This is a genomic window from Streptomyces sp. NPDC096205 (assembly GCF_044763135.1).
Taxonomy (GTDB): domain Bacteria; phylum Actinomycetota; class Actinomycetes; order Streptomycetales; family Streptomycetaceae; genus Streptomyces.
In genome coordinates, this window is sequence record NZ_JBIWFS010000009.1 from 1 (window position 1) to 55,275 (window position 55,275).

Below are 55,275 nucleotides of genomic sequence, written 5' to 3' on the forward strand. Positions count from 1 at the left end.
GCGCCCCCGGGGGGGGCCCCCCCCCCCCCCCCCCCCCCCCCCCGGGCCCCCCCCCCCCCCCCCCCCCCCCCCCCCCCCCCCCCCCCCCCCCCCCCCCCCCGCCCCGGCCCCGTCCCACCCACCCAGCGGGTGCGCTACCGCCACCCCCACCGGACAGGAACAGGCCGCCGCAGGCATCCGGCCCTACGACGGATCGATCAGCGCCGCCGCGGTGAAGAGCTCCACGCCCACCCCGATCGCGGACTCGTCCACGTCGAAGTCGCCTTGGTGCAGGTCACGTACCGTCCGCTCACCCGGCGGCCGGACCCCGAGGCGGGCCATGGCGCCGGGCACGTGCTCCAGGTACCAGGAGAAGTCCTCGCCCCCGAGGCTCTGCTCGGTGCCCTCGACCGACTCCGCCCCGCGCCGGGCGATCATGGCGTCCCGGAGCAGCTCGGTGACGCCGGGGTCGTTGACCACCGGCGGCACGCCGCGGACGTAGGTGATCTCGGACTTCGCGCGGTGCAGGTTCGCCACCTCGTCGATCGCCGCGACCACGATGTCCGGCGCCTGCCGCCACGCGTCGATGTCCAGGCACCGCACGGTCCCGGACAGCTCGGCGTGCTGCGGGATGACGTTCGGGGCGTGCCCCGACTCGATGCGCCCCCAGGTCACGGCAAGACCGGCACGCGTGTCGACGCGCCGGGCGACGATCGCCGGCACATCGGTGACGACGCGCGCGGCGGCGGTCACCAGGTCCGTGGTGAGGTGCGGACGCGCGGTGTGCCCACCGGGCCCGTCCAGCGCGATCTCCAGCCGGTCGCACGCCGAGGTGATCGCCCCCTGCCGCAGCCCGATCCGCCCGGCATCCACCCGAGGATCGCAGTGCACGGCGAGAATCCGCTCGACCCCGTCCAGCGCCCCGCACTCGATGGCGTCCGCGGCACCCCCGGGCAGCACCTCCTCGGCAGGCTGGAAGATCAGCCGCACGGGCCGCGGCAGCAGCCCCCGCTCGTGCAGCGAAGCCAGCACAAGGCCGGCCCCGAGGACCACGGTGGTGTGCACGTCATGCCCACAGGCATGCGCCCGATCGGGCACGGTCGACCGGTACGCGCACTCCGTCTTGGCGTCAGGGATGGGCAGCGCGTCGATGTCGGCCCGCAGGGCGAGCATGCGAGGCCCGCCGTTCCACACACCGCCCTCGACGCCGATGTCGCACACGAGCCCGGTCCCCACGGCCAGCACCCGCGGCTTCAGGCCCGCCTTCTCCAGGCGCTCCTTGATCGCGGCGGTCGTACGGAACTCCTGGTTGCCCAGCTCGGGGTGCATGTGCAGATCGCGGCGGAAGGCCACGAGCTCGGCACGCAGCGCCTCGGGAAGCGTGCCGGGAAGCACGGCTTCCCCGGGAGGAACGGCCTCGGACTCTAGGGACATCAGTTGCTTCACCCTCTGGAGGGTAGGACGCCCGGACGGCCGACTGACACGCGATCAACAAAAGTTCAGCCCGTTAGGGGAAGAAAATCTGACCGCCCAAGGCATAGCTATGGTTTCGGCTGGGTAAACTCGCCCGGCTTCACCACCGGCGAAGCAACAAACTCCGCAGCGAGTGACCCATTCCTTCCACGGATACCACGCCACGCCCGACCGACGCCGAAGTGTTCACCTGTCGGAACGGGACTCTGTGAGGTCGCACACCGGCCAGGCCCGAGGCGGCCCGCCCAAAGGGAACGACGTCACACCGCCGCGACCGCCGCCAGCCGGTGCACATCCCGGGCCGACCCCGTCACCCCCGACAGAAAACCCTGGGCGCGCGGCGAGGCCGTCCGGGTGAGCCAGCTGGGATCGATGTCACACACGGAGACCCGGACGTCGGTCCCCACGAGGGCCAGCGGAAGCGTGTGGACGACGGTGGACGGAAAGCTGAGGATCGTGCGGCCGATCGGACCACGCCGGGCGATCAGCTCCAGCGGCAGATCCGGCCGGACGACCTCCAGGCCGGTCTCCACCGCGAGCCGGTGCAGCTTGTCCGCGCTCTCCCGGCGGTGGGCGAAGTAGCGGGTGGCGCCGTGGGCCTTCGCCAGCCCCGACACCGCCTGGAGGTAGCGGTCGCCGTCGACGACGCCGGTCTCGACGAGGGAGGTGCCGACCATGTCGGCGCCCTTGGTGATGCGGGGCGGCCCGAAGCGGGAGCGGGTCCAGGCGAAGTCGTTCGCGGACACGGTCACCCCGTCCGGCACCTCCTCGATCGGCATCGAGGAGAACACCGCCACCCGCCGGCCCTCGACCGGCGTGAGCCGGCGCCGGGCCGCCGAGGACACCGGCGCGAAGACCAGGTCGCGGGGGCCGGGCCGACTGCCCTTGCGGTGCCAGCGCACCAGGCGCTCCCCGCGGGCGAGCTGCCCGACGAACTCCATGGTGGCCGTGCCGTCGTCGACGACGACCAGGTCAGGGGTCCGGGTGATGGTGAGCAGCAGCTGGACGTACCGGGAGAACGGGTCGCCCATCACGATCCGCTCGGCCCGCCGCAGGGGGCCCATCAGGCCGCCTATGGTCTGGAAGGGTGCGGTGGCGCCGCCGCGCGCCTCCTCCCAGCGGACCTGGTGTCCCTCCTCGCGGGCCAGCTCGGCCATCCGGCGGAGCTGGCCGCGGGTCATCGGGTCGACGGGCGAGAGGACCACGAGCGTGAGCCCCGCGCCGGGCGCATGCGCATGCGCCCATTCCAGTACGTTCAGCAGCTGTACCGGGCTCTCGACGAAGGCGAGAGTGCGGGGGCCGGTGTTCCCGGCGCGGGGGCTCATCGGCGTCACGACCGTCCCGTCATGAGGAGCAAGGAGGGGGTTTCCGGACCGGGGTCAGACCGAGACCGGCTCGCCCGCGGCGGCGGCGATCTCCGCCTCGGCGACGACACCGGAGACGCGGCGCAGCTTCTTCATCGGGCCGAGCTCGGAGTCGTAGACCTTCTTGACGCCGTCACCGAGGGACGCCTCGATGGTGCGGATGTCGCGCACCAGGCGCGTGAGGCCCTGCGGCTCGACGGAGGCGGCCTGGTCGGAGCCCCACATGGCGCGGTCGAGGGTGATGTGACGCTCGACGAAGACGGCGCCGAGGGCGACCGCGGCCAGCGTGGTCTGCAGGCCGGTCTCGTGGCCGGAGTAGCCGATCGGGACGTTCGGGTACTCCTTCTCCAGCGTGTTGATCACGCGGAGGTTCAGCTCCTCGGCCTTGGCGGGGTAGGTCGAGGTGGCGTGGCACATGAGGATGTTGTCGCTGCCGAGGACCTCGACCGCGTGGCGGATCTGCTTCGGCGTCGACATGCCGGTGGAGAGGATGACCGTACGGCCGGTGGCGCGCAGCTCGCGCAGCAGCTCGTCGTCGGTGAGGGAGGCGGAGGCGACCTTGTGGGCGGGCAGGTCGAACTTCTCCAGGAAGGCGACGGCCTCGGTGTCCCACGGGGACGCGAACCAGGCGATGCCCTTCTCCTTGCAGTACTCGTCGATCTGGCGGTACTCGTCCTCGCCGAACTCCACGCGGTGGCGGTAGTCGATGTACGTCATCCGGCCCCAGGGGGTGTCGCGCTCGATGTCCCACTGGTCGCGCGGGGTGCAGATCTCCGGGGTGCGCTTCTGGAACTTGACCGCGTCGCAGCCGGCCTCCGCGGCCACGTCGATCAGCTTGAAGGCGTTCTCCAGCTCACCGTTGTGGTTGATGCCGATCTCGCCGCAGATGTAGACCGGGCGGCCGGGGCCGACCTCGCGCGAACCGAACGTACGCAGACGGGAGTTGGTGCTCATGGCGAAAGGTGTCCTTACTGGGAGGGGGAGTCGAGAGAGGGTCCGAGAATCCAGCCGGCGATCTCTCGGATCGCGCCGTCGCCGCCGGGGAGGGTGGTGACCGCGCGTGCGGCGCCGCGTACGACGTCGTGGGCGCTCGCGACCGCCACGGGCCAGCCGACGAGGGCGAAGCACGGGAGGTCGTTGACGTCGTTGCCGACGTAGAGCACGCGCTCCGGCGCGATGCCCTGTTCCTCGCACCACTGCTTGAGCGCGAGGTCCTTGCGGTCGATGCCGTGCAGCACGGGGAGCTTGAGCTTCCGGGCGCGGGCGGCGACCACAGGGTTCTGTTCCGTGGAGAGGATCAGCATCTTCAGGCCGCTCCTGCGCAGCGCGGCGATGCCGAGGCCGTCTCCGCGGTGCACGGAGACGAACTCCTTTCCATCGGCGTCGATCAGCACCCGGTCATCGGTCTGGGTGCCGTCGAAGTCGAGGACGACGGCGTCGATGTCGTCGTGGGCGGGCAGCGCGCCGGGCCGGTCCGCGTCGAGGAGCGGGGCCAGTGCGCGGGCCCGCGCGAGGTCGTGCGGGTCGTCGATCTCCAGCACACGGGCCGGGTCGGTGCGGACGAGTGCGGTGCGGCCGAAGAAGCGGTGGCCGTGGGTGCGGAAGCCGGCCGCGTCCATGGCGTAGGCGGCGCCGGTCTCCAGGTAGTCCTGGGGCCGGTCCTGGCGGCGCGGACGGTAGGCCTTGTCGTGGTTGACGCCCACGCCTCCGTCGAGGTCTTCGCGGTCGCGCCAGACGAACCCGTGGAAGGGCGCGACGGTGACCGCGGTGTCGGCGCCCGCCTCCACGACGGCCGCGGCGACCCCGTCGACGTCCTCGCGCACCACGAACGGGCTGGTGCACTGCACGAGCAGAACGACATCGACCGGGGAGCCGTGCAGCGCCTCATGGGCGTCCATGGCGTGCAGGACGGCGGCCTCGGAGGTGGCGGTGTCCCCGGCGATGGCGGCGGGCCGCAGCACGACCTCGGCCCCGGCCTCCCGGGCGGCGGCCGCGATGGCGTGGTCGTCGGTGGACACGACGACGTCGGTGACGAGCCGCGCCGCGAGACACTCCCGCACGGCCCGCGCCACCAACGGCACACCGCCGACGGGCGCGAGATTCTTGGCGGGCACGCCCTTGGAGCCACCACGGGCGGGGATGACAGCGAGAACGCGCCGCATGAAGGGCGGGCTCGCGGTCTCCGGGTCGGTCATGTGAACTCCTTGTACGGTGACGCCCCCAAGGGGCGCGGGGCTGTGTCGATCTGCGGCTCCGCCGCGGGGCGCGACCAGCCCCGACGGCGCGGCAGACGAAGAAGAACGGGAGCTCACAACTCCCCCATCCGCCGGATGACGGGCGCCACCCGCTGCACCCCGTGCCGGTAGGCACCCCGCGCGGCCCTGCGCACGATCTGCCGAACAGCCCCCGGCTCCCTGTCGTGCGCGGGAGCACCGGGCAACGGCGCACCGTCGGGCCCGAGGTGATGACGGGCGAGAATCCCGGGCAGATACCCGGGCGCGGTGGCGGGCGTGTAGTACGGCGTCAGAGGCGCGAGCCCGCCGGGCTGGGCGAGCAGCTCGGCGACCCGCGACCGGGCGGCATCGAACGCCCCCTCCGTGGCGACCCCCTGCCGCGCGACCCACTCCGGGTCGGGCACGGGCCGGTACCCGGAATCGAGCTGGTCCCAAGAGGCCAGGCACCCCGACCCCACGAAGTGATGGTTGCCGAGCACCTCCCGGACCCCGAGGTCGGTCAGCACGACAGTGGGGATACGGCGGTGGAGGGACTCCAGCGCGGCCGTGGAGCTGATGGTGACCAGCAGGTCGGTCCGGTCGAGGACCTCGCCCATGTTGCCGTAGACGAGGCGGAAGTTGGCCGGGAGGTCGAGCTTCTGGGCCAGCTTCTGGTAGGGCAGTTCCTCGATGTGGGTGGTGTGTTCACCGGGCCGGGAGCGCAGCTTGAGCAGCACCTCGCGGTCGGGGTGCAGCCGCGCGTGCCGGACGAGCCGCTCCAGCAGGTACGCCCGGTCCTTGCGGCTGTCCGGGACGGACGGCTGGGCCGCGAACACCACGGTGTACGGGTCGTGTTCGCCTTCGTACGGGGCGCCGCCGAGGAAGGGGAGCGCCACCTCGGTCACGGAGCCGGCGTCGGCGCCGACACCTTCGTAGACCGCGCGGAACCGCTCGGCGTCCTGGCGGGAGTTGGCGAGGACGAGGTCGGCGCCGTGCCGCAGGAGGAGGCCGTCGGTGAGCTTCTCGTAGACGACGCCGACATAGCCGGTGACGACGACGGGCCGCCGGGGCCGGTCCTCCCACACCCGCTTGAGGCCGTGCAGCATCGCCTGCACGCCGCCGCCGACGAGGGAGAGCACGACGACGTCGTACGGCTCCTGCGCCATGGTGTGCAGGAACTCGACGGCCGTGACCTCCTTCAGGGAGTCGGCGCGCACGCCCACCTCGGCGAGCTGGCGGGCGGTCGGGGTGGCCCGGCCGCGCAGCAGGAAGCCGTCGAGGACGGGGGTGCCCGGGGAGACACGGGCCGCGGTCAGCGCGCCCCATTTCCATCGGGTGTCCGAGTCCGCGAGCACGGCGATCCGTGGGGGCTTCGTTGTACTTGCTGGCACGTCCAAGACGCTAGGAACGAATTCCGAGTTGCGGCCCAACCGCGACTCAACAAAAAGTTAACAGCAGCCCACCGAAAGCCGAACTGGCTTGTCGGAAGGGGAAAAGTACAGGGGGTGCACTGTTCCGACACATTGAGTTCACTGCCTGTATGCCCGGCGGAAATTTACCCGGCGGGGCCGCCTTCTAGGCTTTCGCAGGTGCCAAAGCTTTCCGTGATCGTGCCGTTCTACAACGTCCAGCAATACGCGCCGGACACGCTCAGAAGTCTTCGCAGGAACGCGCGGAGCGACTTCGAATTCGTGTTGGTGGACGACCATTCCCAGGACGAGACTCCGGCCATTCTCGAGCGTGCGGCCGAGGAACTGTCCGAGGTCGCCCAGGTGCGGTACGTCCGCCATGAGGTGAACGGCGGTCTCGCCACCGCGCGCAACACCGGTCTGGACGCGGCGAGCGGCGAGTATCTGACGTTCCTGGACGGCGACGACTGGCTCGCCCGAGGCTACCTGGCCGAGCTGCTGGCCGCTCATGAGGAGCTGGGCTGCGACTTCGTGCGCACCGACCATGTCCAGGCCACCGCTCGCGCCCGGACCGTGCACCGGGCGCCGGTCGGCCCGCGCGGGCAGGTGCTGGACCCGCGCGCGGCGATCCTGCCCGCCGACCGCTCCACATCGGTGGACTACGCCTACGCCTGGGCCGGCTGCTACCACCGCCGGCTCCTGGACCGGGGCCTGCTGCACTTCACGGACGGGCTGCGCACCGCCGAGGACCGGCCGTGGATCTGGAAGCTGCACCGCGAGGCGGAGTCGTTCGCGGTGCTGAGCCTGCTGGGAGTGTTCTACCGGCGCGGGGTGGCCACCTCGCTCACGCAGATCGGTGACATGCGCCAGCTGGACTTCATCCGCGCCTTCGACCAGGTGATAGAGGAGACGGCGCAGGACCCGGACGCCGACAGTCTCCTGCCGAAGGCGGTGCGCACCTACTGCGCGATCATCGCCCACCATCTGTCCGACGAGTCGAAGTGGGAGCCGGCCGTGGCGAAGGAGCTGCGGCTGCGGAGCGCGGCAGCCATCAAGCGCATGCCGCAGGACGCGCTCGGTGACGTGCTCGACACCATGGACCTGAATCGCTCCACCCAGCTGCGGCGGCTGCGGCGCCGGGCCTCCAGCACGAAGGCGGCTGCCTGATGTCCCGTACGACCCGGATCTTCTGCGCCTCCACGCTGTACGGCGCCGCCACGCTGGCCGCCGCGCTCGACGCGGGCTGTTTCACCGACGCGGACCGCCGGGTGCTGCTGGTGTTCAACAACGCCGCGAACCCGGAGACCACGCCCGCGGTCGACGAGATGCCGGGCTTCGAGCAGCTGCGCGACCACTTCGACGACGTGCTGTCCTTCAACGAGGCGATCCATCCGTTCCACCCGGGCGCCTGGGTGCCGCGTGCGGACGACCTGCCGCTGTTCGAGCGGTATCTGCGGCTGCTGTGGGGGCTCGGGGAGGACCGGGTGGAGCTGGTCCTGGAGTCGATCCAGGTCAGCCCCGCGCTCACCCTCGCGCAGATCTTCACCGGGGCGCCGGTCGACGTCTATGCCGACGGTCTGATGAGCTACGGCCCCACCCGCAACAAGATCGACCCGCTGGTCGGCACGCGTGTGAGGCGGCTGCTGCATCTGGACCTGGTGCCGGGTCTGACGCCGCTGCTGCTGACGGAGTTCGGCGTCCCGGCGCAGGTCGTGCCGACGCCCGCGTTCCTGAAGGTGATGAGCCGTCTGACCGCGGCGCCCGAGGAGCTGCCGGAGGTGCCCGAGGGGGCCGCGCTGCTGCTGGGCCAGTATCTGTCCGCGCTGAACATCCTCTCCGCGCAGGAGGAGGAAGAGCTGCATGTGCGGATGATGCGGGGCGCGGTGGCGCGCGGGCACCGGGCGGTCGTGTTCAAGCCGCACCCGACCGCTCCGGCGAGCTACGGCCGGGCACTGGAGACCGAGGCGGAGCGGCTCGGTGTCGAACTGACCGTCGTGGACACGCCCGTACTGGCCGAGGTGCTGTTCGAGAAGGCGCAGCCCGCGCTGGTCGTCGGCTGCTTCTCGACCGCGCTGTTCACGGCGTCCGCGTTCTACGCCCTGCCGGTCGCCCGGATCGGCACCGAGCCGCTGCTCGACCGGCTGACGCCGTACCAGAACAGCAACCGTGTCCCGGTGACGCTGGCGGACGCGCTGCTGCCGGACCTGGAGGCCGAGGGCGGTGACACGTTGCCGCAGGAGCAGCTGACCGGGCTGGTGGAGACGGTCGGGTTCACCATGCAGCCGCAGATCCTCGGCGCCCTGCGCCCGGCGGCGGAGCGGTTCCTCGCCGCGCACCTCGGGGCGCGCACCCAGCGCTACTTCAAGCGCCGCCGGCTGACCGTGCTGGGCCTGCCGGGCGGCATTCCGCAGCGGCTGTCGTTCCTGCCGCGCAACGCGACGGCCCGGCGGGTGGTGCGGCGGGCGAAGGCCCTGCGCAAGGCGGTCCGCCGGTAGGCCAACCGCGGGTGAATCAGGGAGAGACGCTAAGGAAACAGCGGCCAACCCTTGGGTTCACTCATTGATTCCATGGTGGGGCGGCGTTCGTGGCCCTAGGATCACACAACGCGCCGCCCCAACCGACCCCGTGAGGCCTCCATGTCGAACCTGGCCCGGCTCTACCCGCTCCTCGACGATGTCCGGCTCCCGGACGACCTGCCGTACACGCAGTGCAGCACCTGGGAGCTGAAGTTCCTCTATCTGCTGGGGCGGCATCACCTCACGGGGCAGGACCGGATCGTCGAACTGGGCGCGGGCGGCGGCGGATCGACGTACGCGCTGGCGCTGGGGCTGCACGAGAGCCCGGTGTTCGACGAGAAGACGGGACGGCTGCACGCCTACGACTTCTTCCGGGTCGGCAAGGGCACCTTCGCCAGCGAGAAGTTCTTCACCTCCGGCAAGGCGCCCGAGGGCGACAACTCGTTCCTGGAGGAGTTCAAGGGCCGCCTGGAGCCGTTCCTGCCGTTCCTGGAGATCCACGCCGGCGACCTGTGGCAGACCTCCGACCCGGACGACCTCACGCCGGTGGAGTTCCTGCACATCGACATCGCCAAGACGGCCCGGGTCTTCCGGTGCGTCAGCGAGCGTTTCCTGACCCGCCTGCGGCCCGGCTCGGTCGTGCTGCACCAGGACTTCGCCGGACCGCGCCTGCCCTGGCTGCACCACAGCACCGGCGCGCTGCTGCCCTACATCGAGCTCGCCGGCCCCCCGATCCGCTCCACCCTCGCCTTCGAGGTGGTCCGCCCCATCCCGGAGCACGTCCTGAAGGCCATCAGCGAGGGCTCCTTCTCCTACGACGAGAAGCTCCGGCTGATCTCGGCCGTGCAGGAGCGCGTCGACCGCGACCACACCGGCGGCATCCCCTTCAGGTCCGTACTGGAGCTGGCCAAGGCGTACGTCGCCCACTACGAGGGCCGGCACCGGCAGGCCTGGCAGATCACCAAGCCGCTGCTGGACGACGAGTACCTCGCCCGCACCCGCGCCGACCACTTCGAGCAGCTGAGGAAGGCGTACGAGAAGGACCGGGCGGAGAAGGGCGGCGGCGCGCTGTTCACCCGGCTGGTGCGGAAGGTCGCGGGACGCTGAGAGACGGGCCCCCACGCAGGCGGGGGCCCGTCTCTTCTCGCTCAGCCGCCGAGGATCGTGCGCAGCTCGGCCGCGTTCGCCTGGGTGATCTTCCACAGTTCCTGCTGCCTGCCGTGGACGTCGGCCACCGTCCTGGCGTGGTCGGCGAGCAGGTCCCGCGCGCGCTCCACCAAGACCGCGGCGAGGTTGCGGTCGTGGACCGACACGCCCCACTCGGGCCGCTCGATGTCGGCGAGGAAGTACGCCATCTTCGGGTGCGAGATCAGGCTGATGATGGGCGTGCCGCAGCCGAACGGGATCATGCCCGCGTGGCCGCGCATGCCGATGACCAGCTTCGTCCGGGCGTACAGGTCGCGGATGCCGTCGTTGTCGAAGTCGTACATCGGGATGACCGGCAGCGAGATCCCGTGCTCGCGGCGCAGGTCGAAGGCGAGCTTCTCGTCGTCGAGGGAGTGCGCCACGATCTGCACCTCGGCGAGTGCGCCGAGGTCCCGCACGGCCTTGGCCATCTGCGCGAGGAAGTAGCCGTAGTCGTGGCCGAAGCGCAGGCCCGCGCGGTCGTAGGCGGCGTTGACGAGGATCGTGTCGTCGCGGTGCGCCGGGTCCTGCCAGTTCGCGACCAGTTGGCGGGTGACCGTGGTGGGGCAGGGCTGGAAGCGGACCTTGTCGTGCAGGTGCGCCGGGAGCATGGCGCGGACCTTCTCGATCGAGCCGTGGTTGCGCAGGCCGAAGAAGGCTGACTTCTCCACCAGCTTGCGCAGCGACTCACGGAAGCGCTGGGCGCGGTAGGACTGTCCGTCGAAGGCGTTGAAGCCGACCGCGTACACCGCGACGGGGACGTCGATGCGCTCCAGCATCTCGTCCGGGACGTTCCACTGCCAGGCGCTGTTGCCGTTGGGCATGGTGTCCGGGATGAACAGGCCGCCACCGCCGATGACCAGGCCGCGGCGGGCGTTGACCCGCTCCAGCGCGGCCTCGTCGAACAGCCGGTGGGCGTGGACGGAGTGCCAGCGGCGGCCGGTGGTGTCCGGGTCGAAGGCGAGCCGGACGGACTCGGGCAGCAGCTTGTCACCGGCGTTGCCCTGCCGGTCCATGTAGAAGGCGACGTGCGCGAGCTGCTCGCCCGCGCTGCCCTGCGCCTGCGCGGGGACACCGGTGGCCCGCTGGTGCCAGACGCGGCTGGCGCGGTGCGTGGGGTCGACGGTGAGGCCCTGCAGCGCGTACTGCTGCGCGGCGGCGTCGTCGCCGTGCACCCAGGAGATCTGGGCGAGACGCGCGAAGGCGGTCGCGGCGCGGTTGGGCGCGGCAGTGGCCAGCAGCAGCTGGGCGCGGGCCTCGGCGTAGCGGGAGACGCTCATCAGGGCGTGCCCGTACACCTCGTGCGGCCAGGCCTCGTCGATGGGGAGGTGGACGCGCTCCATGATGTCGACGGCCGACTGGAAGTCACCGTTCGCTATGTGCGCGTGGGCGACCCGGCGGGCGGTGTCGACGTCCCCGGTGCGCTCCACGTACGGGGTGCCGAAGTGCACCAGCAGGTCGCGGTGGAGGTTGCCGCCGCCGCGGGAGAGGTAGGCGGACTGCAGCGCGGCGTCGCTCATCTCGAAGTCGCGCCAGCGCTCCTGCGCCTTGGTGTAGCCGGCCTCGCCGCCCTGCCAGGGCTTGTGGCGGCCGGTGAAGTGCAGGATCGCGGTGTCGTCGGGGACGTCGAGGTCGCCGGACAGGCGCCGCTTGACGAAGTTGTACTTCGGGTCGAGGCGTACGAAGTCGCCGTCCAGGACGGCGTTGAGGATGCCCTGGTCGTGCTTGTCGAGCTCGTAGGAGCCCTCCCGGCCGACCTTGTCGATCTTCGCGTAGAACGCGTCGCTGAGGTATTCCTTCTGGATGACGAGCAGGCCGGAGTTCAGCTTGTGCTGCCCGTAGAAGAACTGCGGTACGGCGGCCAGGCCCTCGCGCAGGGAGAGCAGTTCGGCGAGTGAACCGAGGACGACCATGTCGGTGTCCAGGGTGATCACGGTGTCGTAGTCGCGGATCCGGAAGACGTCGAGGATGAAGTACGCCTTGCGGACCAGGTAGTTGTCCTGGTCGCCCTTGGCGTAGGTGTCGTAGTGGTCGGCGTCGACGCGGCGGAAGTCGACCCGCGGGTGCAGGGCGCGGATCCGGGCGACCGAGGACGGCTTGAGGTCGTCGTGCAGGACGATGAAGTCCTCGCACACGCCCGGGTTGGACAGGGCGAGCGAGCGCAGCAGGGCGAGGAAGCCGGGCAGGTAGTTCTCGTCGACGAAGCTCGCGAAGGCGATGCGGCGCTTGCCGGTGAGCGCGCGGGCGTCGGTGGCCGGGGCCGCGGCGGCGGAGGTGATGGTCGGCGCGGCTGATGTGATGGTCGCGGTCATCGCAGGGAGATCCTCATGCCGGAGACGCTCTGGGCCCGTTCCATGACCCACGCCTTCTCGCTGGTGTATTCGTGCACGGACGTGATGGGCATCTTCATGGCGGCGTCGACGCGGTAGGCGCCGGACTCGTAGAAGTCGAAGCCGATCAGGTCGAGGGTGGGGCTGACGTCGAGGAAGTCGAGCAGCCACAGCGTGTTGAAGCCGCTGGTGGGGATGGCGGGCCAGCGGTCGGTGCCGAGGCGGCCGATGTTCCGCACGGGCCAGCGCAGCGTCTCGTCGCCGAGGTACTTCTGCGCGCCGGGCACCAGGCGGGTGCGCAGGGAGTGCTTCCAGTCGGCGGAGATGCCGCCGAAGACCAGCCGGGTGTCGACGTGCTTGTCCCAGTTGAAGCCGTGCTTGTGGATGGTGACGTGGATGTCGGTACGGCGGCCGGTGTGCGCGGGCTCGATCCGGTACGAGTTGAAGCGTACGACCAGGTCGTAGGCGTCGATCTCGGCGCCCATCGAACTCTCGCCGACCTTGCCGGAGTTGGCGATCAGCGCGATCGACTTCCCCGCGATCCGGTTGCGGAACTCGCCGAGGCTGAGCCACTGCACGCCGCCGTACAGCGGGTCGGCCACGGGGCCGCGCATGCGGTTGCGGCGCTGTTCGGCGAAGAGGGAGATCAGCTCGGTCAGTTCGGGCGTGGGCCGCACCTGGGCGGTGGTGGCGAGGTCCAGGTAGTGGGCGAGGGCCTCCTGGAACTCCTGCTCGGGCGCCTCGGCGCGGTCCATCGCGACAAGCGCTCCCACGAGGCGGGCGCGGGCACTCTCCCAGTCGCCCGAGGCGTGGGCGGCGAGGCCGTCGGCCCAGGTGTCGGTGGCGGGGGCCGCGGCGAACCGCTCGGCGGCGGGCACCGTACGGAGCAGCAGGCCGAGCAGTTCGGCGCGCCTGTCCTGGGCGACGCGGATGCCGGTGACCTTGGCGCGGACGCCGAAGCCGTCCTCGTCGGTCAGCTCCAGATAGCGGTCGAAGGCCTCGACGGCGGCGGCCGGACGGCCCATGGCCTCCAGCAGCCGGCCGCGCAGCCGCCAGCCGGCGCGGGAGTTCCTGCGCTGGGTGAGGACGGTGTCGCTGATGAGCAGGGCGAGGTTCAGCTCGTCGTCGTACCCGCAGTCCAGGGCCTTGTTGCCGACCGCGAGCAGGGCGTCGAGGAGGTCGTTGCCGATGCCGGTGCTCGCGGGCCTGGTGCCGCGCCGGATGAGGCCGCCCGCGCCGGCCGGTGCGGGGGCGGGCGCCTGCGTCTGCGCCCACAGGGCGAGCAGCTTGCGTACATGCTCGGCCAGGGCGATGCGCCGGGAGTCGAGGCTCCCGACGAGCTTGCCGCTGTGCACGGCGCATGCGCGCAGACAGTCGTCCAGCTCGGCCGGGGTGACCTGGGCGGTCGGCGGGCCGGCGTCCGTGGGCGCGGATGCCAGGTCCCCGGTCCGGGGACGTGACCATCTGCTGCGAACCCTCGTCATGGTGCTCCTGCTCTGGGAAATGGCGAAGAAGGCAAGAAGATGCCGAAGCATGGGTGAAGGTCGGAGAACAGTAAGAAACCAATGCGACCAGCAGGTGAACCGCTCGGGACCGTCGGGCAAATGGTGCTTCCGTCGAACGGAATTCCTCGGATTCGCCTCTAGGGTGGGCGCGTTGACCCAATCCGGTGACCCGATCCGGTGACTCACTCCGGTGACTCACTGCGGTGACTCACTCCGTTGATCGACTCCGGTGACCGACTCCGGTGACTGACGAGGAATGGCCCCATGACCGAAACGGTCGTCGGCACCCCGGCGCCCCGGCCCGTCACGTCCGCTCCCGGCAATTCCCGCGACACGGCCGCGCCCGCGGCGAGGAATTCCGGCGGACGGCTGCGCGCCCTGGACGGACTGCGGCTGCTGGCCGCGCTGATGGTCGCCTTCTACCACTACGGGGGCCGCGGCGGTGAGATCACGCGGGCCTGGGGCTCCTCGCCCAGTACGCAGTTCCCGACGCTGCATTCCTGGTTCGCCTACGGCTGCCTCGGTGTGCAGGTCTTCTTCGTCATCAGCGGCTTCGTCATCTGCATGAGCGGCTGGGGCCGCCCCCTGCGGTCCTTCTTCGCCTCGCGCGTGGCCCGGCTGATGCCCGCGTACTGGGTGGCCGTCGTGCTCGTGACGGCCGTGTTCGCGCTGCCGGTGGTGGCGTACGACGCGGTCTCGCCCAGCGACGCGCTGGTGAACATGACGCTGCTTCAGCAGCCGCTCGGCGCCGACCGGGTGCTCGGGGTGTGCTGGACGCTGTGGGTGGAGGTCCGCTTCTACGCGCTGTTCGCCCTGTGCGTCGTGCTGCCCGGGGCCTCGCGGCGGCGGGTCGTGATGTTCTGCGCGGTGTGGACGCTCGCCGCGGCCGTGGCGGACGCCGCGAACGAGCCGCTGCTCGACCTGGTGCTGATGCCCGAGCACGCGCCGTTCTTCATCGGCGGCATCGGCATCTACCTGCTGTACCGCGACCGCCGGGACGTCACCGCCTGGGGCATCGTCGCGGTGAGCTGGCTGACCGGGCAGCACTACGCGGTGGCCGAGCTGTGGCACCGGCCCGGCCCCGGTCACTTCTCCTACCGCTCGGCGTACGTCATCATCGCGATCGTCACCCTCGGCTTCCTCGCGGTGCTCGCCGTGGCGCTGGGCTGGCTGCGCCGGGCCGACTGGCGCCGGCTGACGTTCGCGGGCGCGCTGACGTACCCCTTCTACCTGGTGCACGAGCATCTGGGCTGGGTCGCCGTGGAGGTCTTCCACCAGCGTCTCGGCTTGCCGGCCTACCCGACCCTGGCCGCGACCCTGGCGTGCATGCTGTTCCTGGCGTGGCTGTTCAACCGGTTCGTGGAGCGCCGGGGGACACGGCTGCTGCGCGAGGCGCTGGCCAAGTCCCGCTGAGCCGGAGTCATGTAGCGGCTGGGTCGCTCAGCAAGGTCGCCTCGATACCTGCGATCACCGCGTGCAGGCCGGCCGCGAAGCCCTCGTCGCGGTGCTGGAACATCTCGTGGCCCGCCTGGGCGGCCAGCGGCTGGCCCGCGAGGCGCTCGGCGCGGGCCTGGAGGTCGTAGCCCCCGGTGCCGGTGGCCGGGTCGGGGCCCATGGACTGCTCCTCGATGACGAAGCCGATGGTGTAGCTGTACGCCGTGAACCAGGCGCGTGCCGCGGCGGCCGGGGTGAAGCCCGCCCGGGTCAGCAGGCGCAGATTGGCCTCCATCGGCTCGGCGTACGACATGTCGGTGAAGCGGGTGCCGGCGTAGACCTTGGCGCCGTCGCGGTAGCGCAGCAGATGCTCGCGCAGGCCGCTCATCATGCGGAAGAACGCCGGTCGCCACTCCTGCGGCGGGGCGTCGGCACGGTCGGTGAACTCGGCCGCCATGCGGCGCAGCATCTCGGTGGCCATCTCGTCCAGCAGCGCCTGCTTGTCCTTGAAGTGCCAGTACAGGGCGGGTGCCTTGACGTCCAGTTCCTTGGCGATGGCGCGCAGCGTGAGCCCCTCCAGGCCGACCTCGTTCAGCAGCTTCAGGGCGGTGTCCGCGACGCGGCCGCGGTCGAGCGGGGCCCGGCGTTCGGTAGTCACGCTCCCCAACCTATCGGTTTCCCCCTTGTGTCCTTAACGGTGTTAAGGGCATGCTGTCACCCCGACCACTTAACAGCGTTAAGGGAGCTGATCATGCGGGACGTTCTGATCGTGGGCGCCGGGCCGACCGGCCTCGCCCTCGGTATCGACCTCGCCCGGCGCGGAGTCGACGCCCTCCTCGTGGAGAAGGCCGACGGGCTCTTCCCGGGCTCACGCGGCAAGGGCCTCCAGCCGCGCACGATGGAGGTCTTCGACGACCTCGGCGTGCTGGAGCCGATCCGCGCGGCGGGCGGCGCGTATCCCGTCGGGATGATCTGGCGGGACGGCGAGCAGGTGGGCGAGCATCACCTGGTCGACCCGGCGGAGATCACCGAGGGCCCCCTCGGCCCGTGGATGGTGCCGCAGTGGCGCACCCAGCAGATCCTGCTGGGCCGCCTGGAGGAACTCGGCGGCCGGGTCGAGTTCGGCCGTGAGGCCGTCGGCCTCGACCAGGACGCGGACGGCGTCACCGTGCACTTCGCCTCCGGCGAGCCCGTCCGCGCCCGGTACGCCGTCGCCGCCGACGGCGGCCGCTCGGTGCTGCGCCGCGCCCTGGGCATCCCCATGACCGGCGAGAGCGTCGACCCTCACCCGACGCTGGTGGCGGACGTGCGGGTCAGCGGGCTCGGGCGGGAGTACTGGCACCTCTTCCCGCCGTCCGCGGAGGGCGAGGGCTATCTCGCGCTGTGCCCGCTGGCCGGTACGGAGGACTTCCAGCTGGTCGCCCAGCTCCCGCAGGACGCGACCCCCGACCTCGGCCTCGACGGCATCCGCAAGCTCGTCGCGTCGCGCTCGCACCTGGCGCCCGAGGAGGTGACCGAGGTGCGCTGGGCGTCCGACTTCCGGCCGAGGGCCGCGCTGGCCGACCGCTTCCGCGCGGGGCGGGTCTTCCTCGCGGGCGACGCGGCCCACGTCCACTCACCGGCCGGTGGGCAGGGGCTCAACACCAGCGTCCAGGACGCCTACAACCTGGGCTGGAAACTGGGCGCCGTACTGCGCGAGGGCGCTCCGGCCGCGCTGCTCGACAGCTACGAGGCCGAACGCCGCCCGGTCGCGGCGGACATGCTGGGCCTGTCCACGCGCATCCACCGCGGCGAGGCCCGGCGCGGCGCCGCCACGAGCCAGCTCGGCCTCGGCTACCCGGACTCCCCGCTCAGCGAGGACACCCGCACGGCCCCCTCCGGCACGGTCCGCGCCGGCGACCGCGCACCCGACGGGGAGGCGACCCCGGGCGCACGGCTCTTCGACGCCTTCCGGGGCCCGCACTGGACCCTGCTCACCGTGGGCACGGACGCCGCTCTCCCCCCGCTCGGTGTCCCCGAGACCCGGATCGCGGCGCACGAGGCCTACGGCAGGGGCGTGTTCCTGATCCGCCCCGACGGGTACGTCGGCTGGGCGGGCGAGACGGCAGCAGGGCTGACGGAGTACGCCCAGCGCGTGGGCGTGCGGAAGTAGACCTACGCGCTCGCCAGCGACAGCTTCACCGCGAAGCCCAGGAACAGCGCGCCCGCGGCCGAGGTGGCGCCCGCCGCGAGGCGCCTGCGCCGACGGAAGGCGTCCGCCAGGCGGGTGCCGCCGAATATGAGCAGCGACAGATACAGGAAGCTGGCGGTCTGGAGCAGGGCGCCGAGCACGACGAAGGACAGGGCCGGGTAGGCGTAGTCCGGGTCGACGAACTGCACGAAGAACGAGATCAGGAACAGGATCGCCTTCGGGTTGAGCAGCGAGACCACCAGCGCACGCCGGTAGGGGCGCTCCTCCCCCGGCTCCACCGGGGCGGCCACGGCCTGCACGGCCGCCCGCTCACCGCGTGTCTTCCACATGGCCCACGCCGAGCGCAGCATCCCGTACGCCATCCAGCCCAGGTACGCGGCGCCGGCGTACTTCACCACCAGGAACAGCAGCGGTGTCGTGGTGAGCACCGAGGCCGCCCCGAGCGCCGCCAGTGTCATCAGGATCGTGTCCCCGGTGAAGACCCCGGCCGCCGCCGCGTAACCGGTGCGCACGCCTTTGCGGGCGGCCACCGAGAGCACGTACAGCGAGTTGGGGCCGGGGAGGAGGACGATCAGGACGAGTCCTGCCAGATAGGTGGGGAGATCGATGACGCCGAACATGAGAAGGAGTGTCGCACGGGGGTACGACACTCCTTCTTCGGCGTCCGTCAGTCGGTCAGAACGCGTCGGTGGGCACGTACGTCCCCCACACCTCGCGCAGGGCGTTGCAGACCTCGCCGACGGTGGCGCGGGCCTTGAGGGCGTCCTTCATCGGGTACAGGACGTTGTCCTCGCCCTCGGCGGCCTTCTTCAGGGCCTGAAGGGCCGCGTCCACCGCCGCCTGGTCGCGCTCGGCACGCAGCCGGGCCAGGCGGTCGGCCTGCTGGGCCTCGATCGCCGGGTCCACGCGCAGCGGCTCGTAGGGCTCTTCCTCGTCGAGCTGGAAGCGGTTGACGCCGACGACGACGCGCTCGGCGGAGTCGGTCTCCTGCGCGATGCGGTAGGCGTTGCGCTCGATCTCGTTCTTCTGGAAACCGTGCTCGATCGCGGTGACCGCGCCGCCGAGGTCCTCGACCTTCTGCATCAGCTCGACGGCGGCTGCCTCGACCTCGTCGGTCATCTTCTCGATGACGTACGAGCCCGCGAACGGGTCGACCGTCGCCGTCACGTCCGTCTCGTACGCCAGCACCTGCTGGGTGCGCAGGGCGAGCCGGGCCGACTTGTCCGTCGGCAGCGCGATCGCCTCGTCGAAGGAGTTCGTGTGCAGCGACTGCGTGCCGCCGAGCACCGCCGCCAGGCCCTGCACGGCCACGCGGACCAGGTTGACCTCCGGCTGCTGCGCGGTCAGCTGCACACCCGCCGTCTGCGTGTGGAACCGCAGCATCATCGACTTCGGGTTCTTCGCGCCGAACTCCTCGCGCATCACCTTCGCCCAGATCCGGCGGGCCGCGCGGAACTTGGCGACCTCCTCCAGGATCGTCGTACGCGCCACGAAGAAGAAGGACAGGCGGGGCGCGAAGTCGTCGACGTCCATGCCGGCCGCGACCGCCGTACGCACGTACTCGATGCCGTCGGCGAGGGTGAACGCGATCTCCTGCGCGGGCGAGGCACCCGCCTCGGCCATGTGGTAGCCGGAGATCGAGATGGTGTTCCACTTCGGGATCTCGGCCTTGCAGTACTTGAAGATGTCCGCGATCAGGCGCAGGGAGGGCTTCGGCGGGAAGATGTACGTCCCCCGCGCGATGTACTCCTTCAGCACGTCGTTCTGGATCGTGCCGGTCAGCTTGTCCGCGCTGACGCCCTGCTCCTCCGCGACGAGTTGGTAGAGGAGCAGCAGCAGGGCGGCGGGGGCGTTGATCGTCATCGACGTCGACACCTTGTCCAGCGGGATCCCGCCGAACAGCACCCGCATGTCGTCGACCGAGTCGATCGCCACGCCCACCTTGCCGACCTCGCCCGAGGCGATCGGCGCGTCCGAGTCGTGGCCCATCTGCGTGGGCAGGTCGAACGCGACGGACAGACCCATCGTGCCGTTGGCGATCAGCTGCTTGTAGCGGGCGTTGGACTCCGACGCCGTGCCGAAACCGGCGTACTGGCGCATCGTCCACGGACGCCCCGTGTACATCGACGGATACACGCCCCGCGTGAACGGATACGCACCCGGCTCACCCAGCTTCTCCGCCGGGTCCCAGCCCTCCAACGTGTCCGGCCCGTACACCGGCTCGATGGGCAGTCCGGACTCCGACTCGCGTGCCATGGTGTGCCTCCGCGTAGCTTCATTACTCGCCAGTACAAGCCGACCCTCGCCACGGACTGTAGCGGCGGCCGTGCACTCCGGTGGAGGGCCCCAGGCTGGGACCTTGCTCACAACGATGCCGTGCTGTTCGCAACCCGTCACGTGCGGGGAGACATCTCAGGGGGCATAGGGGTACCGATCGGGGGTGCGGGATGCGGGTTCCGGGGTTGCGGAGCGTGGTCGTCGCGGCGGCGGCCGTCGTCGCGGTGGGCGGATGCCGGGCGGAGGGGGTCCAGCAGGGGCACGGGGGCCCGCCCGTGAAGGTCACACGGACCGGGCAGCCCTCCTCGCCCGCGAAGGACGACAAACCGGAGGGCACGCCGAAGGCCCCCGCCCCGCGAGTGCTGTGGTCGCGCGGCGCCGACGGGCGCGACGTACGGGAGATCCAGGCGCGGCTGCGGCAGATCGCCTGGCTCTTCGAGGGCCCGACCGGGACGTACGACGCGGCGACCGAGGAGGCGGTGAAGGGGTTCCAGGGAAAGCGGGGGCTGCCTCGCACCGGGACCGTGGACACCGTCACCTGGGAGCGGCTGCTGGGGATGACCCGCGAACCGGGGCGGTGGGAGCTGTATCTGATGGGGGGCCAGCCCGCCGACGCGCCGGACGCGCGCTGTCTGACGGGCCGGGTGCTGTGCATCAGCAAGGAGAGCCGGACGCTGCGCTGGATGGTGGACGGCCGGACCCTGCTGACCGTGCCGGTGCGGTTCGGCTCGGAGTACACACCGACCCGGGAAGGTGTGTTCCAGGTCTACTGGAAGTCCCGGCACCATGTGTCCACGCTCTACGACTCCCCGATGCCGTACGCGATGTTCTTCAGCGGCGGCCAGGCGGTGCACTACTCGGCCGACTTCGCGGCCCGTGGCTACGCGGGGGCCTCGCACGGCTGCGTCAACGTACGGGACGAGGCGGCGATCGCGGATCTCTTCGCCCAGGTCAGGAACGGCGACAAGGTCGTCGTGCACTGGTGAGGCGGGCCTGCGCGAGGCGAGAAGTGTGTGGGGCGCGGGCGGGACCGGGGGAACGTGTCCCGCCCGCGCCAAATGCACGAGCCACGGGTACGGGGGGAACCCCGGCTCTGTGCGAGGGCCGATGACCAGTCGGCTCACTTAGTACTGCGTCACGGCCCGCGAAAACGTCACACCTGCGTCGGAAAATTTTTGAACTCCGTGAAACCGCAGGTCAGAGGCTTGTGTAGCGGGTGCTGGGCGAGGGCTGAGGGGACTGAGGGGACTGCGTGGGCTGCGCGGAGCGCGGGGGCCCGGAGGTCGGCTCGGGCAGGGCGGGGCCGAAGGCCGGGGGGCGGCTGGTGGAGCGGTCGCGCCGCCGGTGGCCGTCGCCGGTCCGGTCGCGGCTGCCGCCGCTGCCTCCGCCGACCTGGTCGCCGTCGCCGATCTGGCTGCCGCCGCCGGTCTGGCCCCCGCCGTTGCCGTTCCCGTTGCCGGGCTCGTCCTTGTCGTCGGAGTCGCCACCGCCGCTGCCGCCCTTGCCGGCGCCGGTCTCACCGGTGCCGCCGTTCTTGCCGGTGTCCTGGGAAGTGCCCCCGGTGGTGTCCTTGCCGCCGCTGTCGGCCTCCCCGAGCAGGCCCTTGCAGTACGTCCACACCCGGGTGGAGCCGCCGGCCACGCCCTCCAGGGCGCGCTTGCGGCCGGCGTCGAGGGAGCGGCCGTCGCGCACGGCGCGGCAGGAGGCGACGGCCTCGCGCCGGGTGTCCGCGGTGCCCTGGCCGGCGTCGGAGCCGCCGGGCGTGGTGCGGTCGCGGCCGAGGGTGCCGGTGTCGCCGGTGTCCCGGGCGGTGTCGCGGCCGGCGCTGCCGCCGCCGGCGGAACCGTCCGGCCGGGGCGAAAGGCCGCTGCTGTCGGGCGAGGGCGTCACCAGCGGCTGCCGGGTGGTCGCGGCCGCGGAGACCGAGGCGGCGGGGGCGGGTTCGGCGTCGTCGAACGGCGTCGGCAGGACTCCGGTTCCGGCCGCGACGGCGACCCCGCCGACCATGCCGGCGGCCAGCGCGGCGGCCAGGCCGTAGCGCAGCGGGCGGGCCCAGCGCGGGCGCCGGCCGGCACCGGCCGAGCCGTCGCCGCCACCGAGCCGGACCAGCCCGGCGTCGGAGGCACCACCCCGTACGGCGCCGCCGCGGGCTGCCGGGCGTTCGGCGCGGGCGCTGCGGAACGCGGCCAGCGCGGCGGCCTCACCGGGGAGTTCGGCGCTGGTCGGGGCGGGTGTCGCGGACAGCGCGGCGAGGACTTCGGCGAGCTGCTCGGCCTGGCCCCGGGCATCGGCGCGGACCGCGTCCGGTGACTGCCCGCGCAGCAGTCGCTCCGCCGTTTCGCGGTCCAGCCACCCGTACTGCTCGTCGGCCATCACATGTCCTTCTGCGTCCGCGGTCGCGTATGCGTCACAGTCGCGGACGTCACCGTCCTGGCGCGCGGTTCTCGCTGAGCGGGCAGCGCGTCGAGCACGCCCGTGGATTCCGGATCCTCGCCGATCAGCTCGGCCAGCCGCTTCAGCCCCCGGTGTGCGGCGGTGCGGACGGCACCCGCGCGCTTGCCGAGCGTCTCGGCGGCGGTCTTGGCGTCGAGGCCCACGACCACCCGGAGCACGACGGCCTCGGCCTGGTCCTGCGGGAGGCGGGCGATCAGGGAGAGGGTGCGGCCCGTCGCCAGGGCCTCCATGGCCTCGCCCGCGGTGTCGGACTCGGCGGGCCTGCCGGTCAGCTCGGTCTCGTCGCCGCCGACGGCGGGGCGGCGGCCGCGCATACGTATGTGGTCCAGGGCGCGGTTACGGGCTATGCGGGCGGCCCAGCCGCGGAAGCGGTCGGCGTCGCCGCTGAACCTGTCCAGGTCGCGGGCTATCTGGAGCCAGGCCTCGGAGGCGACGTCCTCGGCGTCGGGCTCACCGACGAGCGTCCGGACGTATCCGAGCAACCGCGGGTGCACCGCGCGGTACACAGTCCGGAACGCGGTCTCGTCCCCGTCCTGTGCCGCAAGCACCGCGGCCGTCAGCTCCGCGTCGTCCCCCAGCACCGCGCCCCTCTTGCGCACCGATCCGGTCGTACGCCGTGTCCGGGGCCACACAGCCCTGGCAGTCCGGCGCGAATGGCACGTTACGGCGTGAAACCGCTCTGCGTCCATGTGCGACGGAGGGAGATGGAAGATGCAACTAACTCGTGACGCGGTGCACGGCTGCGGGGTGTGACAGAAAACGGGGCCCCGACGCTGAAGAAAGTACGGGCCGCCGCGCGGCCCGTCCGCGCGACGGCCGGGGCCTCTCCTGTGGGGGGTGGCGGCCCCGGCCGTTGCCTCGGTTCGCCACCCGTCGCGCGTTTCAGCGCCTTCCGGGTTCTTCCGTTCTCGCGCTTCCGCGTTCTTCTACGTTCTTCTGCTTTCTTCTACGTTCTTCCGCGTGCTGCCACGCACCCGCTAGCGCTTCCCGCCCCCGGCCGGGTCCAGTGGGACCGCGTCGGCCGGTCGGCCGGTCTCGACCGGTGGGTCCAGTGGGGTCGGCGGTACGGCCACGGTCGGCAGGTCGAGGGGGGTCGGGTGCACGGACGGGGCGGGGGGCTTCGTGGTGCGGGTGTGGTCGGCGCAGTAGGAGTCGACATGCTGCTCACCACCGGCCGCCTGGACCAGCCGGGCCCAGGCTGTCGCCTCCAGTGCCTCGCCGCGGGCCTCGACCTGTGCGTAGGCGCGGCAGCGGGCCTCCGCGGTGTCGTCGGCCCGGAGCGGGCGGTCGGCGGGGCCGGCTCCGGCGGAGGGCGTGCCGGGGCGGTCGGGGGTGGCCTCGGTGGAGGGAGGGGTGGTGGGCGGGGTGCTGTCGGAGGGGGAGTCCGTGGAGGGGGCCGCAGCCCGGCCGGAGGTGTCCTCGGTGCTGTCGTCGGGGCCGCCGACGGCCGCGTAGGCGACGCCACCGAGGGTCAGACCGGACAGCAGCACGGCGAGCGTGGTGCGCAGCGGCCGGCCGGCCCGCGCCCTGTGGGGCCGCCAGTCGTCACGGCGCCGGGTCCGCGCGTGCCGCGCGCGGCCGCCCCGCGCCGCCCGGAACGCGGCCAGGGCCCGCCGCTCGCCGTCGGAGCCGGGCTCGACACGCCGCAGTGCGACGGCGACGTACTCCTCCAGCGCGGCCGTGTCGATGTGCCCGGTGAAGCCGGAACGGGCGGCGGCAGGGTCGGGTGTCGTGCCGCCGTTCAGCCGCTCGCCCATGCCCGCTTCCGCTTCCATTTCCGCCCCGCTCACCGGTCCACCCGGTCCATCGGGTCCGTCCGTCTCGCCGCCGGTCTGTCGCCGCCGTCGTCGTTCATGTCGACTCACCCAGCGTCCGGGGAGCCTCATCCGTCACACCCAGCTGGCGTGCCAGCCGTTTCAGCCCGCGGTGGGCCGCGGTGCGCACCGCGCCGGGGCGTTTGCCGAGGACGCGGGCGGCCGCGGGCCCGTCGAGGCCCACCACCACGCGCAGCAGCACCGCCTCGGCCTGGTCGGGCGGCAGCGAGCGGACCAGCGCCAGGGCGCGCTCGGTGGAGAGCGACTCCAGTGCCTGCTCGTGCGTGCTGTGCGGGCCGGGCAGCTCGAGCATGTCCTGCTCCAGCGCGCCGCCGCGCGGCCGCACCCGGAGCCGGCGCAGATGGTCCAGCGCCCGGTGCCGGGCGATCGTCGCCGTCCAGCCGCGGAAGCCCGCCCCGTCACCCTTGAACCGCCCGAGATCGCGGGCGATCTCCAGCCAGGCGTCGGAGGCCACGTCCTCGGCGTCGTCGCCGACGAGCCCGCGCAGATACCCGAGCAGTCCCGGCTGCACCAGCCGGTAGGCGACCGCGAAGGCGGCCTCGTCGCCGTTCTGGGCCCGGGCGACCGCCGCGCCCAGCTCCCCGTCGTACGCCTGCACGCGCCGGGGTTCCCCTCCCTGGCCCAAGACCGTCCTCGTTCGCACCGGATTGCCTGCGGGACCACGCCGTACGACTCCGTTGTCGGTACTGACGCCCCCCGTCTCATCAGCGCCGGGGTTCACAGAAGTGTCACAGCTGTGCACCTGCCCCCGGAAACGGGCGGTTGCGGTGAGGGGCGGGCCCGGTCCGTCTACCCGCCCGCCGTCGCGTCCCGGCACAGCAGTCGCAGGGAGCCGTGGCCGGTGAAGCAGCGCCGGGCCTCGTCGATGGGGTCCCACAGTCGGCCGTCGGGGGTGCGGACCCAGTGGTCGCCGCCGGTCGCCCACCACTCGCCGCCGGCCTGCCGGACGACCACCTCACCGGCGTACGCCCCGAGCCCGCGCAGCACGTGCTCCATGGCGGCGTACGGCGGGTCCTCGCGCCGCAGCTCCTCGATCAGCCGGTCGACGCGCCACAGGCTCTGCGCCGAGTAGTCCAGGCGCAGCCGCGCGCCCTCCCGCATCGTCGCCACCGCGTCGGCCGCCCAGCGGACGGGCTTCGCGGCGGCCTGGGGCCTGGTCTCCTGATGTGTCGTCGTCACATAGGCAAGAGCGACGTGACAAGCGGTTTCGTCACTGTGTTCCGGCCGGTTTCCGGGACCGGCGCAGGATTGCCCCGCCTCCCCCGCAGCACGGTCACAGGATCCGCCGCCGGTGGGGGTTTCTCAGCCCTGCTGCCGGGTACGGCGCGACACCACGGCGCGCAGCACGCGGCGGCCCTCCGTGGAGACGTCCAGCGCCCGGCGCAGCCCCGACGGGCCGTGGCCGGCGAGCAGTTCCAGGACAGTGATCTGGCGGCGCAGTTCGGCGGCGACGAGCGGCGACATGCCCTCGGTACGGCCCGCGCGGTGCGCGTCGACCTCGCCGGTGTCCTCGGCCGGGTCGAGCAGCCGGTGTATCTGCAGCGAGGCGACCGAGCAGGCGTCCGCCCACACCCGCACCTCGGCGGCCGAGCGCGCCGCGGGGGCGGCGTCCAGCATCCGCCGGGCGAGCAGCGCGGCCTCGTCGGCGCCGGTGTCCGGGGCGTCCAGCTTGTCGCGCGTCTGCTCCAGCAGGTCGCCCCAGGCGGCCGGGTCGCCGCCGTCGGCGAGGTTGGCCCACAAAGGGCGCAGCAGCTCGTCGTCGCCGCCCAGCAGCGGCACGCACCGATCCAAACAAGCCAGCCCGCTGGCGGCCAGTCCGCGCTCATCGGCCTGCGCGATCAGTTCCACCAGACTCATGCACGCCTCCCTCGACGGGGCGCCATCCGTTACGGAGCCCGCACTTTTCCTTTCTGCGCGTGACGGCCCGGTTCTGTCACAGGGGGACCGCGCCGAGCCGCCCGAGCAGCCGGAAGAGAAGGTTTTCGGCCAGGCCTCCCTCGGGGAGTCGGCGCGCTCAGCCCACCTTGTCGGCGAGGGCCCGGAACTCGGGCCAGCTCAGCACCGGCGGGTCCGGGTCCCACAGCTTCTGGACGGTGGCCCGCAGCGGCATCCGGATGCCGGCCGCGACCTGTTCCTGGGTCTGGGAGCGGGGCAGGTCGCCCCACACGGCGAAGGAGCCGCCGAGGATCTGGGCGTCGTAGCGGGCGGGGACGGGATCGGTGCCGCGCAGGACGCGCGGGGTCCACTGCTCGTAGATCCGCTCGCCGGTGGGATAGACGAAGGTCTGCGGCTCACCGAGGACGTAGTACAGGAACTCGTCGTTGTAGTTGACGACCTTGCGGCCCGCCTCCAGATAGCCGGCGGGCTCCCGGGCGCCGATCTCCTTGCCGGTCCAGTAGGCGACCTGGATGTCCCGGTCGGGCGGGAAGGTGGTGGAGCGGTAGAAGCCGTCGTTCCAGGCGAGCGGGGTGCGGCCGAGCGCCCGGACGGTGTCGGCGCGGTCGTTGAGCCACCCGGTGGCCAGGTCGGCGATGCCCGCGTCGGGGCCGTAGGACTCCCGGGCGTCCGTGGCGAGCTGCGGGTAGGAGCCCTCGGGGTCGGACACCATCAGCGCGAGGTACTCGTCGCCGCCCAGATGCCAGGGCCCGCCGGGGAACAGCTCCGCGTACTCGCCGAGCAGGTCGTCGACGATCTCGGCGGCGTCCGGGTCGGAGATGTCGACCGCGCCGCGCGCGGCCACGCCCTGCACATCGCGCAGCTTCAGCTCGGGGTGCGCGTCGAGGACCGCGCCCAGATGGCCGGGCGAGTCGATCTCGGGCACCACGGTGATGTGCCGGCTCGCGGCGAGGCGGACGATCCGCCGGACCTGCGCCTTGGTCAGATGCTCCCGCGAGACGATCTCGGGGTGGGTGTCCGACTGGATACGGAAGCCCTGGTCGTCGGAGAAGTGCAGACCGAGCTGGTTGAACTTCAGGTCGCCCAGCTCACGGACCCGGTCCTCGATCCAGTCGGCGCTGTAGGGCTTGCGCGCGATGTCCAGCATCAGCGCGCGCACCGGCTTGGCGGGCTCGTCCCGCACCACGCCCTCGGGCGCCGTTCCCCCGCCGCGCACCTCCTGCTTCAGCGTGCGCGTCCCGTAGAAGACTCCCGCCTCGGCCGGCCCGCTGATGGTGACGCGCCCGCCGCGCACGGTCATGGCGTACGACTCCGGGTCCGCGCCCTCGTCGCCGTTCAGCGCGAGCCGTACGTCCCCTTCGCGTACGTCGCCGCGCTCGCCGGCGTACGTCAGCCCCAGCTCGCCGGCGATCAGCCGCCCCTCGTCGCCGAGCTCGGCGTCGCTGACGACCACGCGGTACGACGGCCGCGGGCGCCAGCCGGGTCCGCGGGCGGAGGTGTGCTCGCGCACGGCGGGGATGGTGCGCGGGGCCTCGGACATCGGGTAGCTGCGGGTGGGGCTGGGCGTCGGACTCGGCGAGGGTCCGGTGCGCGCGCCGGGGCTCGCGCTCGGGGAGGCCACGGACGAGCCGCCGCCGTCTCCGCCGGAGGCCCACAGCCCCACACCCACTCCGAAGGCCACGACCGCGCCGCCGATGATCAGCGCCCGCCGCCGCACGTTCCGCTCCGCTCGCCCCGACCGGCTCGCCGGTGGGCGCCTGTGCTGGCTCACGCGGCCAACCTACGACCGTCGGGCGCCTGCGTTGTCCACCACACGTTCCGAAACTCTCTCGTCCGGGTGAAATTCGAGCATCCGTCGACACGGCATGAGCACGCTCTTATAACGTGGCGGCACATCTCTCACACAATCCCCTGCCGAAACGTGACTCGTCTCCTTCCCGAGCAGACCCGCGCCACGCCGTCCCCGCTGCAGCGCTTCAACACGCTCTCTGCCGCCGAGGCCCGGCACGCCCTGCTGTCCTGCCTGCGCAGCCTGCGCTGGGCCGACCGCATCACCGCCCACCGCCCCTACCCCGACCTCGACGCCCTCCTGGCCGCCGCGGACGAGGCCGCGTACGACCTGACGCCGTCGGACCTGGCGGAGGCGCTGGCCGCCGAGACCCTGCCGACCCTGCCGGAGAACACCTACGGGGCGGCCCATATGGCACTGAGCGCCGCCCGCGCGGCGTACGAGGCCAGATTCGGACACGCGTTCGTCATCTGTCTGGATGACACCCCCGCCTCGGAGACCCTTGACCGCACCCTCGAGGAAATCCGCTCACGCCTGGCGAACGACCCCGAAGAGGAACGCGTCCTGGCGGCGGAGGAACTCCGTCGACTGGCGAAGGGACGGTTGGTCAGCATGCTCAGGGGCGCGGGGAACTGCGCGATCAGCCCGAAACAGCCCGCACCCGGCAGATAACAGAACAATGCACCACAGATGCCGAAATACTCACCCATCCGCGTGCCACTTTGATCACACCGCAAGGCCCCGGGTCAGCCCAGCGGCAGCGCGTCGCTACGATGCTGGGGGCCGGTGGACCGTACCCGGCCGGGCCCGACCGACAGAGAAGCCGGCGCGGCCCTAGTCCCCGCTCCCGGAGGGTTCTTCCGTGCCGGCTGGAACGCTGTACCGCGGCCGGGAAGGAATGTGGTCCTGGGTGGCTCACCGAGTCACCGGCGTCCTCATCTTCTTCTTCCTGTTCGTCCATGTCCTGGACACCGCTCTCGTGCGTGTCTCCCCCGAGGACTACGACAAGGTCGTAGCCACGTACAAGACGCCGATCGTCGCGCTGCTGGAGTACGGCCTCGTCGCCGCCATCCTCTTCCACGCGCTCAACGGCCTGCGCGTCATCGCCGTCGACTTCTGGTCGAAGGGCCCCCGCTACCAGAAGCAGATGCTCTGGACCGTCGTAGGCATCTGGGTCGTGCTCATGGCCGGTGCCCTGTACCCGGTCCTCGGCCACGCCGCTCGTGAACTGTTCGGGAGCTGACGCGCATGTCCACGACTGAAACCAAGGCTTCCGGCATCGGTCCGGTGGAGGGCGCGGGCGCGTCCGTCTACAGCGTCGACAACCCGGCGCCGTACATCGAGGCCCCCCGCAAGCGCACCAAGAAGACCCCCCGGTCCACCCGCGGCAACTTCGAGATGGCCGCGTGGCTGTTCATGCGCCTGTCCGGTGTGGTCCTGGTCGTCCTGGTCCTCGGCCACCTGCTGATCCAGCTCGTGCTGGACGGCGGCGTCTCCAAGATCGGCTTCGCCTTCGTGGCGGGCCGCTGGGCGTCCCCGTTCTGGCAGGTCTGGGACCTGCTGATGCTGTGGCTGGCGATGCTGCACGGCGCCAACGGCCTGCGCACGGTCATCAACGACTACGCGGAGCGCGCGAACACCCGGCTGTGGCTGAAGGGCCTGCTCTACACCGCCACGGTGTTCACCATCCTGCTGGGCACGCTGGTGATCTTCACCTTCGACCCGAACATCCGCTAGGCACGGGGCTGCGAGAAACATGAAGATCCACAAGTACGACACCGTCATCGTCGGCGCCGGTGGCGCGGGCATGCGCGCGGCCATCGAGTCGACGAAGCGCAGCCGCACCGCGGTCCTGACCAAGCTCTACCCCACCCGCTCCCACACGGGCGCCGCGCAGGGCGGCATGGCCGCGGCGCTGGCCAACGTGGAGGAGGACAACTGGGAGTGGCACACCTTCGACACGGTCAAGGGCGGTGACTACCTGGTCGACCAGGACGCCGCGGAGATCCTGGCGAAGGAGGCCATCGACTCGGTCCTCGACCTGGAGAAGATGGGCCTGCCGTTCAACCGCACCCCGAACGGCACGATCGACCAGCGCCGCTTCGGCGGTCACAGCCGTAACCACGGCGAGGCCCCGGTCCGCCGGTCCTGCTACGCCGCCGACCGTACCGGTCACATGATCCTCCAGACGCTGTACCAGAACTGCGTCAAGGAGGGCGTGGAGTTCTTCAACGAGTTCTACGTCCTGGACCAGCTGATCACCGAGGTCGACGGCGTCAAGAAGTCCGCCGGTGTGGTCGCCTACGAGCTGGCCACCGGTGAGATCCACATCTTCCAGGCGAAGGCCGTCATCTACGCCTCCGGCGGCTGCGGCAAGTTCTTCAAGGTGACGTCCAACGCGCACACCCTGACCGGTGACGGCCAGGCGGCCGTCTACCGTCGCGGTCTGCCGCTGGAGGACATGGAGTTCTTCCAGTTCCACCCGACCGGCATCTGGCGCATGGGCATCCTGCTGACGGAGGGCGCCCGTGGTGAGGGCGGCATCCTCCGCAACAAGGACGGCGAGCGCTTCATGGAGAAGTACGCGCCGGTCATGAAGGACCTCGCGTCCCGTGACGTCGTGTCCCGCTCCATCTACACGGAGATCCGTGAGGGCCGCGGCTGCGGTCCCGAGGGCGACCACGTCTACCTCGACCTCACGCACCTGCCGCCGGAGCAGCTGGACGCCAAGCTGCCGGACATCACCGAGTTCGCGCGGACCTACCTCGGTATCGAGCCCTACACGGACCCGATCCCGATCCAGCCGACCGCGCACTACGCGATGGGCGGCATCCCGACGAACGTCGAGGGTGAGGTCCTCGCGGACAACACCACCGTCGTGCCGGGCCTGTACGCCGCCGGTGAGGTCGCCTGTGTCTCCGTGCACGGCGCCAACCGTCTGGGCACCAACTCGCTGCTGGACATCAACGTGTTCGGCAAGCGCGCGGGCATCGCCGCCGCCGAGTACTCGCAGAAGGCCGACTTCGTCGAGCTGCCGGAGAACCCGGAGTCCCTCGTCGTCGAGCAGATCGAGCGGCTGCGCAACTCCACGGGCACCGAGCGGGTGGCGACGCTGCGCCGCGAGCTGCAGGAGACCATGGACGCCAACGTCATGGTGTTCCGCACCGAGCAGACGATCAAGACGGCCGTCGAGAAGATCGCCGAGCTGCGCGAGCGGTACAAGAACGTGGCGATCCAGGACAAGGGCCGGCGGTTCAACACGGACCTGCTGGAGGCCATCGAGCTGGGCAACCTGCTGGACCTGGCCGAGGTCATGGCGGTCTCCGCCCTGGCCCGCAAGGAGTCCCGCGGCGGTCACTACCGCGAGGACTACCCGAACCGCGACGACGTCAACTTCATGCGTCACACGATGGCGTACCGCGAGGTCGGCGCCGACGGGTCGGAAACCGTCCGTCTCGACTACAAGCCGGTCGTCCAGACCCGCTACCAGCCGATGGAGCGTAAGTACTGATGGCTACCCCTGTTCTGGACAAGGTCGAGGCGGAGTCCGCGGCCTCCCCGTACATCACGGTCACCTTCCGGGTCCGCCGGTTCAACCCGGAGGTCTCGGCCGAGGCGACCTGGGAAGACTTCCAGCTGGAGATCGACCCGAAGGAGCGCGTCCTCGACGGCCTCCACAAGATCAAGTGGGACCTCGACGGCACGCTGACGTTCCGCCGCTCCTGCGCGCACGGCATCTGCGGCTCCGACGCCATGCGGATCAACGGCAAGAACCGCCTGGCGTGCAAGACGCTGATCAAGGACATCAACCCCGAGAAGCCGATCACGGTCGAGCCCATCAAGGGCCTGACGGTCCTGAAGGACCTCGTGGTCGACATGGAGCCGTTCTTCCAGGCGTACCGGGACGTGATGCCCTTCCTGATCACGAAGGACACCAACGAGCCGACGCGGGAACGCCTGCAGACGGCGGAGGACCGCGAGCGCTTCGACGACACGACGAAGTGCATCCTCTGCGCGGCCTGCACCTCCTCGTGCCCGGTCTTCTGGAACGACGGCCAGTACTTCGGCCCGGCGGCCATCGTCAACGCGCACCGCTTCATCTTCGACTCGCGTGACGAGGCCGGCGAGCAGCGCCTGGAGATCCTCAACGACAAGGACGGCGTGTGGCGCTGCCGCACGACCTTCAACTGCACGGACGCCTGCCCGCGCGGCATCGAGGTCACCAAGGCGATCCAGGAGGTCAAGCGAGCGCTGATCACGCGCCGCTACTGACCCCGGCTTCGGCCGCCTGACACGAAGGGCCCCGCTTTCCCGATTCGCACCGGGGGGCGGGGCCCTTGTGCGTCCGCAGTTCGTTGCGCCGGCCGCGGACCGCCGCCAGAGGACCATCAGCCACCCACCAGCGGCACGAGCTTCAGGAACGTGACCTCGGTGCCGGACCCGAGCTCTGCTTCCCATGCCGCCGACCGTACGAGGCACCACTGACAATGCCGGGTTCTCGGCGACCGGACACCTAGTCTGATGGCATGTCAGATGACGAGTCGTACGAACTGCTCGGGTTCGACAACGTGCTGCTGCCGGTCGGGGATCTCGGTGAGGCGGTGGCGTTCTACGAGCGGGCCGGGTTCGCGGTGGGCTTCCGGATCGACGAGGCCGGGATCGCGTCGCTGAAGGTCGGCGGGGAGACGCCGGGGATTCTGCTGCGGGTGGAGGACGAGCTGGGGCACCGGCCGCCGCCGTGGCACTCGGCGCAGGTCTGGCTGGAGGTGCCGGACGCGCGCGTGGCGGCGCGGGCGCTGCGGGCCGCGGGGATCGCGCCGCTCGACGAGCCCGCCTCGGTGGCCACGGGCTGGACGGTGGAGATCGCCGACCCGTGGGGCAACGTCATCGGGTTCACCGACTACACCAAGCGGCCGGAGCTGGGCCGCAGACCGTGACGCAGGTCTCCCCACTCCACGCGCTATTGCGTTGAACGCGTTCAAAACCAGGTCTACAGTCTTCCCTGGCAGCGTTTTGAACGCGTTCAAGAAGGGGGAGACCATGGACCGCACGGTCATCGCCTATGTCATCTATCTGGTCGTCAGCATCACCCTCACGGTGTGGGTGGCCCGCACGCTCAGCCACAACGGGCGGGTCTTCCTCGCCGACGTCCTGCGCGGCAACGAAGAGCTCGCCGACGCCGTCAACCGCCTTCTGGTGGTGGGCTTCTACCTGGTGAACCTGGGCTTCGTCGCGCTCTTCATGACGGACAGCGGAGACGTCTCCGACACCCGCGGCATCTTCGAGAACCTGTCGGCCAAGCTCGGCGTGGTGCTGCTGGTGCTCGGCATCATGCACCTGGGCAACGTCTACATCCTCAACCGGATCCGGCGCCGGGGCGCGATGGAGCGCGAGCAGGTGCCGCCGGTCGCGCCGCAGGGCTGGACGGCCCAGGCATGAGCACGGCGCCGACCGTCCAGGACCGGGCCGCCGCCGCGCGCGTCCCGGTCCGCCGGCTCACCGTCCTCTACGACGCCGAGTGCGCGTTGTGCGCCCATGTGCGCGACTGGCTCGCCCGGCAGCGGCAGTTGGTACCGCTGGAGCTGATCCCGGCCGGCTCGGCCGAGGCCCGCGCGCGCTTCCCCGGCCTCGACCATGCCGGCACCCTCGACGACATCACCGTCGTGGGCGACACCGGTCAGCTCTGGCAGGGCGCGGCCGCCTGGGTCGTCGTCCTGTGGGCTCTGCGCGAACACCGGCCGCTGGCCCACCGCTTGAGCGGCCCCTCCGGGATGCGCCTCGCCAAGGGCGCGGCCCTGGCGGCGGCGAAGTGGCGGGACGGACGGTGGGGCCGCGACCAGCAGGGCCGCGAGGTGTACCGGCGGACCGACGGGTGGTCGTACGACCCGTCGTGGGGCTGGAGGTACACGGGGCCGGGGTGCGAGGGCGGGGCCTGCGCGCAGTAGGGCCTTCTTCGGGTCAGTTGGCGTTGTGACACCCGCTGGGCATGCGCCTCCCACCGAAGGTGTTCGCGTGAGAGGCATACCGCCTGCAACATGACCGGCGGCGCGAGCGGCGGCCCCTGGTTCAGCCAGTTCGACGAGGCGACCGGCGCCGGCCTGCTGTCCTCGGTGAACAGCTTCACGTACAACTTCCTGCCCAACCGCATGTACGGGCCGTACTTCGGCACCGACGCGCAGAACCTCTACCAGGCGGCGCAGTCCTCCTGATCCGTACTGGCTAGGCTCGCTCCGTGCCCTCGAAGAACGATCCCCCGAAGAACGACAGCCCCGAACCCAGCAAGTCCGAGCAGACCCGCGCGCTGATCCTGGAGACGGCCATGCGGCTGTTCCAGGAGCGGGGCTACGACAAGACCACCATGCGGGCCATCGCCAAGGAGGCCGGGGTCTCCGTCGGGAACGCGTACTACTACTTCGAGGGCAAGGAGCACCTGATCCAGGGCTTCTACGACCGGATCGCCGCCGAGCACCAGGCGGCGGTCCGGGAGGTCCTGGCCCGGGAGACCGACCTGGAGGCGCGCCTCGCGGGCGTGCTGAAGGCCTGGCTGGACGTCGCCACGCCGTACCACGAGTTCGCCGTCCAGTTCTTCAAGAACGCCGCCGACCCCGACAGCCCCCTGAGCCCCTTCTCCCCGGAGTCGGAGCACGCGCGCGTGGAGGCGATCAGCGTCCACCGGGAGGTGCTGAGGGGCGCGACGAAGACCAAGGTCCCGGACGAGCTGCGGGACATCCTCCCCGAACTGATGTGGCTCTCCCAGATGGGCCTGGTCCTGTACTGGATCTTCGATCGCACGGCCGGGCGGGAGCGCAGCTACAAGCTGGCCGAGCGGGGCGCCCGTCTCACCGCCCGCGGCGTCTCCCTGGCCCGCTTCCGCGTGCTGCGCCCGCTCGTGCGCGAGGTGCACGAGCTGTTCACCGACTTCCTGCCGGGGATGACCCGGATGGTGCCGGACCCGGCGGGCAAGGGGCCCACCGGGCGCGGCGACGGGTGAGGGCCGGTCAGATCCAGGTCAGGCGCCACAGACGGAACACGCCCGTGCCGTCGGAGAGGTACTGGCCGCCGCCGACGTCCACGCTGGCGACGACGTACTCCTTGCCCTGCCACAGCGGGATGACCGGCACGTCCTCGGCGATCGTCTGCTGAAGGTCCTTGAAGTCGTCGGCGACCTGGCCGCGGTCGGCGTAGCGCTGGGTCGCCTGGATCAGCGCGTCGACCTCCTTGGAGGAGTAGCCGGTGTTCATGGTGCCGTCGGTGCCGACCAGCGGGGCGCCGAAGGTGTCCGCGTCGGGGTAGTCGGCGACCCAGCCGACGGCGTACGCGTCGAGCCGGCCGCCCGCCCACTGCTTCTGGAAGTCGGTCCACTCGTAGCCCTTGAGCGTGACCTGGAACAGGCCGTCCTTCTCCAGCTGCCGTTCGATCGCCTTGGCCTCGGCCTCCGCGGCGCCGCGTCCCTTGCCGTAGCCGTAGGTGAAGCGGACCGGGAGGTCCACGCCGGCCTCGGTGAGCAGGGCGCGGGCCTTGGCGGCGCTCTGCTCGGGGTAGGTGTCGAAGAAGGACGTGGTGTGACCGAGGATGCCGGCCGGGATCAGCGAGTAGAGGGGGTCGACCGTCCCGTCGTAGACGTTGACGGCGAGGTCCTCGCGGCTGATCAGCCAGGCCATGGCCTGCCGGACGCGCACGTCGTGCAGCGCCCTGCCCTTGCGGGTGTTGAGGTACAGGTTGCGGGTCTCGGAGCCGTCGGCCTCGGAGACCCGCATGTCCGGGTCGCTCGCGGACAGCGCGGACAGCACCTTCGGCGGCAGCTGGCGCGCGGCCACGTCGATCCGCTTGCCCTTCCAGGCCTGGTCCAGCGCCTCGGAGTCGCCGAAGTAGCGCAGCTCGACCGGCTTGCCGGTCTCCTTCAGCGCGCCGCGGTAGTCGTCGTTGGGCGTGAGGACCGCGCGGCTGCCCTTGGTGTACGAGGTCAGCTCGTACGGTCCCGTGCCGTCGACGGCGTCGTCCTCGCGCAGGGCGTCGGCCGGGTACTTGGTGCTGTCGACGATCGCGCCCGCGCCGGTGGCCACCTTGAACGGGAAGGTGGCGTCCGAGGAGGACAGCCGGAATGTCACCGTACGGCCGTCCGCGTCGACGGACTTCAGCGTGGTGAACAGCGACGCGGGGCCGACGTCCGAGTCGATCGTGCGCAGCCGGTCGAAGGAGAACTTCACGTCCTTCGCGGTCATCTCGCGCCCGCTGGGGAACTTCAGGCCCTCGCGCAGCGTGCAGCGGTAGGTGCGCAGGTCCGTGCCGGCGAAGTCGCACTCCTCCGCCGCGTCCGGCACAGGTTCGGCGCCGCCCGGCTCGAAGGTCAGCAGTGACTGGAACACGTTGCTGAACAGGGCCCACGATCCGGCGTCGTACGCCCCCGCCGGGTCGAGCGACGTCACGGCGTCCGTGGTGCCGACCGCGATGGCGTCGTCCCTGTCGTCCTGTAGCGGCAGCAACTGCCAGCCACCCACTCCCGCAGCCGCCACGACCAGCAGCGACACGAGAATCCGCATGCGAACCGAGCGCACCGGTTCCCCTCCCCAGGCAACACGAAGCCACCTCCCCAGTGGCCGGGCTCAATCAACCACACGGGCCTGAGCGGGCGGAAGAGTGATCTGGGAAGTTGAGGAAGAAATTGTCGCGAGTCGTTACGGGAACGTTTCCCAGGCGGTTCTCGGCCAAAGTTCGGCGCGGTGTCCCCCACCAGGTCCGGGACGCCGTCAGGCCTGCTTGGACGCCAGTTCCACGACCGTGATGTCCGAGGGCGCGCCCACGCGCGTGGGCGGCCCCCACGCGCCCGCGCCGCGGGAGACGTACAACTGCGTGTCGCCGTAGCGGTCCAGGCCCGCCAGCGTCGGGTTCGCCGCACCGGCGATGAGGTTGCCGGGGAAGAGCTGGCCGCCGTGGGTGTGGCCGGAGAGCTGGAGGTCGACGCCGTGCTCGACGGCCTCGTGGATCTGCACCGGCTGATGGGCGAGCAGCACGCACGCGCGCGTACGGTCGCGGTCGCCCAGGGCGCGCGCGAAGTCGGGGCCCTGGCCCTCGCTCTCGCCGGCGATGTCGTTGACGCCGGCGAGGTCGAAGTACGGCAGTTCGGTGCGGGAGTTCTCCAGCGGGCGCATCCCGAGCCGCCGTACCTCCTCGATCCACTGGCCGGCGCCGGAGAAGTACTCGTGGTTTCCGGTGACGAAATACGCCCCGTGCCGCGCTTCGAGCCCGGCGAGCGGGGCCGCGGCCGGACCGAGGTCGGCCACGCTGCCGTCGACGAGGTCGCCGACCACCGCGATCAGGTCGGGCTGGGTGGAGTTGATGGTGTCGACGACCTTCTGCGCGAAACCGCGGCCGAGGACGGGGCTGAGGTGGATGTCGCTGACGACCGCGATCCGGAAGCCGTGCGCGGCCCGCGGGAGTCTGGCCAGCGGCACGGTGACCCGCTTCACGCCGGGGCCGCGCAGCACGCCGTACGTGCCGTATCCGACGGTTCCGACGGCGGCCGCGGCTGCGGCTCCGGCGACGACGCGGGAGACGAACAGGCGGCGGGAGGGCGCCGGGGCCTCGGGCGCGGTCACCGGCTCGGGCTCGGGTCCACGCGGCGGCGCGCCGACCGTCGCGGGTTCCGGTTCCGTGCGTCGTACGGGCACCTCGGGCGTACGGCGTTCCAGCGCGCGTCGCAGCAGCGGCCGTACGGCCTCGCCCACGACCACGGCCAGCAGGAGGTATATGGCGAGCGCCATCCACAGGAAGCCCGGCCAGGCCAGGGTCCGCTGGAGCCAGAACGGCGCCTGCGTGCGCTCGGCCACCAGCGCGCCGATGCACAGCGCCCAGCCGCCCGCGATCAGGACCGCACCCGCCCGGCGCACCCAGCCGGGGCCTGCGGTGGTGTCCCGGAACAGGCGGCGCCACAGGTACCAGTTGGCGACGATCATGACGCCGAGTGCGAGCAGTGCGAAGACGATGATCACGCTGTCGTGCCCCTGATCCGGTTGTGGGTGAGATCGATGAGGTCTCTATGAGGTTCGGCGCAGTGCGCGCAGACCGCGCAACCCGATGCCCCCGACGACCGTCCCCAATACGAAGGAGACGACGGCCAGCAGCAGGTGCACCCAGAAGTACGCCGTCGGGTCGCCGTCCTCGAAGGCGAGCCCGCTGCCGTCCTTGACGAGGTTCTTGACGAAAGTGATCCAGATGACCCAGCTCCAGACCCCGAACGCGAGCAGGAACCAGGAGACGGGGCGGCTGAGTTTCATGGCTCCAGTATCGCCGCCGGCCGGTGGGTTCCTCGGCCGGGGTGGGGAGGCGGGCGGGACATCGTCTTCCCGTGCATGTACTTTCTCGGTCGTGCCCGCACCCAAGAAGACCGTCAGGCGATCCCTGCTGGTCACCTCCGCCGCCCTGCTGTCCCTGCCGCTGGCCGCGCCCGCCGCCGTGGCCGCGCCGAAGCCGTCGCCGAGCCCCTCGGTGAGCCCTTCGGCCACCCCTCCGGCGGACATGTCGAAGGTCGGCGGCGCCCGGCTCGGCGAACCCGGCACCCAGGTGGAGCTGGCGCCCGGTGTCCCGGTGCTGCCCAAGGGCATCACCGCGCGGTCGTGGATCGTGGCCGACGCGGAGTCCGGTGAGGTGCTCGCCGCGCACAACGCGCACTGGCGGCTCGCCCCGGCCAGCACGCTGAAGATGCTGTTCGCGGACACGCTGCTGCCGAAGTTCCCGCGCACCGACCGGCACAAGGTGGTGCCCTCCGACCTCGCGGGCGTCGGCGCCGGCTCCAGCATGGTCGGCATAAAGGAGGACGAGACCTACTCCGTCCACGACCTGTGGCTCGGGGTGTTCCTGCGCTCCGGCAACGACGCCGTGCACGTGCTGTCCGCGATGAACGGCGGCGTCGACGCCACCGTCGCCGAGATGAACCGGCACGCCGAGGAGCTCCAGGCCCTGGACACCAACGTGGTCAGCCCGGACGGCTACGACGCCCCGGGGCAGGTCTCCTCCGCGTACGACCTGACGCTGTTCGCCCGTTCCGGGCTGCAGAAGAAGGACTTCCGCGAGTACTGCTCGACCGCGCGGGCGAAATTCCCCGGCGAGACGACCAAGAACAAGAAGGGCAGGCTCGTCCGGCCCTCCTTCGAGATCCAGAACACCAACCGGCTGCTGACGGGCGACTACGACATCTCCCAGTACCGGGGCATCGCGGGCGTGAAGAACGGCAACACCACCAACGCGGGCGCCACCTTCACCGGTGTCGCCGAGCGGGGCGGCAAGGTGCTGCTGGTCACGGTGATGAACCCGGCGAAGGACGACCACAACGAGGTCTACAAGGAGACCGCCCGGCTCTTCGACTGGGGCTTCCGCGCGGCCGGCAAGGTGCAGCCGGTCGGTGAGCTGGTGCCGCCGAAGGGCGCGGCGGGGGCGGGTGCCCAGCCCGGCGCGAACGCCTCCGGCGAGGCGGGCGGCGGCTCGGGGGACGGCTCCGGTTCGGGAACGGACAGCGGGTCCGGCTCGGGCGCCGGCAAGCAGGCGGCCGTCGGCGCGGCGGCCGACGGCGGCTCGGGCGGGGTGGGTGTCGCCCTGGCGATCACGGGCGGGGTGCTGGCGCTGCTGGCGGCCGGAGTGTTCCTGGTCAACCGCCGCTGGCCGCTGCCGGACCTGGTGCGCCGTCGTCGCTGAGCTGCTGTTCTTCTCCCCGTTCCCGTTCCCGTTCCCGTTCCCGTTCCCGTTCCGGTTCCAGCTCCTGCTCTTTGCTCTGCGTCGCCGTCCAGGCGGCGCAGAACAGCACCAGTTTCGACGTGAGGTTGATCCACAGCAGCAGGGCGACGGGGACGCCGAACGCGCCGTACATGCTCTTCGCGGCGATGCCCTGGATGTAGCCGCTGAGCAGCAGCTTCAGCAGCTCGAAGCCGACCGCGCCGATCAGCGCGGCGACCAGCAGACGGCGGCGCTCCGGTTCGACGCCCGGCAGCAGGGTGAGGACGTAGAGGAGGACCAGGAAGTCGGCCAGCACCGCGACGGCGAACGCGGCGAGGTACAGCAGGACGCTGCCGATCCCGCCCCGCTCGATGCCCAGCCGGTCGACGATCCAGCCCACCAGTGCCGAGGCGACCGTGGAGGCGCCCAGGGTCACCAGCAGGGCGCCGCCCAGGCCGAACAGCACCCCGGCGTCCTTGGCCTTGCTCAGGATCGGGTTCTCCTCGCTGTCCGGCAGCTCCCACACCGCGCGCAGACAGTCGCGCATCTGGCCGACCCAGCCGATGCCGGTGAACAGCAGCACGGCGCCGGCGATGAGGCCGACCGTGCCGGCGTTGTCGACCAGGGCGCCGATGTCCAACTGGTCGGAGATCCCGGGCACCTGGTCGGCGATCTTGCCCTCCAGCTCCCGCTGGCCGTCCTTGTCGAGGGCCGCCGCGGCGATCGCGGCGGCCACCGTCAGCAGCGGGAAGAGCGCGACGAAGCTCACGAACGTCATCGCGGCCGCCAGCCGCGTCCACTTCACCCGGTCCAGCCGTTCGTACGACCGCCAGGCGTGCGTTGCCGTCAGCCGGTTGAACGCCGGTCCGACGACGGGGAGCTTCTTCAGCCAGTCCATGATCCGACTCTGCCCTCCGCGCGGGAGACCGATGTGTGCGAGTACCCCAAAAGCGCAGGGATTTCGTCCGCCATTTCGGGGAGCGGGGGGATGTTCTCGAACCGGTCGGGCACCTTGAGGCACTACGGTCGCCGACATGCACGCTGTCGTGAAGGACGCCCCTGGTCTGCCCCAGTCCCTGCTCGTCCTCGGCGGTACGTCCGAGATCGCGCTGGCCGTCACCCGCCGTCTGATCGCCCGCCGCACCCGTACGGTGTGGCTCGCCGGACGCCCTTCCCCGGCCCTGGAGGCGGCCGCCGAGAGCCTGCGCGTGCTCGGCGCCGACGCGCGTACGGTCGCCTTCGACGCGCTCGACCCCGACAGCCACGAGGCCGTGCTCGGCAAGGTGTTCGCCGAGGGCGACATCGACATGGTGCTGGTCGCCTTCGGAGTCCTGGGCGACCAGGCGCGCGACGAGCGCGAACCGGCCGCCGCGGTGCGCGTCGCGCAGACCAACTACACCGGCGCCATCTCGGCCGGCCTGATCGCCGCCGGCGCCCTGCAGGACCAGGGCCACGGCTCCCTGGTCGTGCTCTCCTCCGTCGCCGCCGAACGCGCCCGTCGCGCCGACTTCATCTACGGCTCCAGCAAGGCCGGCCTGGACTCCTTCGCCCAGGGCCTGGGCGACGCCCTGCACGGCACCGGCGTGCACGTCATGGTCGTACGCCCCGGATTCGTGCGGACGAAGTCGACGTACGGCCGTGTCGAGGCTCCGCTGTCCACCACCGCGGAGGAGGTGGCGACGGCCGTCGAACTGGGGCTGCGGCGGCGCTCGGAGACGGTGTGGGTGCCGGGGGCGCTGCGGGTGGTGATGGCGGCGGTACGGCACCTGCCGCGCGGGGTGTTCCGGCGGCTGCCGCTGTGACCCGCGCGCGGGTGGGTCAGTGCGCGGGCAGGGAGCCCTGCTCGAGCGAGGCCGCGCCGGCCTGCTGCGGCACGACGGAACCGCCGAAGAGGTAGTCGCGCAGCTTGCGCCACACGCCGTCCGGGCCCTGCTCGTAGAGCGCGAAGCCGGTGCAGGGCCAGGCGGCCTCGTAGTCGGCGAGTTCCTCGAACGCGCGGTCCATGGACGGCTCGTCGATGCCGTGCGCCACGGTGACGTGCGGGTGGTACGGGAACTGCAGCTCGCGCGCGACAGGGCCGGAGGCGTCGCGCACCTGCTGCTGGAGCCGGGCACACTCCTCGGCGCCCTCGACGACGTTGACGAACACCACCGGCGACAGCGGCCGGAAGGTGCCGGTGCCGGACAGCCGCATGGGGAAGGGGCGGCCGGCCGCGGCGACACCCGTCAGGTGCGCCTCGACGGCCGGCAGGTCACCGGACCCCACCTCGGTCGGCGGCAGCAGGGTGACGTGCGTGGGGATTCCGTGAGCCGCGGCGTCGCCGAAGCCCGCGCGCCGCTCCTGGAGCAGGCTGCCGTGAGGCTCCGGGACCGCGATCGACACACCGATCGTTACGGTCCCCACGTCGTCTCCTGTCGTCGTGTCGTAGTGCGTGTACTGCCTGTGCTGCGTGTACTGCGTCTGCTGCGGGCCCCGGTTATCGACTGTACGGCCACGACTGTGCCGCGGGCAGGCGCAGCCACAGTGATGTGCAGCGCTCTGCCCGGTCGTACGGGTGTGCGGTGGTGCGCCCCGGTCCCGGCTCAGTGCTTGGCCGGCAGGAAACCCACCCGGTCGTAGGCCTGCGCCAGCGTCTCCGCCGCGACGGCACGCGCCTTCTCCGCGCCCTTGGCCAGGATCGAGTCGAGCGTCTCCGGGTCGTCCAGGTAGCTCTGGGCCCGCTCCCGGAACGGCGTCACGAAGTCGACCACGACCTCGGCGAGGTCCGTCTTGAGCGCACCGTAGCCCTTGCCGACGTACTTCTCCTCCAGTTCGGCGATTCCCGTCCCGGTGAGGGTCGAGTAGATCGACAGGAGGTTGCTCACGCCCGGCTTGGCCTCGGCGTCGTAGCGGATCACCGTGTCGGTGTCGGTGACCGCGCTCTTGACCTTCTTGGCGGTGGCCTTCGGCTCGTCGAGGAGGTTGATGAGACCCTTCGGCGTGGACGCCGACTTGCTCATCTTGATCGCCGGGTCCTGAAGGTCGTAGATCTTCGCCGTCTCCTTGAGGATGTACGGCTTGGGGATCGTGAAGGTGTCCCCGAAGCGGCCGTTGAACCGCTCGGCGAGGTCGCGGGTCAGCTCGATGTGCTGGCGCTGGTCCTCGCCCACCGGGACCTCGTTGGCCTGGTAGAGCAGGATGTCGGCGACCTGGAGGACGGGGTACGTGAACAGGCCGACCGACGCGCGGTCGGCGCCCTGCTTGGCGGACTTGTCCTTGAACTGGGTCATGCGGGAGGCCTCGCCGAAGCCGGTGAGGCAGTTCATGATCCAGGCGAGCTGGGCGTGCTCGGGCACATGGCTCTGGACGAACAGCGTGCAGCGCTCGGGGTCGAGTCCGGCGGCGAGCAGCTGCGCCGCGGCGAGCCGGGTGTTGGCGCGCAGCTCCTTCGGGTCCTGCGGAACCGTGATCGCGTGCAGGTCCACGACCATGTAGAACGCGTCGTGGGACTCCTGCAGCGCCACCCACTGGCGGACGGCTCCGAGGTAGTTGCCGAGGTGGAACGAGCCTGACGTGGGCTGGATCCCGGAGAGCACGCGAGGTCGATCAGAGGCCATGCCCACCATTCTCTCAGGTCGCGGGGAGCGGTCGGGGACAGGGCGGAAAGTGGTGGGAACCGATCGGTCCCGGGCGGTGTACCAAGAGTGTGAAGACGCGGGAGGGGGGCCGCATCGTCGATGAGGCCGCGGTGATCGCCCGGGTACGCGCCGGAGAGCCGGAGGCGTACGCGGAGCTGGTGCGTGCCCATACGGGCATCGCGCTGCGAGCGGCCGCGGCGCTCGGGGCCGGTGCGGACGCGGAGGACGTGGTGCAGCAGGCGTTCGTCAAGGCGTACTGCGCGCTGGGCCGGTTCCGGGACGGCGCGCAGTTCAAGCCGTGGCTGCTGTCGATCGTCGCCAATGAGACGAGGAACACAGTGCGGACGGCGGCCCGGCAGCGCACGCTCGCCGGCCGAGAGGCGGCCCTCGCCGAGGCCGAGCCGCTGATACCGGAATCGGCGGACCCGGCGGTCGCCACCCTGGAGACCGAGCGGCGCACGGCCCTGCTGGCCGCCCTGGAGAAGCTGAGCGAGGAACACCGTCTGGTCGTCACCTACCGCTATCTGCTGGAGATGGACGAGCCGGAGACGGCCCAGGCCCTGGGCTGGCCCCGCGGCACAGTGAAATCCCGCCTGAACCGCGCCCTGCGCAAGCTGGGCCGGCTGCTGCCGGACTTCCGGCCCGGGGAGGGCGGGAGAGGAATCGGAAGAGCTACCGGGAGAGAGGCCGGGAGAGGAGGTGAAGAGCGTGGCTGACGCACGGGAGGACGGGCGGCATGCCTACGACGGCCAGGGCGGCGACGCCCGGGCCCGCGACCGGCGTGACGGGGAGGTCTCCCGGCTGCCGGAGGAGCTGCGGGATCTGGGCCGGTCCCTGGAGCAGCCGTCCGGGTCGGAGTCGATGGCCGAGCGGGTGCTGGCGCAGATACTCGCCGAGCGGCTGCCGGTGCCGGTGGCCGAGCCGACCGGGCCGGTGGAGCGGATACGGGCGGCGCGCCGCTGGGCGCGGGCCCGCCGCCGGTCCCTGACGGCGGTGCTGTGCGGGCTGCTCACGGTGCTGGCGCTCACGCCTCCGGTCCGGGCGGCGGTCCTGGACTGGTTCGACTTCGCCGGGGTGGAGGTGCGGTACGACCCGTCGGCCTCTCCCTCCCCCGGCGCCGAGGTGCCCGGCTGCGGGCGGCCGGTGTCGCTGCGGGAGGCCGCCCGGCAGGCGGGCTTCGAGCCGCTGGTGCCCGAGGCGCTGGGCGATCCGGGCGCGGTGTCGGTGAGCCGGGAGCCGCGGGGGCGGTTCCTGGTGACCCTGTGCTGGCGGGTGGAGGGCCGGACGGTACGGCTGGACGAGTTCCCCGCGCATCTGGACGTCGGCTTCGCCAAAGCGGTGCCGCAGCCGGTCCAGTGGGTGCGGGTCGACGGCGACTCGGCGTTGTGGTTCCCGCGCGCCCATCTGCTCGACTTCTGGCTCGAGGACGACCGGGGCCGGTTCACCCGCGAGGAGCGGACCTCGGGTCCCACCCTGCTGTGGAGCCGGGGCGGCGACACGACCCTGCGGCTGGAGGGCGTGGCGTCGCGGGAGCGGGCGGTGGAGATCGCCGGGTCGCTGAAGCGGGCGCCGACCTAGGGGGTCGGGGAGCGGAAGGCTGGGCGTCGGCCTGGCGGTGGGGTGCGGCGGGTCGCTGCTGAGACGCCGCGCGGCGGCCCGGCAGGAGCCCGGACCGCCGCGGGGAGAGCCTCGGCAGGAGCTGATCGACCTGTGAGCCGCGGGCCCGTGCCCGTGCCGGTGCCGGATCAGCCGAGGTCGATCTCCGGGTAGAGCGGGAAGCCTGCCACGAGGTCGGTGGCGCGGTGGGAGATCTCGTCGGAGACCTTCGCGTCGAGGACGTGGGCCGCCTTGGAGGGGGCGCCGGACTTGGTGGTGCCGGGCTCGGTGGCGGTCAGGACGCGGTCGATGAGACCGGCCACCTCGTCCATCTCGGCGGTGCCCAGGCCACGGGTGGTCAAGGCGGGGGTGCCGATGCGGATGCCGGAGGTGTACCAGGCGCCGTTGGGGTCGGCCGGGATGGCGTTGCGGTTGGTGACGATGCCGGAGTCGAGGAGGGCCTGCTCGGCCTGGCGGCCGGTGAGGCCGTAGGAGGTGGCGACGTCGATGAGGTTGAGGTGGTTGTCGGTGCCGCCGGTCACCAGGGTGGCGCCGCGTCGCATCAGACCCTCGGCGAGCGCCCGGGAGTTGTCGACGATGCGCTGGGCGTAGTCCTGGAAGGAGGGCCGGCGGGCCTCGGCGAGGGCCACCGCCTTCGCGGCCATGACGTGCGGGAGCGGGCCGCCGAGCACCATCGGGCAGCCGCGGTCGACCTGGTCCTTGAGGGAGTCGTCGCACAGGACCATGCCGCCGCGCGGGCCGCGCAGGGACTTGTGGGTGGTGGTGGTGACGATCTGGGCGTGCGGGACCGGGTCGCAGTCGCCGGTGAGGACCTTGCCGGCGACGAGGCCCGCGAAGTGGGCCATGTCGACCATCAGGGTCGCCCCGACCTCGTCGGCGATCTCGCGCATGATCCGGAAGTTGACCAGGCGCGGGTAGGCCGAGTAGCCGGCGACGATGATCAGCGGCTTGAACTCACGGGCCTGGGCGCGCAGGGCCTCGTAGTCGATGAGGCCGGTCGCCGGGTCGGTGCCGTAGGAGCGCTGGTCGAACATCTTGCCGGAGATGTTCGGGCGGAAGCCGTGGGTGAGGTGGCCGCCGGCGTCCAGCGACATGCCGAGCATGCGCTGGTTGCCGAAGGCGTGGCGCAGGGTGGCCCAGTCGGCCTCGGAGAGGTCGTTGATCTGGCGGACGCCGGTCTTCTCCAGGAAGGGTGCCTCGACGCGGTCGGCGAGGACGGCCCAGAAGGCGACGAGGTTGGCGTCGATGCCGGAGTGCGGCTGGACGTAGGCGTGGCGGGCGCCGAAGAGTTCGCGGGCGTGCTCGGCGGCGAGGGCCTCGACGGTGTCGACGTTGCGGCAACCGGCGTAGAAGCGGCGGCCGACGGTGCCCTCGGCGTACTTGTCGCTGAACCAGTTGCCCATGGCGAGGAGCGTCGCCGGGGAGGCGTAGTTCTCGGAGGCGATCAGCTTGAGCATCTCGCGCTGGTCGTGCACCTCCTGGCCGATGGCGTCGGCGACGCGCGGCTCGACGGCGCGGATCACGTCGAGGGCGGCGCGGAAGGCGGTGGACTCGGTGGAGAGGGGCTGCTGCTCTGGCATGTCGGCCTCCGGGCGTGTGCGTTCACGGTTCACGGGTGGCCCAGGCGCACGGCACTTGATCGCAGGCCGCTCCCCGATGGTCCATCCCATCCCAGCGCGCCAGTCACGGCCCGGCCCCAGCCTACCGGTCGGTCATGAGCGTGCCGCCCGGGCGTCCACCATGCGAGCTAGACACGCACGAGCCGTGTACCTCAGAGAATCACGTGGGGCAGGAAGCGCGCGTACTCGTCCGTCACCAGGCCCGACGACTCGCGGATGCCGAGTCCGGCGGCCTCGTCCTCGACGACCCAGGCACCGAGGACGACGTGGTTGCCGTCGAAGGCGGGCAGCGGGGCGAGTTGCTGGTAGCAGCAGGGCTCGTCGCGCAGGACGGGGTCGGCGCCGGGGGTGTGCACGGTGACGCCCGCGCCTTCGCGGCCCAGCAGGGGCTTGGCGACGTAGCCGGTCGTCGCCGCCAGTTCGCGGGGGCCGTCGAGATACGCAGGGAGGAGGTTCGGGTGGCCGGGGAACAGCTCCCAGAGGATGGCCAGCAGAGCCTTGTTGCTGAGCAGCATCTTCCAGGCCGGTTCGATCCACAGGGTGGAGCCGGTGCCGCCGCCGTTGTCGAGGGTGTCCAGGACATGGCCGGCGAAGCGGTCGGTGGTGAGCCACTCCCAGGGGTAGAGCTTGAAGACGCTGCGGATGAAACGCAGCCGCTTGTCGACGAAACGGCCGGAGAGGCGGTCCCAGCCGATGTCCTCCATGGAGATCCACTCGGTGGCGAGGCCGGCCTGTTCCGCGGTCTCCCGCAGATAGGCGACCGTCATCAGGTCCTCGCCGAGCTCGTCGGCGCTGGAGTGCGCGAAGTACAGGGGGCTGCCCGGGGGCAGCAGGGCGGCCTGCCGTTTCCAGGCGGCGACGAGGCGTTCGTGCAGGGAGTTCCACTGGTCGGCGCCGGGGAAGCGCTCCTCCATCCAGAACCACTGGGGGCTGGCCGCCTCCACCAGGGAGGTGGGGGTGTCGGCGTTGTACTCCAGCAGTTTGGCGGGGCCGGTGCCGTCGTGGCGGAGGTCGAAACGGCCGTAGACGCAGGGGAGTTCGGCGCGGCGGCGCCAGGATTCCTTGACGGCGGCGGCGACGCGCGGGTCGGTGATGCCGAGGTCGGCGAGGCGGTCCTCGCGGACGATGTGGTCCGCGGCGGTGAGGCACATGCCGTGGAGTTCCTCGACGACCTCCTCCAGCGCCTCGACCTCTTCCAGGGAGAAGACGTAGTAGGCGCTCTCGTCCCAGTAGGGGCGCAGGGAGTCGTCGGGGTAGCGGGTCAGGGGGTAGATCAGGCCCTGCTCCTCGACGGTCTGCTGCCAGCCGGGGCGGGGTTCGATGGTCCTGCGTTCCATGGTCGGCGTCCGTGCGGGGGTCAGCCGCCGCCGCTGCCGGAGCCCGAGCAGCCGAAGCCGCCCCGGTCGACGGCCTCGCTGCGGCTGAAGGTGCCGTAGTCGGCGTAGCCGTCGTCGACCTCGGCGTCGTAGTACCAGGCCGCGTCCCGGGCACCCGCCTTGCCGGACTTGCCGCCCTTGCCGCTCTTTCCGTACGACGAACCCGACGTGCCCGATTTGCAGTTGCTGTCGGCGACGATCTTGTAGCCGTTGAGGTAGTCGTAGCTGTCGCGGTCCACGCAGCGACGGTCGGGGTCGGAGCCGCAGGAGGTGAGGGCCGCCGCGACGACGCCCATGCCGCCGAGGACGACCGTGCTGGAGCGCAGCCGTCGTCGAGTCCGTGCCATGTCCTGTGTCTCCCCCGAGAGTTCGTTCCCGTGCGCGAACACCTTACGGGAGGGCCGCGCACAGCGCGTCGAGGGTTCCGGCCCAGGCGGAGTCGGGCGGGGTGCCGTAGCCGATGACGAGGGCGTCGAGGGGGTCGACGCGGGCGTCGGGGTGGCGGTAGCGCGACAGTCCGTGCACGGCGAGGCCGTGCCAGGCGGCGGCGCGGACGACGGACTGCTCGGTGCCGGGCGGCAGTCGGAGCACGGCGTGCAGTCCGGCCGCGATGCCGGTGACGGTCACCTCGGGGGCGCGTTCGGCGAGCGCGGCGACGAGGGCGTCGCGGCGGCGCCGGTAGCGCAGCCGGGCGGCCCGCAGATGGCGGTCGTAGGCGCCGGAGGCGATGAACTCGGCGAGGGTGAGCTGTTCCACGACCCCGGTCGCGCGGGCCCCGCCGAGGTCGGCCACCTCCGCCACGAGCGCCTGCGGCAGCACCAGCCAGCCGAGCCGCAGCCCGGGCGCGAGGGACTTGCTGGCGGTGCCCATGTAGGCGACATGCTCGGGGTCCAGGTCCTGGAGCGCGCCGACGGGCTGGCGGCGGTCGTAGCGGAACTCCCCGTCGTAGTCGTCCTCCAGGATCAGCCCGCCCGTGCGGCGGGCCCAGTCGACGAGCGCGGCCCGGCGATCGGGGCGCAGGGCGAGGCCCATGGGGAACTGGTGGGCGGGGGTGAGCAACACGGCACCCCCGGCACCGGGCGGACCGGCCACGCCCACGCCGCTACCGGCACCGGACCTGTCGCCCAAGCCCACGCCGCTACCGGCACCGGACCTGTCGCCCAAGCCCACGCCGCCCTCGGGACCGGAGCCGCGACCCCGGCCCGGGCCGCCCCGGCGACCGGGCCGACCGCCCATGCCGACCCCGGCCCCGGCCCCGGACTCGCGGCCCGAGCGCCGGCCATCCCCCGCACCGGACCCACCGCCCGCACCCGAACCGCCGTCGGCACCGGCACCCGCACCGGCCGCGCCAACACCCGAGCCACCCCCAGCAAGTCCCTCGCCCCCAAGCCCGGCCGTGACCGTGCCGTGCGTGTCCAGCGGCAGCGGGACCGTGCGGAGTCCCGCCCGTTCGGCCAGGTCCCAGTGGACGTCGAGGCCGTACGACTCCACGCCCAGGGAGGTGACGCCCCGGCGGTGCAGGGTCTCGGTCAGGAGGCGCAGGCCCTGGGCGAAGCCGGCGCAGACGACGATGCGGTCGGGGTCGGTGCGGACGCCGCGGGCGCGGGAGAGGTAGTCGGCGAGGGCGGTGCGCAGCTCGATGCGGCCGCGCGGGTCGCCGTAGCCGAACGCGTCGTGCGGGGCGGCGGCCAGGGCGCGGCGGGTGGCCTTGAGCCAGGCGGCGCGGGGGAAGGAGGCGAGGTCGGGGGTGCCGGGCTTGAGGTCGTAGCGGGGCCGGCCGGGGACCCGGTGGGGATGCGGCGGCGCGGCGGCGGCCGGGGGTGCGGCGCGGTCGGCGACGCGGGTGCCCGAGCCCTGCCGGGCGGTGAGCCGGCCCTCGGCGACGAGGTCGGCGTAGGCGTCGGCGACGGTGTTGCGGGCGATGCCGAGGTCGGCGGCGAGCGCGCGGGAGGACGGCAGCCGGGTGCCGGGCGCGAGCCGCCCGGTGCGCACGGCCTCGCGCAGGGCGTCGGTCAGTCCGCGCCGCAGGCCCGGCCCCGCGGGCTCCAGATGCAGGTCGATGCCGAAAGTGGCCCAAGATCTCGCCATGAAAATGGACCATACTCCTGGGCTGCCTCGCTCCTAGGGTCGAGGACATGACGACGAACACCGAATACGCCCCCGAACGCCCCGCCCGGCTGGCCTGGACCGAGCACGCCCCCGATGTCTACAAGGCCATGGTCCGGCTGGAGGTGGCCGCCAAGAAGGGCCTCGACCCGACGCTGGTGGAGCTGGTCAAGGTCCGCGCCTCGCAGATCAACCACTGCGCCTTCTGCGTCGACATGCACAGCAAGGAGGCGCTCGCGGCGGGCGAGAGCGTGGAGCGGATCGTCCAGCTCAGCGCCTGGGAGGAGTCCGAGCACTTCTACACCGAGAGGGAGCTGGCGGCGCTCGCGCTGACCGAGGCGGTGACGGTGCTGACCGACGGTTTCGTGCCGGACGCGGTGTACGAGCGGGCGGCCAAGCACTTCGAGGAGGCGGAGCTGGCCCAGCTGATCGCCGTGATCACGGTCATCAACGCCTGGAACAGGTTCGGCGTGACCTGTCGGCTGGTGCCGGGCCACTACGAGCCGGCGAGGCCCAAGCAGTGAGCGCCCGACAGGACAAGGCCGCCGTCTTCCGCGCCCTGCACCGTCGGCCCTCCCCCACCGACCCGCTCGTCCTGCCAGGCCCCTGGGACGCGGCGAGCGCCCGGGTCTTCGCGGAGGCGGGCTTCCCCGCGCTGGCCACGCCCAGCGCGGGGGTCGCCGCCTCGCTCGGGTACGCGGACGGGGAGACGCCGGCCGACGAGATGTTCGCGGCGGTCGCGCGGATCGCGCGGGCCGTGGACGTGCCGGTGTCCGCGGACGTCGAGGGCGGCTACGGGCTCGCGCCGAAGGAGCTGGTGGAGCGGCTGCTGGAGGCGGGGGCCGTGGGCTGCAACCTGGAGGACTCCGAGGGCGGTGTCCTCAAGGACCCGCGGGCGCACGCCGACCGGCTCGCCGAGGTGCGCGCCGCGGCTGCCGACCAGCTGTTCGTGAACGCCCGTGTCGATGTGTTCCTGCACGGCGACCGCGACCCCGAACAGGCCATCGCGCGGGCCGCGTTGTACGTCGCCGCGGGTGCCGACTGCGTGTACCCGATCGCCGCGCCGCTGGACGTGCTGCCGCTGCTGCGGTCGGGAATCCAGGGCCCGCTGAACATGTACGCGCCGATCGGCCAGGCCGACGGCCCCTCCCCCGCCGAGCTCGGCGAACGAGGGGCCACCCGGGTCACGTTCGGGCCCGGACTCCAGCGGCAGGCGACCGCGGCCCTGCGGCAGATCGCGGCCGGCCTCGCGAAGTGACCGTCAGGCTCCTGAAGTGACCGTACGGCTCGTGAAATGACCGTCAGGCCCGTGAAGTGACCGTCAGGCCCGTGAAATGACCGTCAGGACAGCCACGCCCGCCACGTCGACTCGTGGCTGTCCGCCCACTTCTTCGCCGCCTCCTCGGGCGTGAGCTTCTGGTCGGCGATCATCAGGGACACCGCGTTCTGGTCCTCGGTGGTCCACCGGAACTTCTTCAGGAAGGCGGCGGCCTGTCCGCCGTCGCGCGCGAAGTCGGAGTTGAGGTACTTCTGCAGCGGGGTGTGCGGGTAGGCGCAGGCGACCTTCTCGGGGTCGGCGTCGCAGCCGTCCTTGTACGCGGGCAGCTTCACCTCGGTCATGGGCACCTTCTCGAACAGCCACTGGGGTGCGTACCAGTAGGTGAGGAAGGGCTTCTTCGCCTTGGCGAACTGCTGGATCTGCGTGATCTGCGCGGCCTCGGAGCCGGCGAACACCACCTGGTAGTCCAGGTCGAGGTTCTTCACCAGTGCCTTGTCGTTGGTGACGTACGACGGGGAGCCGTCCAGGAGCTGGCCCTTGCCGCCGCTCTCCGGGGTGCGCATCTGCCCGGCGTACTTGTCGAGGTTCTTCCAGTCGGTGACGTCCGGGTGCTGCTCGGCGAAGTAGGTCGGCACGTACCAGCCGATGTGCCCGGTGACGCCGAGGTCGCCGCCGGGCGCGATGGTCCTCTTGTCCTTGACGTACCGCTGTTCCTGGTCGGGGTGGCCCCAGTCCTCCAGGATGGCGTCGACGCGGCCTTGGCTGAGGGCGTCCCACGCGGGCACCTCGTCGACCTGGACGGTGTCGACGCGATAGCCGAGCTCGTGCTCCAGCAGGTACTGGGCGACGGCCACGTTCGCCTGCGCCCCGACCCAGGACTGCACGGACAGGGTGACGGTCTTGGCGCCCTCGGCGTTCGCGAAGGGCGAGGCCTGCTTGGTCATGTCGGCGGCGCCGCAGCCGGTGAGCAGCGCGAGCGCGCCCACCGAGGCGGCGAGAATACGGATACGCATGTCAGGCTCCCTTCTTCGCGCGCCGCTCGGTCGGCTGGGTCACGCGGTCGAGCATCAGGCCCAGGCAGACGATGGCGGCGCCCGCGACGAGGCCGGTGGCCAGGTCGCCCTGGGCGAGCCCGAAGACGACGTCGTAGCCGAGCGCTCCGCCACCCACCAGGCCGCCGATGATGACGACGGCGAGGACCAGGACGACGCCCTGGTTCACGGCGAGCAGCAACGCGGGCCGGGCCAGCGGCAGCTGGACCTGCCGCAGCTGCTGCCAGCCGGTCGCGCCGAGCGAGCGCGAGGACTCCAGCGCGGCCGGGTCGACCTGGCGCAGGCCCTGTGCGGTGATCCGGACGACGGCGGGCAGCGCGTAGACGACCGCGGCGGCGACGGCCGGGGCGCGGCCGACGCCGAACAGGGCGACGACCGGGATCAGGTACACGAACTGCGGCATCGTCTGGAACACGTCCAGCACGGGCCGCAGCAGCTTCTCCACCCGCTCGCTGCGGGCGGCCGCGACGGCGACGGCGAAGCCGAGGACCAGGGTGACGGCGACGGCCGCGAGCACCTGGGAGAGGGTGTCCAGGGCGGGCTCCCACACGCCCAGCACACCGATGGCGGCCATGGCGGTGGTCGCGGTCAGGGCGGTGCGCCAGGTGCCGATCAGCCAGGCCAGGGCGGCCACCACCAGCAGGACCGCCCACCAGGGCAGCCACAGCAGGCCGTCGCGCAGCGGGTCGAGCACCCAGGTGGTGAACCGGCCCGCCCAGTCGGCGGTGCCGCCGACCACGGGCACGCCCGAGTACAGGTGCGCGGTCATCCAGTCGACCGCGCGGTTGACCGGCCCGGCGATGTCCAGCGCCCAGGTCTCGGGCCACTCCAGGCGGCCCATGAGCCGCCCGGCGACCGCGATCCCGACCGCGCCGATAAGGGCGTACGGCCATCCCTTCCGGGTCGGCCGGGAGTCGCTGTGGCCCGCGGCCGCGGTCACCCGGTCCAGGACGACCGCGAGCAGCACGATGGGGATGCCGGCCGCGAGGGCCGCGCCGACGTCGACGGAGGCGAGCGCCTGGTAGACGCGGTCGCCGAGGCCGCCGGCGCCGATCACGGAGGCGATGACGGCCATGGACAGCGCCATCATGATCGTCTGGTTGAGGCCGAGGAGCAGTTCCCTGCGGGCCAGCGGGATCCGGGCGGTCAGCAGCCGCTGGCGCGCGGTGGCGCCCAGCGAGTCGACCGCCTCCAGCACCCCGCCGTCGGCGCCGCGCAGACCGAGCGCGGTCAGGCGCGCCATGGGCGGGGCGGCGTAGACGACGGTGGCGAGGACAGCGGCGGGCACGCCGATGCCGAAGACCAGCACGACGGGCAGGAGGTAGGCGAAGGCCGGCAGCACCTGCATGGTGTCGAGCACCGGGCGCAGGGCGCGGTGCAGCCGGTCGGACAGGCCGCCGGCGAGCCCGAGAGCCGCGCCCACGACGACGGAGGCGAGCACCGCCACGGTCATCAGGGCGAGGGTCTGCATCGTCGGCACCCACATGCCGAGCGCGCCGCAGGCCAGGAAGGCCGCCGCCGTGCCGAGCGCGAGCCGGACGCCCGCCACCCGCCAGGCGACGAACGCGCCGAGCGCGGTGACCCCGGCCCAGCCCGCGGCGAGGAGGCCGAGGTAGACGGCGCGTACGGCGAGGACGACGGCGTTGCTGACGTGGCCGAGGCCGTAGAGGAACACCGGGTGGCTGTCGCGGTGGTCGATGATCCACTCGCCCGCGCCGGTCAGCGGCTTGTCGAGGTCGACCGTGAGGGCCGCGGGCCAGGTCGCGCCCGGCCAGCGGGTGACGGCCAGCGGGACCAGGACGGCGGCGGCGAGCGCGAGCAGGACCAGCTTGGCGATGCCGCGGTGGCGCAGGAGTGTGGGGACGCTGCGCGGGGGTGTCGCGGTGAGGGTGGCCATCAGACGACCTCCGCGTTCTCCGCGTCGGGGCGCGGGGCGGGTATCCCCTGGGCCGGGCCGCCTGTGGTGACACCGGCGACCACACCCAGCAGCCGCTCGTGGTCCACCACGCCCAGGCAGCGGCCCTGCTCCACGACCCTGGCCGGCTCCCCCGCCCGTGCCACGGCCTCGATGGCCTCGGCAACCGTCGCGCCGGGCGCCACCGCCGGGCCGGAGCCCGCCTCGTCGGCCGACGCCGGGCGCATGGCCGTACGGGCGGTGATGACCTGCTCGCGCGGCACGTCACGCACGAAGTCGCGGACGTAGTCGTCGGCCGGGGAGCCCACGATCTCCTCGGGGGTGCCGAGCTGGACCACGCGGCCGTCGCGCATCAGGGCGATGCGGTCGCCGAGGCGCAGCGCCTCGTTCAGGTCGTGGGTGATGAAGACCATCGTGCGGCCCTCGTCGCGGTGCAGGCGGACGACCTCCTCCTGCATGTCCCGCCGGATGAGCGGGTCCAGCGCGCTGAACGGCTCGTCGAACAGCAGCACCTCCGGGTCGACGGCCAGCGCCCGGGCGAGGCCGACGCGCTGCTGCTGGCCGCCGGACAGCTGGCCGGGCCTGCGCTGTTCGAGGCCCTCCAGGCCGACCTTGGCGACGAACTCGGCGGCCTTCGCCCGGCGTTCGGCCTTGCCGACGCCCTGGATCTCCAGGCCGTACGCCACGTTGTCGAGGACGGTGCGGTGCGGCAGCAGGCCGAAGTGCTGGAAGACCATCGCGGCGCGGTGGCGGCGCAGGTCGCGCAGCCGGGCGGCGTCCATGGCGCGGACGTCCTCGCCGTCGATGGCGAGGGAGCCGGCGGTCGGCTCGATCAGCCGGGTCAGACAGCGCACCAGGGTGGACTTGCCGGAGCCGGACAGGCCCATGACGACGAAGACCTCGCCCTTGCGGACGTCGAAGGACACGTCCCGGACGGCGGCGGTGCAGCCGGTGCGGGCGCGCAGCTCGGCGGGGTCGAGGGCGGCCAGCTCGGGGTCGGCGGGGACGCGCTCGGCCTTGGGGCCGAACACCTTCCACAGCCCGTCCACGGAGAACACGGGGGTACTGGGGGTACCAGGGGTGCTGGGAGTACTCATCACGCATCACCACCGATCAGCTCGGCGGCCTTCTCCCCGAC

The 55,275-nt window shown here is 71.9% G+C and carries 52 protein-coding genes, 1 pseudogene and 1 riboswitch (1 of these 54 only partly in view); of the genes and pseudogenes, 22 read left to right on the top strand and 31 right to left on the bottom strand.

Features of this window, described 5'->3' with window-relative positions; genetic code table 11:
* Positions 1-183: 183 nt before the first annotated feature.
* The 5 genes from ACIQ6Y_RS29545 to ACIQ6Y_RS29565 form a co-directional block, all read right to left on the bottom strand.
* Positions 184-1,413 (bottom strand): M20 family metallopeptidase, encoded by a 1,230-nt coding sequence (locus ACIQ6Y_RS29545; protein ID WP_404043390.1) that lies wholly within the window; start codon positions 1,411-1,413, stop codon positions 184-186.
* A gap of 299 nt (positions 1,414-1,712) precedes the next feature.
* Positions 1,713-2,777 (bottom strand): hypothetical protein, encoded by a 1,065-nt coding sequence (locus ACIQ6Y_RS29550; protein WP_404043392.1) that lies wholly within the window; start codon positions 2,775-2,777, stop codon positions 1,713-1,715.
* Between the two features lie 54 nt (positions 2,778-2,831).
* Positions 2,832-3,770, bottom strand: a complete 939-nt coding sequence (locus ACIQ6Y_RS29555) for an N-acetylneuraminate synthase family protein (RefSeq protein WP_404043394.1) — start codon at positions 3,768-3,770, stop codon at positions 2,832-2,834.
* A gap of 14 nt (positions 3,771-3,784) precedes the next feature.
* Complete coding sequence (locus ACIQ6Y_RS29560; protein ID WP_404043396.1) at positions 3,785-5,011, bottom strand: cytidylyltransferase domain-containing protein; 1,227 nt, start codon at positions 5,009-5,011, stop codon at positions 3,785-3,787.
* Between the two features lie 113 nt (positions 5,012-5,124).
* Complete coding sequence (locus ACIQ6Y_RS29565; protein ID WP_404043398.1) at positions 5,125-6,420, bottom strand: DUF6716 putative glycosyltransferase; 1,296 nt, start codon at positions 6,418-6,420, stop codon at positions 5,125-5,127.
* Between the two features lie 198 nt (positions 6,421-6,618).
* On the opposite strand from ACIQ6Y_RS29565, the gene ACIQ6Y_RS29570 reads away from it, so the two are divergent.
* The 3 genes from ACIQ6Y_RS29570 (at position 6,619) to ACIQ6Y_RS29580 (ending at position 10,061) form a co-directional block, all read left to right on the top strand.
* Positions 6,619-7,605, top strand: coding sequence for a glycosyltransferase family 2 protein (locus tag ACIQ6Y_RS29570; protein ID WP_404043400.1), 987 nt, complete (start codon positions 6,619-6,621; stop codon positions 7,603-7,605).
* Positions 7,605-8,933, top strand: coding sequence for a polysialyltransferase family glycosyltransferase (locus ACIQ6Y_RS29575; protein ID WP_404043402.1), 1,329 nt, complete (start codon positions 7,605-7,607; stop codon positions 8,931-8,933). Before ACIQ6Y_RS29570 ends, ACIQ6Y_RS29575 begins: the two co-directional genes overlap by 1 nt.
* Before the next feature lie 141 nt (positions 8,934-9,074).
* Complete coding sequence (locus tag ACIQ6Y_RS29580) at positions 9,075-10,061, top strand: hypothetical protein (protein ID WP_404043404.1); 987 nt, start codon at positions 9,075-9,077, stop codon at positions 10,059-10,061.
* Positions 10,062-10,102: 41 nt separating this feature from the next.
* Here ACIQ6Y_RS29580 and ACIQ6Y_RS29585 read toward each other — a convergent pair whose 3' ends face one another.
* Positions 10,103-12,451 carry a glycosyltransferase gene (locus ACIQ6Y_RS29585; protein WP_404043406.1) on the bottom strand — a complete coding sequence of 783 codons (2,349 nt, stop codon included), beginning with the start codon at positions 12,449-12,451 and terminating at the stop codon, positions 10,103-10,105.
* Positions 12,448-13,953 (bottom strand): glycosyltransferase family 29 protein, encoded by a 1,506-nt coding sequence (locus tag ACIQ6Y_RS29590; protein WP_404043408.1) that lies wholly within the window; start codon positions 13,951-13,953, stop codon positions 12,448-12,450. Before ACIQ6Y_RS29590 ends, ACIQ6Y_RS29585 begins: the two co-directional genes overlap by 4 nt.
* A gap of 285 nt (positions 13,954-14,238) precedes the next feature.
* On the opposite strand from ACIQ6Y_RS29590, the gene ACIQ6Y_RS29595 reads away from it, so the two are divergent.
* Positions 14,239-15,387, top strand: coding sequence for an acyltransferase family protein (locus tag ACIQ6Y_RS29595; RefSeq protein ID WP_404043410.1), 1,149 nt, complete (start codon positions 14,239-14,241; stop codon positions 15,385-15,387).
* 7 nt (positions 15,388-15,394) lie between these two features.
* Here ACIQ6Y_RS29595 and ACIQ6Y_RS29600 read toward each other — a convergent pair whose 3' ends face one another.
* Entirely contained in the window at positions 15,395-16,066 is a 672-nt protein-coding gene (locus ACIQ6Y_RS29600; RefSeq protein ID WP_404043412.1) for a TetR/AcrR family transcriptional regulator C-terminal domain-containing protein, read from the bottom strand.
* A 93-nt stretch (positions 16,067-16,159) separates the two neighbouring features.
* Between ACIQ6Y_RS29600 and ACIQ6Y_RS29605 the strand changes: the two genes are divergently transcribed.
* Complete coding sequence (locus tag ACIQ6Y_RS29605; protein WP_404043414.1) at positions 16,160-17,560, top strand: FAD-dependent monooxygenase; 1,401 nt, start codon at positions 16,160-16,162, stop codon at positions 17,558-17,560.
* 2 nt (positions 17,561-17,562) lie between these two features.
* Here ACIQ6Y_RS29605 and leuE read toward each other — a convergent pair whose 3' ends face one another.
* Positions 17,563-18,219 carry a leucine efflux protein LeuE gene (leuE, locus tag ACIQ6Y_RS29610; protein ID WP_404043416.1) on the bottom strand — a complete coding sequence of 219 codons (657 nt, stop codon included), beginning with the start codon at positions 18,217-18,219 and terminating at the stop codon, positions 17,563-17,565.
* 55 nt (positions 18,220-18,274) lie between these two features.
* A complete protein-coding gene (locus tag ACIQ6Y_RS29615) occupies positions 18,275-19,855 on the bottom strand; it encodes a methylmalonyl-CoA mutase (RefSeq protein ID WP_404043418.1) in 1,581 nt (526 codons plus the stop codon).
* 191 nt (positions 19,856-20,046) lie between these two features.
* Here ACIQ6Y_RS29615 and ACIQ6Y_RS29620 point away from each other — a divergent pair, with 191 nt between their 5' ends.
* Entirely contained in the window at positions 20,047-20,862 is an 816-nt protein-coding gene (locus ACIQ6Y_RS29620) for a L,D-transpeptidase family protein (protein ID WP_404043420.1), read from the top strand.
* A gap of 211 nt (positions 20,863-21,073) precedes the next feature.
* Here the strand turns inward: ACIQ6Y_RS29620 and ACIQ6Y_RS29625 are convergent, their stop codons facing one another.
* The 7 genes from ACIQ6Y_RS29625 to ACIQ6Y_RS29655 form a co-directional block, all read right to left on the bottom strand.
* Positions 21,074-22,249: a hypothetical protein gene (locus tag ACIQ6Y_RS29625; protein WP_404043422.1), complete on the bottom strand. Its 1,176-nt coding sequence runs from the start codon at positions 22,247-22,249 to the stop codon at positions 21,074-21,076.
* A complete protein-coding gene (locus ACIQ6Y_RS29630) occupies positions 22,249-22,911 on the bottom strand; it encodes an RNA polymerase sigma factor (RefSeq protein ID WP_404044162.1) in 663 nt (220 codons plus the stop codon). Before ACIQ6Y_RS29630 ends, ACIQ6Y_RS29625 begins: the two co-directional genes overlap by 1 nt.
* 396 nt (positions 22,912-23,307) lie before the next feature.
* Positions 23,308-24,105 carry a hypothetical protein gene (locus ACIQ6Y_RS29635; RefSeq protein WP_404043424.1) on the bottom strand — a complete coding sequence of 266 codons (798 nt, stop codon included), beginning with the start codon at positions 24,103-24,105 and terminating at the stop codon, positions 23,308-23,310.
* A gap of 76 nt (positions 24,106-24,181) precedes the next feature.
* Positions 24,182-24,790 carry an RNA polymerase sigma factor gene (locus ACIQ6Y_RS29640; RefSeq protein WP_404043426.1) on the bottom strand — a complete coding sequence of 203 codons (609 nt, stop codon included), beginning with the start codon at positions 24,788-24,790 and terminating at the stop codon, positions 24,182-24,184.
* Between the two features lie 164 nt (positions 24,791-24,954).
* Complete coding sequence (locus ACIQ6Y_RS29645; protein ID WP_404043428.1) at positions 24,955-25,344, bottom strand: hypothetical protein; 390 nt, start codon at positions 25,342-25,344, stop codon at positions 24,955-24,957.
* Positions 25,345-25,467: 123 nt separating this feature from the next.
* Positions 25,468-26,022: a hypothetical protein gene (locus tag ACIQ6Y_RS29650; protein WP_404043430.1), complete on the bottom strand. Its 555-nt coding sequence runs from the start codon at positions 26,020-26,022 to the stop codon at positions 25,468-25,470.
* Between the two features lie 157 nt (positions 26,023-26,179).
* Positions 26,180-27,778, bottom strand: a complete 1,599-nt coding sequence (locus ACIQ6Y_RS29655) for a glycoside hydrolase family 20 protein (protein ID WP_404044164.1) — start codon at positions 27,776-27,778, stop codon at positions 26,180-26,182.
* 204 nt (positions 27,779-27,982) lie between these two features.
* On the opposite strand from ACIQ6Y_RS29655, the gene ACIQ6Y_RS29660 reads away from it, so the two are divergent.
* The 10 genes and pseudogenes from ACIQ6Y_RS29660 (at position 27,983) to ACIQ6Y_RS29705 (ending at position 34,841) form a co-directional block, all read left to right on the top strand.
* Complete coding sequence (locus ACIQ6Y_RS29660) at positions 27,983-28,522, top strand: 2-oxo-4-hydroxy-4-carboxy-5-ureidoimidazoline decarboxylase (protein WP_404043432.1); 540 nt, start codon at positions 27,983-27,985, stop codon at positions 28,520-28,522.
* A 190-nt stretch (positions 28,523-28,712) separates the two neighbouring features.
* The gene (sdhC, locus tag ACIQ6Y_RS29665; RefSeq protein WP_404043434.1) at positions 28,713-29,093 is read left to right on the top strand and encodes a succinate dehydrogenase, cytochrome b556 subunit; all 381 of its coding nucleotides are present in this window, start codon (positions 28,713-28,715) and stop codon (positions 29,091-29,093) included.
* Between the two features lie 5 nt (positions 29,094-29,098).
* A complete protein-coding gene (locus tag ACIQ6Y_RS29670) occupies positions 29,099-29,587 on the top strand; it encodes a succinate dehydrogenase hydrophobic membrane anchor subunit (RefSeq protein ID WP_404043436.1) in 489 nt (162 codons plus the stop codon).
* Between the two features lie 19 nt (positions 29,588-29,606).
* On the top strand, positions 29,607-31,361 hold the full coding sequence (sdhA, locus tag ACIQ6Y_RS29675; protein ID WP_404043438.1) for a succinate dehydrogenase flavoprotein subunit: 1,755 nt from the start codon (positions 29,607-29,609) through the stop codon (positions 31,359-31,361).
* A complete protein-coding gene (locus tag ACIQ6Y_RS29680) occupies positions 31,361-32,122 on the top strand; it encodes a succinate dehydrogenase iron-sulfur subunit (protein ID WP_404043440.1) in 762 nt (253 codons plus the stop codon). The genes sdhA and ACIQ6Y_RS29680 overlap by 1 nt, the downstream gene beginning before the upstream one ends.
* Before the next feature lie 254 nt (positions 32,123-32,376).
* Positions 32,377-32,787 carry a VOC family protein gene (locus ACIQ6Y_RS29685; protein WP_404043442.1) on the top strand — a complete coding sequence of 137 codons (411 nt, stop codon included), beginning with the start codon at positions 32,377-32,379 and terminating at the stop codon, positions 32,785-32,787.
* Between the two features lie 103 nt (positions 32,788-32,890).
* Entirely contained in the window at positions 32,891-33,289 is a 399-nt protein-coding gene (locus tag ACIQ6Y_RS29690; RefSeq protein WP_404043444.1) for a hypothetical protein, read from the top strand.
* A complete protein-coding gene (locus ACIQ6Y_RS29695) occupies positions 33,286-33,795 on the top strand; it encodes a thiol-disulfide oxidoreductase DCC family protein (RefSeq protein WP_404043446.1) in 510 nt (169 codons plus the stop codon). Before ACIQ6Y_RS29690 ends, ACIQ6Y_RS29695 begins: the two co-directional genes overlap by 4 nt.
* Before the next feature lie 81 nt (positions 33,796-33,876).
* A pseudogene (locus ACIQ6Y_RS29700) lies at positions 33,877-34,059 on the top strand (peptidase); the annotation flags it as partial.
* A 23-nt stretch (positions 34,060-34,082) separates the two neighbouring features.
* Positions 34,083-34,841: a TetR/AcrR family transcriptional regulator gene (locus ACIQ6Y_RS29705; protein ID WP_404043448.1), complete on the top strand. Its 759-nt coding sequence runs from the start codon at positions 34,083-34,085 to the stop codon at positions 34,839-34,841.
* A gap of 7 nt (positions 34,842-34,848) precedes the next feature.
* Here the strand turns inward: ACIQ6Y_RS29705 and ACIQ6Y_RS29710 are convergent, their stop codons facing one another.
* The 3 genes from ACIQ6Y_RS29710 to ACIQ6Y_RS29720 all read right to left on the bottom strand — a co-directional run bounded on the left by ACIQ6Y_RS29710 (position 34,849) and on the right by ACIQ6Y_RS29720 (position 38,124).
* The gene (locus tag ACIQ6Y_RS29710; protein ID WP_404043450.1) at positions 34,849-36,390 is read right to left on the bottom strand and encodes an ABC transporter substrate-binding protein; all 1,542 of its coding nucleotides are present in this window, start codon (positions 36,388-36,390) and stop codon (positions 34,849-34,851) included.
* 207 nt (positions 36,391-36,597) lie between these two features.
* Entirely contained in the window at positions 36,598-37,839 is a 1,242-nt protein-coding gene (locus ACIQ6Y_RS29715; RefSeq protein ID WP_404043452.1) for a metallophosphoesterase, read from the bottom strand.
* 45 nt (positions 37,840-37,884) lie between these two features.
* On the bottom strand, positions 37,885-38,124 hold the full coding sequence (locus ACIQ6Y_RS29720; protein ID WP_404043454.1) for an SCO4848 family membrane protein: 240 nt from the start codon (positions 38,122-38,124) through the stop codon (positions 37,885-37,887).
* A 91-nt stretch (positions 38,125-38,215) separates the two neighbouring features.
* Between ACIQ6Y_RS29720 and ACIQ6Y_RS29725 the strand changes: the two genes are divergently transcribed.
* Entirely contained in the window at positions 38,216-39,538 is a 1,323-nt protein-coding gene (locus ACIQ6Y_RS29725; protein ID WP_404043456.1) for a D-alanyl-D-alanine carboxypeptidase family protein, read from the top strand.
* Here the strand turns inward: ACIQ6Y_RS29725 and ACIQ6Y_RS29730 are convergent.
* The gene (locus ACIQ6Y_RS29730) at positions 39,492-40,454 is read right to left on the bottom strand and encodes a YihY/virulence factor BrkB family protein (RefSeq protein WP_404043458.1); all 963 of its coding nucleotides are present in this window, start codon (positions 40,452-40,454) and stop codon (positions 39,492-39,494) included. The genes ACIQ6Y_RS29725 and ACIQ6Y_RS29730 overlap by 47 nt on opposite strands.
* A 148-nt stretch (positions 40,455-40,602) precedes the next feature.
* On the opposite strand from ACIQ6Y_RS29730, the gene ACIQ6Y_RS29735 reads away from it, so the two are divergent.
* Complete coding sequence (locus tag ACIQ6Y_RS29735) at positions 40,603-41,358, top strand: decaprenylphospho-beta-D-erythro-pentofuranosid-2-ulose 2-reductase (RefSeq protein ID WP_404044166.1); 756 nt, start codon at positions 40,603-40,605, stop codon at positions 41,356-41,358.
* Positions 41,359-41,374: 16 nt separating this feature from the next.
* Here the strand turns inward: ACIQ6Y_RS29735 and ACIQ6Y_RS29740 are convergent, their stop codons facing one another.
* Together ACIQ6Y_RS29740 and trpS are read right to left on the bottom strand one after the other, a co-directional pair.
* A complete protein-coding gene (locus ACIQ6Y_RS29740; RefSeq protein WP_404043460.1) occupies positions 41,375-41,959 on the bottom strand; it encodes a 2'-5' RNA ligase family protein in 585 nt (194 codons plus the stop codon).
* A 179-nt stretch (positions 41,960-42,138) separates the two neighbouring features.
* On the bottom strand, positions 42,139-43,152 hold the full coding sequence (gene trpS / locus ACIQ6Y_RS29745) for a tryptophan--tRNA ligase (RefSeq protein WP_404043462.1): 1,014 nt from the start codon (positions 43,150-43,152) through the stop codon (positions 42,139-42,141).
* A gap of 89 nt (positions 43,153-43,241) precedes the next feature.
* On the opposite strand from trpS, the gene ACIQ6Y_RS29750 reads away from it, so the two are divergent.
* Both ACIQ6Y_RS29750 and ACIQ6Y_RS29755 read left to right on the top strand, forming a co-directional pair.
* Complete coding sequence (locus ACIQ6Y_RS29750) at positions 43,242-43,889, top strand: RNA polymerase sigma factor (protein ID WP_404043464.1); 648 nt, start codon at positions 43,242-43,244, stop codon at positions 43,887-43,889.
* Complete coding sequence (locus ACIQ6Y_RS29755) at positions 43,882-44,751, top strand: hypothetical protein (RefSeq protein WP_404043466.1); 870 nt, start codon at positions 43,882-43,884, stop codon at positions 44,749-44,751. Before ACIQ6Y_RS29750 ends, ACIQ6Y_RS29755 begins: the two co-directional genes overlap by 8 nt.
* Before the next feature lie 167 nt (positions 44,752-44,918).
* Here ACIQ6Y_RS29755 and ACIQ6Y_RS29760 read toward each other — a convergent pair whose 3' ends face one another.
* The 4 genes from ACIQ6Y_RS29760 to ACIQ6Y_RS29775 all read right to left on the bottom strand — a co-directional run bounded on the left by ACIQ6Y_RS29760 (position 44,919) and on the right by ACIQ6Y_RS29775 (position 49,873).
* Positions 44,919-46,370 (bottom strand): glycine hydroxymethyltransferase, encoded by a 1,452-nt coding sequence (locus ACIQ6Y_RS29760; protein ID WP_404043467.1) that lies wholly within the window; start codon positions 46,368-46,370, stop codon positions 44,919-44,921.
* 31 nt (positions 46,371-46,401) lie between these two features.
* Positions 46,402-46,487: riboswitch (ZMP/ZTP riboswitch) on the bottom strand.
* Between the two features lie 74 nt (positions 46,488-46,561).
* On the bottom strand, positions 46,562-47,746 hold the full coding sequence (locus ACIQ6Y_RS29765) for a glutathionylspermidine synthase family protein (RefSeq protein ID WP_404043469.1): 1,185 nt from the start codon (positions 47,744-47,746) through the stop codon (positions 46,562-46,564).
* A 20-nt stretch (positions 47,747-47,766) separates the two neighbouring features.
* Entirely contained in the window at positions 47,767-48,132 is a 366-nt protein-coding gene (locus ACIQ6Y_RS29770; protein ID WP_404043471.1) for a hypothetical protein, read from the bottom strand.
* A gap of 43 nt (positions 48,133-48,175) precedes the next feature.
* Positions 48,176-49,873: a PLP-dependent aminotransferase family protein gene (locus ACIQ6Y_RS29775; protein ID WP_404043473.1), complete on the bottom strand. Its 1,698-nt coding sequence runs from the start codon at positions 49,871-49,873 to the stop codon at positions 48,176-48,178.
* Between the two features lie 47 nt (positions 49,874-49,920).
* On the opposite strand from ACIQ6Y_RS29775, the gene ACIQ6Y_RS29780 reads away from it, so the two are divergent.
* Both ACIQ6Y_RS29780 and ACIQ6Y_RS29785 read left to right on the top strand, forming a co-directional pair.
* Positions 49,921-50,415 carry a carboxymuconolactone decarboxylase family protein gene (locus ACIQ6Y_RS29780; protein ID WP_404043475.1) on the top strand — a complete coding sequence of 165 codons (495 nt, stop codon included), beginning with the start codon at positions 49,921-49,923 and terminating at the stop codon, positions 50,413-50,415.
* On the top strand, positions 50,412-51,149 hold the full coding sequence (locus tag ACIQ6Y_RS29785; RefSeq protein WP_404043477.1) for an isocitrate lyase/phosphoenolpyruvate mutase family protein: 738 nt from the start codon (positions 50,412-50,414) through the stop codon (positions 51,147-51,149). The genes ACIQ6Y_RS29780 and ACIQ6Y_RS29785 overlap by 4 nt, the downstream gene beginning before the upstream one ends.
* Positions 51,150-51,232: 83 nt before the next feature.
* On the opposite strand, the gene ACIQ6Y_RS29790 is transcribed toward ACIQ6Y_RS29785, so the two are convergent.
* The 4 genes in view from ACIQ6Y_RS29790 to ACIQ6Y_RS29805 are tightly spaced (at most 1 nt apart) and all read right to left on the bottom strand, a layout consistent with a single transcriptional unit that may run on beyond the window.
* Positions 51,233-52,183, bottom strand: coding sequence for an ABC transporter substrate-binding protein (locus tag ACIQ6Y_RS29790; RefSeq protein WP_404043479.1), 951 nt, complete (start codon positions 52,181-52,183; stop codon positions 51,233-51,235).
* A gap of 1 nt (position 52,184) precedes the next feature.
* Positions 52,185-54,119 (bottom strand): ABC transporter permease subunit, encoded by a 1,935-nt coding sequence (locus ACIQ6Y_RS29795; protein WP_404043480.1) that lies wholly within the window; start codon positions 54,117-54,119, stop codon positions 52,185-52,187.
* Positions 54,119-55,234, bottom strand: coding sequence for a glycine betaine/L-proline ABC transporter ATP-binding protein (locus tag ACIQ6Y_RS29800; RefSeq protein WP_404043482.1), 1,116 nt, complete (start codon positions 55,232-55,234; stop codon positions 54,119-54,121). Before ACIQ6Y_RS29800 ends, ACIQ6Y_RS29795 begins: the two co-directional genes overlap by 1 nt.
* Positions 55,234-55,275 carry the 3' portion of a GMC family oxidoreductase gene (locus ACIQ6Y_RS29805; protein WP_404043484.1) on the bottom strand. It continues 1,488 nt past the right edge of the window, so only the last 42 of its 1,530 coding nucleotides appear in the window; its start codon lies beyond the right edge, outside the window — the gene reads right to left on this strand; the stop codon is at positions 55,234-55,236. The genes ACIQ6Y_RS29800 and ACIQ6Y_RS29805 overlap by 1 nt, the downstream gene beginning before the upstream one ends.

What these genes read in the sequence shown, in the direction of transcription:
- ACIQ6Y_RS29545 (WP_404043390.1), bottom strand. Translation starts at nt 1,413, where the DNA reads ATGTCCCTAGAGTCCGAGGCCGTTCCTCCCGGGGAAGCCGTGCTTCCC.
- ACIQ6Y_RS29550 (WP_404043392.1), bottom strand. Translation starts at nt 2,777, where the DNA reads ATGAGCCCCCGCGCCGGGAACACCGGCCCCCGCACTCTCGCCTTCGTC.
- ACIQ6Y_RS29555 (WP_404043394.1), bottom strand. Translation starts at nt 3,770, where the DNA reads ATGAGCACCAACTCCCGTCTGCGTACGTTCGGTTCGCGCGAGGTCGGC.
- ACIQ6Y_RS29560 (WP_404043396.1), bottom strand. Translation starts at nt 5,011, where the DNA reads ATGACCGACCCGGAGACCGCGAGCCCGCCCTTCATGCGGCGCGTTCTC.
- ACIQ6Y_RS29575 (WP_404043402.1), top strand. Translation starts at nt 7,605, where the DNA reads ATGTCCCGTACGACCCGGATCTTCTGCGCCTCCACGCTGTACGGCGCC.
- ACIQ6Y_RS29580 (WP_404043404.1), top strand. Translation starts at nt 9,075, where the DNA reads ATGTCGAACCTGGCCCGGCTCTACCCGCTCCTCGACGATGTCCGGCTC.
- ACIQ6Y_RS29585 (WP_404043406.1), bottom strand. Translation starts at nt 12,451, where the DNA reads ATGACCGCGACCATCACATCAGCCGCGCCGACCATCACCTCCGCCGCC.
- ACIQ6Y_RS29590 (WP_404043408.1), bottom strand. Translation starts at nt 13,953, where the DNA reads ATGACGAGGGTTCGCAGCAGATGGTCACGTCCCCGGACCGGGGACCTG.
- ACIQ6Y_RS29595 (WP_404043410.1), top strand. Translation starts at nt 14,239, where the DNA reads ATGACCGAAACGGTCGTCGGCACCCCGGCGCCCCGGCCCGTCACGTCC.
- ACIQ6Y_RS29605 (WP_404043414.1), top strand. Translation starts at nt 16,160, where the DNA reads ATGCGGGACGTTCTGATCGTGGGCGCCGGGCCGACCGGCCTCGCCCTC.
- leuE (WP_404043416.1), bottom strand. Translation starts at nt 18,219, where the DNA reads ATGTTCGGCGTCATCGATCTCCCCACCTATCTGGCAGGACTCGTCCTG.
- ACIQ6Y_RS29615 (WP_404043418.1), bottom strand. Translation starts at nt 19,855, where the DNA reads ATGGCACGCGAGTCGGAGTCCGGACTGCCCATCGAGCCGGTGTACGGG.
- ACIQ6Y_RS29620 (WP_404043420.1), top strand. Translation starts at nt 20,047, where the DNA reads ATGCGGGTTCCGGGGTTGCGGAGCGTGGTCGTCGCGGCGGCGGCCGTC.
- ACIQ6Y_RS29625 (WP_404043422.1), bottom strand. Translation starts at nt 22,249, where the DNA reads ATGGCCGACGAGCAGTACGGGTGGCTGGACCGCGAAACGGCGGAGCGA.
- ACIQ6Y_RS29635 (WP_404043424.1), bottom strand. Translation starts at nt 24,105, where the DNA reads ATGGAAGCGGAAGCGGGCATGGGCGAGCGGCTGAACGGCGGCACGACA.
- ACIQ6Y_RS29650 (WP_404043430.1), bottom strand. Translation starts at nt 26,022, where the DNA reads ATGAGTCTGGTGGAACTGATCGCGCAGGCCGATGAGCGCGGACTGGCC.
- ACIQ6Y_RS29670 (WP_404043436.1), top strand. Translation starts at nt 29,099, where the DNA reads ATGTCCACGACTGAAACCAAGGCTTCCGGCATCGGTCCGGTGGAGGGC.
- sdhA (WP_404043438.1), top strand. Translation starts at nt 29,607, where the DNA reads ATGAAGATCCACAAGTACGACACCGTCATCGTCGGCGCCGGTGGCGCG.
- ACIQ6Y_RS29680 (WP_404043440.1), top strand. Translation starts at nt 31,361, where the DNA reads ATGGCTACCCCTGTTCTGGACAAGGTCGAGGCGGAGTCCGCGGCCTCC.
- ACIQ6Y_RS29685 (WP_404043442.1), top strand. Translation starts at nt 32,377, where the DNA reads ATGTCAGATGACGAGTCGTACGAACTGCTCGGGTTCGACAACGTGCTG.
- ACIQ6Y_RS29690 (WP_404043444.1), top strand. Translation starts at nt 32,891, where the DNA reads ATGGACCGCACGGTCATCGCCTATGTCATCTATCTGGTCGTCAGCATC.
- ACIQ6Y_RS29695 (WP_404043446.1), top strand. Translation starts at nt 33,286, where the DNA reads ATGAGCACGGCGCCGACCGTCCAGGACCGGGCCGCCGCCGCGCGCGTC.
- ACIQ6Y_RS29710 (WP_404043450.1), bottom strand. Translation starts at nt 36,390, where the DNA reads ATGCGGATTCTCGTGTCGCTGCTGGTCGTGGCGGCTGCGGGAGTGGGT.
- ACIQ6Y_RS29720 (WP_404043454.1), bottom strand. Translation starts at nt 38,124, where the DNA reads ATGAAACTCAGCCGCCCCGTCTCCTGGTTCCTGCTCGCGTTCGGGGTC.
- ACIQ6Y_RS29730 (WP_404043458.1), bottom strand. Translation starts at nt 40,454, where the DNA reads ATGGACTGGCTGAAGAAGCTCCCCGTCGTCGGACCGGCGTTCAACCGG.
- trpS (WP_404043462.1), bottom strand. Translation starts at nt 43,152, where the DNA reads ATGGCCTCTGATCGACCTCGCGTGCTCTCCGGGATCCAGCCCACGTCA.
- ACIQ6Y_RS29760 (WP_404043467.1), bottom strand. Translation starts at nt 46,370, where the DNA reads ATGCCAGAGCAGCAGCCCCTCTCCACCGAGTCCACCGCCTTCCGCGCC.
- ACIQ6Y_RS29765 (WP_404043469.1), bottom strand. Translation starts at nt 47,746, where the DNA reads ATGGAACGCAGGACCATCGAACCCCGCCCCGGCTGGCAGCAGACCGTC.
- ACIQ6Y_RS29770 (WP_404043471.1), bottom strand. Translation starts at nt 48,132, where the DNA reads ATGGCACGGACTCGACGACGGCTGCGCTCCAGCACGGTCGTCCTCGGC.
- ACIQ6Y_RS29775 (WP_404043473.1), bottom strand. Translation starts at nt 49,873, where the DNA reads ATGGCGAGATCTTGGGCCACTTTCGGCATCGACCTGCATCTGGAGCCC.
- ACIQ6Y_RS29780 (WP_404043475.1), top strand. Translation starts at nt 49,921, where the DNA reads ATGACGACGAACACCGAATACGCCCCCGAACGCCCCGCCCGGCTGGCC.
- ACIQ6Y_RS29790 (WP_404043479.1), bottom strand. Translation starts at nt 52,183, where the DNA reads ATGCGTATCCGTATTCTCGCCGCCTCGGTGGGCGCGCTCGCGCTGCTC.
- ACIQ6Y_RS29795 (WP_404043480.1), bottom strand. Translation starts at nt 54,119, where the DNA reads ATGGCCACCCTCACCGCGACACCCCCGCGCAGCGTCCCCACACTCCTG.
- ACIQ6Y_RS29800 (WP_404043482.1), bottom strand. Translation starts at nt 55,234, where the DNA reads ATGAGTACTCCCAGCACCCCTGGTACCCCCAGTACCCCCGTGTTCTCC.